Source organism: Bradyrhizobium sp. UBA2491 (assembly GCF_002341725.1).
Lineage (GTDB): Bacteria > Pseudomonadota > Alphaproteobacteria > Rhizobiales > Xanthobacteraceae > Bradyrhizobium.
Genome location: NZ_DDOP01000064.1, coordinates 1,863 through 59,533, shown reverse-complemented (window position 1 = coordinate 59,533; position 57,671 = coordinate 1,863). Strand labels below are relative to the sequence as shown.

The 57,671-nt window shown below is 65.5% G+C and carries 45 protein-coding genes, 1 tRNA gene and 1 pseudogene (1 of these 47 only partly in view); 25 read left to right on the top strand and 22 right to left on the bottom strand.

Features of this window, described 5'->3' with window-relative positions; genetic code table 11:
* On the bottom strand, positions 1-659 hold the 5' portion of the coding sequence (cyoA, locus tag B2W55_RS21145) for a ubiquinol oxidase subunit II (protein ID WP_024582662.1). 508 nt of this gene lie to the left of the window's left edge; the window shows 659 of its 1,167 coding nt (coding positions 1-659); the start codon lies at positions 657-659; its stop codon lies beyond the left edge, outside the window.
* A 244-nt stretch (positions 660-903) separates the two neighbouring features.
* On the opposite strand from cyoA, the gene B2W55_RS21140 reads away from it, so the two are divergent.
* Positions 904-2,193 carry an MFS transporter gene (locus B2W55_RS21140; RefSeq protein ID WP_024582663.1) on the top strand — a complete coding sequence of 430 codons (1,290 nt, stop codon included), beginning with the start codon at positions 904-906 and terminating at the stop codon, positions 2,191-2,193.
* Between the two features lies 1 nt (position 2,194).
* Here B2W55_RS21140 and B2W55_RS21135 read toward each other — a convergent pair whose 3' ends face one another.
* Positions 2,195-2,953: a transporter gene (locus B2W55_RS21135; protein WP_244442253.1), complete on the bottom strand. Its 759-nt coding sequence runs from the start codon at positions 2,951-2,953 to the stop codon at positions 2,195-2,197.
* Between the two features lie 234 nt (positions 2,954-3,187).
* On the opposite strand from B2W55_RS21135, the gene B2W55_RS21130 reads away from it, so the two are divergent.
* On the top strand, positions 3,188-3,589 hold the full coding sequence (locus B2W55_RS21130) for a c-type cytochrome (protein ID WP_024582665.1): 402 nt from the start codon (positions 3,188-3,190) through the stop codon (positions 3,587-3,589).
* Positions 3,590-3,766: 177 nt separating this feature from the next.
* Here B2W55_RS21130 and B2W55_RS21125 read toward each other — a convergent pair whose 3' ends face one another.
* A complete protein-coding gene (locus tag B2W55_RS21125) occupies positions 3,767-5,263 on the bottom strand; it encodes a M48 family metalloprotease (RefSeq protein ID WP_024582666.1) in 1,497 nt (498 codons plus the stop codon).
* A gap of 53 nt (positions 5,264-5,316) precedes the next feature.
* Positions 5,317-6,060: a thermonuclease family protein gene (locus B2W55_RS21120; protein WP_024582667.1), complete on the bottom strand. Its 744-nt coding sequence runs from the start codon at positions 6,058-6,060 to the stop codon at positions 5,317-5,319.
* Between the two features lie 478 nt (positions 6,061-6,538).
* Here B2W55_RS21120 and B2W55_RS21115 point away from each other — a divergent pair, with 478 nt between their 5' ends.
* The 5 genes from B2W55_RS21115 to B2W55_RS21095 all read left to right on the top strand — a co-directional run bounded on the left by B2W55_RS21115 (position 6,539) and on the right by B2W55_RS21095 (position 19,374).
* Positions 6,539-14,044, top strand: a complete 7,506-nt coding sequence (locus tag B2W55_RS21115; RefSeq protein ID WP_024582668.1) for an Ig-like domain-containing protein — start codon at positions 6,539-6,541, stop codon at positions 14,042-14,044.
* A 156-nt stretch (positions 14,045-14,200) separates the two neighbouring features.
* The gene (locus B2W55_RS21110) at positions 14,201-15,406 is read left to right on the top strand and encodes an ABC transporter substrate-binding protein (protein ID WP_024582669.1); all 1,206 of its coding nucleotides are present in this window, start codon (positions 14,201-14,203) and stop codon (positions 15,404-15,406) included.
* A 33-nt stretch (positions 15,407-15,439) separates the two neighbouring features.
* Positions 15,440-16,234 (top strand): enoyl-CoA hydratase, encoded by a 795-nt coding sequence (locus tag B2W55_RS21105; protein ID WP_024582670.1) that lies wholly within the window; start codon positions 15,440-15,442, stop codon positions 16,232-16,234.
* A gap of 3 nt (positions 16,235-16,237) precedes the next feature.
* A complete protein-coding gene (locus B2W55_RS21100; RefSeq protein ID WP_024582671.1) occupies positions 16,238-16,993 on the top strand; it encodes a VOC family protein in 756 nt (251 codons plus the stop codon).
* A 269-nt stretch (positions 16,994-17,262) separates the two neighbouring features.
* Complete coding sequence (locus tag B2W55_RS21095) at positions 17,263-19,374, top strand: acetate--CoA ligase family protein (RefSeq protein ID WP_024582672.1); 2,112 nt, start codon at positions 17,263-17,265, stop codon at positions 19,372-19,374.
* Positions 19,375-19,569: 195 nt separating this feature from the next.
* On the opposite strand, the gene B2W55_RS21090 is transcribed toward B2W55_RS21095, so the two are convergent.
* The 7 genes from B2W55_RS21090 to B2W55_RS21060 all read right to left on the bottom strand — a co-directional run bounded on the left by B2W55_RS21090 (position 19,570) and on the right by B2W55_RS21060 (position 27,950).
* The gene (locus B2W55_RS21090; RefSeq protein ID WP_024582673.1) at positions 19,570-20,370 is read right to left on the bottom strand and encodes an enoyl-CoA hydratase/isomerase family protein; all 801 of its coding nucleotides are present in this window, start codon (positions 20,368-20,370) and stop codon (positions 19,570-19,572) included.
* 200 nt (positions 20,371-20,570) lie between these two features.
* Positions 20,571-21,731 (bottom strand): acyl-CoA dehydrogenase family protein, encoded by a 1,161-nt coding sequence (locus B2W55_RS21085; protein WP_024582674.1) that lies wholly within the window; start codon positions 21,729-21,731, stop codon positions 20,571-20,573.
* Positions 21,732-21,761: 30 nt separating this feature from the next.
* On the bottom strand, positions 21,762-22,829 hold the full coding sequence (locus tag B2W55_RS21080) for an acyl-CoA dehydrogenase family protein (RefSeq protein WP_024582675.1): 1,068 nt from the start codon (positions 22,827-22,829) through the stop codon (positions 21,762-21,764).
* A gap of 230 nt (positions 22,830-23,059) precedes the next feature.
* Complete coding sequence (locus tag B2W55_RS21075; protein WP_024582676.1) at positions 23,060-23,911, bottom strand: IclR family transcriptional regulator; 852 nt, start codon at positions 23,909-23,911, stop codon at positions 23,060-23,062.
* A gap of 2 nt (positions 23,912-23,913) precedes the next feature.
* The gene (locus B2W55_RS21070) at positions 23,914-25,047 is read right to left on the bottom strand and encodes an NADH:flavin oxidoreductase/NADH oxidase (protein ID WP_024582677.1); all 1,134 of its coding nucleotides are present in this window, start codon (positions 25,045-25,047) and stop codon (positions 23,914-23,916) included.
* A 44-nt stretch (positions 25,048-25,091) separates the two neighbouring features.
* Positions 25,092-26,306 (bottom strand): ABC transporter substrate-binding protein, encoded by a 1,215-nt coding sequence (locus B2W55_RS21065; protein WP_024582678.1) that lies wholly within the window; start codon positions 26,304-26,306, stop codon positions 25,092-25,094.
* Between the two features lie 15 nt (positions 26,307-26,321).
* Entirely contained in the window at positions 26,322-27,950 is a 1,629-nt protein-coding gene (locus B2W55_RS21060; protein WP_024582679.1) for an AMP-binding protein, read from the bottom strand.
* Between the two features lie 197 nt (positions 27,951-28,147).
* On the opposite strand from B2W55_RS21060, the gene B2W55_RS21055 reads away from it, so the two are divergent.
* Positions 28,148-28,909 carry an N-acyl homoserine lactonase family protein gene (locus tag B2W55_RS21055; RefSeq protein ID WP_024582680.1) on the top strand — a complete coding sequence of 254 codons (762 nt, stop codon included), beginning with the start codon at positions 28,148-28,150 and terminating at the stop codon, positions 28,907-28,909.
* Positions 28,910-28,997: 88 nt separating this feature from the next.
* Positions 28,998-29,780: an SDR family NAD(P)-dependent oxidoreductase gene (locus B2W55_RS21050; RefSeq protein WP_024582681.1), complete on the top strand. Its 783-nt coding sequence runs from the start codon at positions 28,998-29,000 to the stop codon at positions 29,778-29,780.
* A gap of 85 nt (positions 29,781-29,865) precedes the next feature.
* Here B2W55_RS21050 and B2W55_RS21045 read toward each other — a convergent pair whose 3' ends face one another.
* On the bottom strand, positions 29,866-30,144 hold the full coding sequence (locus tag B2W55_RS21045; protein WP_024582682.1) for a GlsB/YeaQ/YmgE family stress response membrane protein: 279 nt from the start codon (positions 30,142-30,144) through the stop codon (positions 29,866-29,868).
* A gap of 36 nt (positions 30,145-30,180) precedes the next feature.
* Positions 30,181-30,783, bottom strand: a complete 603-nt coding sequence (locus B2W55_RS21040; RefSeq protein ID WP_024582683.1) for a YidB family protein — start codon at positions 30,781-30,783, stop codon at positions 30,181-30,183.
* A gap of 150 nt (positions 30,784-30,933) precedes the next feature.
* Between B2W55_RS21040 and B2W55_RS21035 the strand changes: the two genes are divergently transcribed.
* Both B2W55_RS21035 and B2W55_RS21030 read left to right on the top strand, forming a co-directional pair.
* Positions 30,934-31,938, top strand: a complete 1,005-nt coding sequence (locus B2W55_RS21035; RefSeq protein ID WP_024582684.1) for a 2-dehydropantoate 2-reductase — start codon at positions 30,934-30,936, stop codon at positions 31,936-31,938.
* A gap of 23 nt (positions 31,939-31,961) precedes the next feature.
* A complete protein-coding gene (locus B2W55_RS21030; RefSeq protein WP_244442254.1) occupies positions 31,962-32,501 on the top strand; it encodes a CAP domain-containing protein in 540 nt (179 codons plus the stop codon).
* 10 nt (positions 32,502-32,511) lie between these two features.
* On the opposite strand, the gene B2W55_RS21025 is transcribed toward B2W55_RS21030, so the two are convergent.
* Together B2W55_RS21025 and B2W55_RS21020 are read right to left on the bottom strand one after the other, a co-directional pair.
* Positions 32,512-33,168, bottom strand: coding sequence for a hypothetical protein (locus tag B2W55_RS21025; RefSeq protein WP_100554841.1), 657 nt, complete (start codon positions 33,166-33,168; stop codon positions 32,512-32,514).
* Positions 33,169-33,388: 220 nt separating this feature from the next.
* The gene (locus B2W55_RS21020) at positions 33,389-34,027 is read right to left on the bottom strand and encodes a TetR/AcrR family transcriptional regulator (protein ID WP_024582687.1); all 639 of its coding nucleotides are present in this window, start codon (positions 34,025-34,027) and stop codon (positions 33,389-33,391) included.
* An 84-nt stretch (positions 34,028-34,111) separates the two neighbouring features.
* Here B2W55_RS21020 and B2W55_RS21015 point away from each other — a divergent pair, with 84 nt between their 5' ends.
* The 7 genes and pseudogenes from B2W55_RS21015 to B2W55_RS20985 all read left to right on the top strand — a co-directional run bounded on the left by B2W55_RS21015 (position 34,112) and on the right by B2W55_RS20985 (position 41,999).
* Entirely contained in the window at positions 34,112-35,620 is a 1,509-nt protein-coding gene (locus tag B2W55_RS21015) for a flavin-containing monooxygenase (RefSeq protein WP_024582688.1), read from the top strand.
* 678 nt (positions 35,621-36,298) lie between these two features.
* Positions 36,299-36,400 (top strand): annotated as a pseudogene (locus tag B2W55_RS34255) (PEPxxWA-CTERM sorting domain-containing protein); the annotation flags it as partial.
* A gap of 218 nt (positions 36,401-36,618) precedes the next feature.
* A tRNA-Arg gene (locus B2W55_RS21005) sits at positions 36,619-36,695 on the top strand.
* Positions 36,696-36,953: 258 nt separating this feature from the next.
* The gene (locus B2W55_RS21000) at positions 36,954-38,264 is read left to right on the top strand and encodes a UbiA family prenyltransferase (RefSeq protein ID WP_244442255.1); all 1,311 of its coding nucleotides are present in this window, start codon (positions 36,954-36,956) and stop codon (positions 38,262-38,264) included.
* 32 nt (positions 38,265-38,296) lie between these two features.
* Positions 38,297-39,652, top strand: coding sequence for an FAD-binding oxidoreductase (locus B2W55_RS20995; RefSeq protein WP_029879499.1), 1,356 nt, complete (start codon positions 38,297-38,299; stop codon positions 39,650-39,652).
* Positions 39,652-40,398 (top strand): SDR family oxidoreductase, encoded by a 747-nt coding sequence (locus B2W55_RS20990; protein WP_024582692.1) that lies wholly within the window; start codon positions 39,652-39,654, stop codon positions 40,396-40,398. Before B2W55_RS20995 ends, B2W55_RS20990 begins: the two co-directional genes overlap by 1 nt.
* Positions 40,398-41,999: a hypothetical protein gene (locus tag B2W55_RS20985; protein ID WP_024582693.1), complete on the top strand. Its 1,602-nt coding sequence runs from the start codon at positions 40,398-40,400 to the stop codon at positions 41,997-41,999. Before B2W55_RS20990 ends, B2W55_RS20985 begins: the two co-directional genes overlap by 1 nt.
* Positions 42,000-42,044: 45 nt before the next feature.
* Here the strand turns inward: B2W55_RS20985 and B2W55_RS20980 are convergent, their stop codons facing one another.
* Positions 42,045-43,412, bottom strand: a complete 1,368-nt coding sequence (locus tag B2W55_RS20980; protein WP_244442256.1) for a glycosyltransferase family 87 protein — start codon at positions 43,410-43,412, stop codon at positions 42,045-42,047.
* A 210-nt stretch (positions 43,413-43,622) separates the two neighbouring features.
* Here B2W55_RS20980 and B2W55_RS20975 point away from each other — a divergent pair, with 210 nt between their 5' ends.
* The gene (locus tag B2W55_RS20975; RefSeq protein WP_244442257.1) at positions 43,623-44,396 is read left to right on the top strand and encodes a tetratricopeptide repeat protein; all 774 of its coding nucleotides are present in this window, start codon (positions 43,623-43,625) and stop codon (positions 44,394-44,396) included.
* 120 nt (positions 44,397-44,516) lie between these two features.
* Here B2W55_RS20975 and B2W55_RS20970 read toward each other — a convergent pair whose 3' ends face one another.
* On the bottom strand, positions 44,517-45,209 hold the full coding sequence (locus B2W55_RS20970) for a hypothetical protein (protein ID WP_029879500.1): 693 nt from the start codon (positions 45,207-45,209) through the stop codon (positions 44,517-44,519).
* 301 nt (positions 45,210-45,510) lie between these two features.
* On the opposite strand from B2W55_RS20970, the gene B2W55_RS20965 reads away from it, so the two are divergent.
* Positions 45,511-47,043 carry an aspartate ammonia-lyase gene (locus B2W55_RS20965; RefSeq protein WP_024582697.1) on the top strand — a complete coding sequence of 511 codons (1,533 nt, stop codon included), beginning with the start codon at positions 45,511-45,513 and terminating at the stop codon, positions 47,041-47,043.
* A gap of 303 nt (positions 47,044-47,346) precedes the next feature.
* Here the strand turns inward: B2W55_RS20965 and B2W55_RS20960 are convergent, their stop codons facing one another.
* On the bottom strand, positions 47,347-49,182 hold the full coding sequence (locus B2W55_RS20960; protein WP_024582698.1) for a c-type cytochrome: 1,836 nt from the start codon (positions 49,180-49,182) through the stop codon (positions 47,347-47,349).
* A gap of 261 nt (positions 49,183-49,443) precedes the next feature.
* Here B2W55_RS20960 and B2W55_RS20955 point away from each other — a divergent pair, with 261 nt between their 5' ends.
* Both B2W55_RS20955 and B2W55_RS20950 read left to right on the top strand, forming a co-directional pair.
* Positions 49,444-50,124 carry an alpha/beta family hydrolase gene (locus B2W55_RS20955; RefSeq protein ID WP_024582699.1) on the top strand — a complete coding sequence of 227 codons (681 nt, stop codon included), beginning with the start codon at positions 49,444-49,446 and terminating at the stop codon, positions 50,122-50,124.
* Between the two features lie 70 nt (positions 50,125-50,194).
* Entirely contained in the window at positions 50,195-50,932 is a 738-nt protein-coding gene (locus B2W55_RS20950) for an aspartate/glutamate racemase family protein (RefSeq protein ID WP_024582700.1), read from the top strand.
* Between the two features lie 97 nt (positions 50,933-51,029).
* Here the strand turns inward: B2W55_RS20950 and B2W55_RS20945 are convergent, their stop codons facing one another.
* Together B2W55_RS20945 and B2W55_RS20940 are read right to left on the bottom strand one after the other, a co-directional pair.
* Positions 51,030-51,812: an SDR family oxidoreductase gene (locus B2W55_RS20945; RefSeq protein WP_024582701.1), complete on the bottom strand. Its 783-nt coding sequence runs from the start codon at positions 51,810-51,812 to the stop codon at positions 51,030-51,032.
* Positions 51,813-51,851: 39 nt separating this feature from the next.
* A complete protein-coding gene (locus B2W55_RS20940; protein ID WP_024582702.1) occupies positions 51,852-52,826 on the bottom strand; it encodes a 2-dehydropantoate 2-reductase in 975 nt (324 codons plus the stop codon).
* Positions 52,827-52,994: 168 nt separating this feature from the next.
* Here B2W55_RS20940 and B2W55_RS20935 point away from each other — a divergent pair, with 168 nt between their 5' ends.
* Positions 52,995-53,795 carry an enoyl-CoA hydratase-related protein gene (locus B2W55_RS20935; protein ID WP_024582703.1) on the top strand — a complete coding sequence of 267 codons (801 nt, stop codon included), beginning with the start codon at positions 52,995-52,997 and terminating at the stop codon, positions 53,793-53,795.
* An 89-nt stretch (positions 53,796-53,884) separates the two neighbouring features.
* On the opposite strand, the gene B2W55_RS20930 is transcribed toward B2W55_RS20935, so the two are convergent.
* Together B2W55_RS20930 and B2W55_RS20925 are read right to left on the bottom strand one after the other, a co-directional pair.
* A complete protein-coding gene (locus B2W55_RS20930) occupies positions 53,885-54,148 on the bottom strand; it encodes a hypothetical protein (RefSeq protein ID WP_024582704.1) in 264 nt (87 codons plus the stop codon).
* A 62-nt stretch (positions 54,149-54,210) separates the two neighbouring features.
* Positions 54,211-55,095 carry a LysR family transcriptional regulator gene (locus B2W55_RS20925; RefSeq protein WP_024582705.1) on the bottom strand — a complete coding sequence of 295 codons (885 nt, stop codon included), beginning with the start codon at positions 55,093-55,095 and terminating at the stop codon, positions 54,211-54,213.
* A gap of 126 nt (positions 55,096-55,221) precedes the next feature.
* On the opposite strand from B2W55_RS20925, the gene B2W55_RS20920 reads away from it, so the two are divergent.
* Positions 55,222-56,583, top strand: a complete 1,362-nt coding sequence (locus B2W55_RS20920; RefSeq protein ID WP_024582706.1) for an FAD-dependent oxidoreductase — start codon at positions 55,222-55,224, stop codon at positions 56,581-56,583.
* A gap of 13 nt (positions 56,584-56,596) precedes the next feature.
* Positions 56,597-57,601, top strand: a complete 1,005-nt coding sequence (locus B2W55_RS20915; protein ID WP_024582707.1) for an ABC transporter substrate-binding protein — start codon at positions 56,597-56,599, stop codon at positions 57,599-57,601.
* The last annotated feature ends 70 nt before the right edge of the window (positions 57,602-57,671 follow it).

Sequence of the window (57,671 nt, the reverse complement as noted above, 5' to 3'; positions counted from 1 at the left end):
CCGGAGAAGCCGGCGCCGCTGTAATTGGCGGAGAAGCCGCGGAAGGTGCCTTCCTTGTTGGCGACCGCGTGCAGCTTGGTCTCCATGCCGGGCATGGCGTAGATCTGGCCGGCAAGGGCGGGGATGTAGAACGAGTTCATCACGGACGAGGCCGTGATGCGGAAGCGGATCGGGCGATCGACGGGAGCGGCGAGCTCGTTGACGGCGGCAACGCCGTAATCCGGGTAGATGAACAGCCACTTCCAGTCGAGCGCGACCACCTCGACATTGAGCGGGGCGTCCTTGCTCTCGATCGGCTTGTTCGCGGCGATGCGGCCGAGCGAGCGGTAGGGATCGAGCAGATGCGTGCCCATCCAGGTCAACGCGCCGAGGCAGATGATGATCAGCAGCGGCGCCGACCAGATCACCAGCTCGAGCTGGGTGGAGTGATCCCACTCCGGCTCGTAAGGTGCCGCGGTGTTGGACTGGCGGTAGCGCCAGGCAAAGAACACGGTCAGCGCCATCACCGGGAGCACGATGATCAGCATCAGGACGGTGGAGATCACGACGAGGTCGCGCTGCTGGACGGCGACGTCGCCGGCGGGCGCCAGGACGACGAAATCGCACCCGCCAAGGAGCGCCGCGAAGGGCAATAAGGCCAATAATTTCAAGGCGCGCACGGCTCACCCCACTGGAATTTTATGAGTTCGGCCAACGGGTAGCTGCGATGCAGCAAAGTTGACATTGGACAATTTGTCCAATGTTGCACTGCGGGATAGAAGCTCAGAAAGTGAGGTGGACCGCGTGGCAAAGCGCCCGTGGACGCATCTCTTGCTTGAGCAACATCCGGCCGGAAAACCAGTTTCCATGTTCCCGGATTATGCTCCAAAGGACGGTTCTCCGGCGATGGCACAGGCCCCAGCAATGGCTCACGGCACCCCGACGGCATCAGGTCACGGGCAGGCGAAACCCGGCGAGATCGCCATCGGCGTCATCATCGGACGGACCTCGGAATTCTTCGACTTCTTCGTCTATGCCATCGCCTCGGTGATCGTGTTCCCGAAGCTGGTGTTCCCGTTCGTCAACGAGCTGACCGGCACGCTCTATTCGTTCGGCATCTTCGCACTGGCGTTCGCCGCGCGGCCGCTCGGCACCGTGATCTTCATGGCGGTCGACCGCCGCCACGGCAAGGGCGCCAAGCTCGTCATCGCGCTGTTCCTGCTCGGCACCTCGACGGTGGCGATCGCCTTCCTGCCCGGCTACGACACGATCGGTGTCGCCGCGATCTGGCTTTTGGCCGCCGCGCGCGTCCTGCAAGGCATCGCCTGGGGCGGCGCATGGGACGGGCTCGCCTCGCTGCTTGCGATGAACGCGCCGGCAAATCGCCGTGGCTGGTATGCGATGGTGCCGCAGCTCGGCGCGCCGCTCGGGCTGATCGTGGCGAGCGCGCTGTTCGCCTTCTTCGCCGGCAATCTCTCGGCCGATGATTTCTTCGACTGGGGCTGGCGCTATCCGTTCTTCGTCGCCTTCGCCATCAACGTGGTGGCGCTGTTCGCGCGGCTGCGCATGGTGGCGACCGACGAATATTCCGAGCTGTTCGAGAGCCGCGACCTGGAGCCGGCGCCGGTCGGCGAGACCGTCGCGCAGGAAGGCCGCCACATCCTGCTCGGCGCCTTCGCGCCGCTGGCGAGCTTCGCCCTGTTCCACATGGTCACGGTGTTTCCGCTGTCCTGGGTGTTCCTGTTCACCAGGGAAAGCCCGGTACGCTTCCTGATCATCGAGATGATCGGCGCCATGGTCGGCGTCGTCGCGATCATCGCCTCCGGCATGATCGCCGACCGCGTCGGGCGCAAGCCGCTGCTGCTGGGCTCGGCGGTCGCGATCGCGGTCTATAGCGGCTTTGCCCCGCAGTTGCTCGATGCCGGCGCGTTCGGCGAAACCGTGTACATGGTGCTCGGCTTCGTGCTGCTCGGCCTGTCGTTCGGCCAGTCGTCGGGCGCGATCGCCTCCAGCTTCGCATCGACCTATCGCTACACGGCCTCGGCGCTGACCTCGGATTTCGCCTGGCTGTTCGGCGCCGGCTTCGCGCCGCTGGCCGCGCTGCTGCTGGCCACGCATTTCGGCCTGATCTCGGCCGGCGCGTATCTGTTGTCGGGCGCGGTGTGGACGCTGCTGGCGCTTTGGCTGAGCGGCCTGCGCGAAGCCGAGGGTTGAGCTAGCGGAACAGTCCGTCGACGCGGAACGAATAGCCCAGGCCGACGATAGTGTTCGGCGAGTTGCGGTTGAGCCCGAAGGCGACATGGAGGTCGACCTGCTGGGTCGGCGTGATCTGAACCATGCCGCCGGAATTGATCAGCTGGGTCGGCCGCGCGCCGTCGGGATAGTCGCCGACATATTCGGTGAAGACGCTGATCCGCGCGGTCAGTTTCTTCTCGATCACGAAGGTCGCTTCCGACATCTGCCGGCCGGTCAGCTCGGAGGGGCGAAAGAATTCCGTGAACATGCCGCTGACGCCCCAGCCGTCATGCAGCTCCCATGACCATGGCAGTTGGATATAGGGCTGCGTGCCGCGCCCGGCGACGTCGACCGCGCCGGTCGGCAGTGCGACGCCGGCCGCGAGCGAGAGGTCGATCTTCCCCGGCACTGGGCTGATCTGCCATTTGATGCCGGGCGCGACGTCGGAAAAGCCGGATGGACCGGGCGATCTCATTGTTCCGAGATAGCTCGGCAAGTCGACCAGCACCTCGAGGCAGGGCGCGATGCCGAGCCGCCAGCGGCTGTTGCTGCCGTCGATGCTGCGGCCGCCGTCGCGTCCGGTCAGGTTGCTGCCGTTCTCGTTCTGCAAGCTCCCGACCGGCACGACGATGCTCGAATTGGTGACGTCGGGCCGGTCGGTCGCAATGTCGTCGCCCGGCTTTGGACAGCCGTCCGCGCGCGCGGCGGTGGCTGCTGCGGCGGTGAACGCAGCAAGCATGCACGCGCATCCGGCAAGTCGAGCGACGGCGCCGAACCGATTGCGAAACACTGGGGATGCTCCCATAGCGCGGCGCCGCTGCGGAGGTGGCAGCTTCCGAGTGAGATTGCCGGTGGCGCGCGGATATTCCTGGCGGCTTCAAAAATCTCCCTCAAGCGAGGGTGTGCGGCATGTCGAGGAATAGAATGGTGGTGTGGCTGCTCCTGTCGTCGTGGCAAACAGGAGACCACTGCAATGACCATTCGTTCGATCGCGGGCGTGCCGGCGCTGCGGCACGCCAAAATCGCCGCGATGGCGGCCATCGCGATCCTGCTTTCGTTGAACGGCGCCCGCGCGGCGGGCGATCCGGTGCGCGGCGCCACGCTGTACCAGGGCTGCGGCGATTGCCATTCGATCGAGAAGAACGATGTCGGCCCGATGCACAAGGGCGTCGTGGGCCGCGTTGCCGGGACCGTCGCGGGCTACAATTACTCGCCGGCGCTGAAGAACTCGAAGATCGTGTGGACCGAGGCCAATCTCGACAAATGGCTCTCCGGTCCGGACGCGATGGTGCCGGGCACCAAGATGTTCTACGAGGTTCAGGATCCGAAGGACCGCGCCGACATCATCGCCTTCCTCAAGGAGAAGGCGAAGTAGGGCGCCAAGCTTCTCCACCCGTCGTCCCGGCGAAGGCCGGAACCCTTATCACCGAAGGTGATTGTTGGAAGCGGCTGGGGCCACAGCGCGCTCGAACAACGCTACCCTGTGGTTATGGGTCCCGGCCTTCGCCGGGACAACAGCGGTGGTGAGGTGCGAGCGCGACGCTTCGCAGGCTCAATCCACCACGATCTTGACGCGGTCGCGCGGCTTCACCTGGGCGTGGGCGTCGAGGCCGTTGAGCACGCGGAAGCGCTCGGCCGGATGATCGACGCCGGCCATGCGGTGCGACAGCGATTCCACGGTGTCGCCGGGCTGCACGTTGATGACCTTGATGCGCAGCGGGCGCGCGGCCTGGATCTCATCGAGCGTCAGACGACGGAATGAATTGACGGTCTCGCGCGCATTGCGCTCGCTCTCGGTGGATTTCTGCTTGGCGGCGAAGATGAAGCGGTAGACGTCGCTGCCGAAGCGCAGCGCGTAGACCTTGAACTGCCACTGGTCGCCATGCGCGGTGGCCGAAGCTGCCGGAAAACCATTGATGTTGAGGTCCTCGGTCGAGGATTTCTCGACGCCTTCCATCCAGCCGGAATTCAGATAATCGCCGAGCGTCTGCTCGGCCGGCACCCGTACCACGTCGAAGCGCATCGCCTGGCTGCCGCCTTCGCGCACGCCGATCACCGCCTGTGCGGTGTTGTCGAGCGTGAAATTCTCGGGCGCGGTGAAGGTGAAGCCGAGCTTCGGATGCAGGAATCGGCGGCCGCGCACGAAGCCTTCGCTGGGATCCTCGCCATAGACGATGTTGTCGATCGCGGCGAGATAGGTCTCGCGGTCGCGCTCGTCGTTCTCGGGCGACGAGTATTGCCGCGCGGTGGTCTGCGCATTGGAGATGCGCTCCGGCGTCGCCGGATGCGACGAGGTGAAATCTTGCGCGCGCGGATCGAGCGCGGTCTTGCCGACCTTCAGCGCAGCGTTGCGCTCCATTGCGGTCAGGAAGCGCGCCGCGCCATAGGGATCGAAATGCGCGCGCGCGGCGATCCCGACGCCGATGCCGTCGGCCTCGAACTCCTGCTGCCGCGAGAAGCTCGCCATCGTCAGCTTGGTCTTGGCCAGCGCCAGCGCCGTGAGATCGGGGTCGCTGCTCATGTCGGTGACGACCCGCGTCACCACCGCGGCCTGGCGCGCCTGGTCCTCGCGCATTGCGGCGTGCTTGGCCAGCACATGCGCCATCTCGTGGCTCAGCACCGAGGAGAGCTCGGAGGTGTCGCTGGCCAGCGCGATCAGGCCGCGCGTCACATAGAGCTGGCCGGTCGGCAGCGCGAAGGCGTTGACCGCGCCGGAATTGAGGATCGTCACCTTGTAGGCCTGGTCGGGCCGTTCGGACGCGGCGACCAGCCGCTCGACGGTCTTGTTGATCAGGGCCTCGAGCCTGGGATCGTCATAGGCCCCGCCATAGGACGACAGGATGCGTTCGTGCTCGCGCTCGCTCGAGGGCGTCTGCTGCACCACGCGGTTCGGTTTCACCGGCGGCGCCGCCGCTGCGGTCGGGGTGACCTGCTCGAACCGGCCGACATTGCCGCAGGCCGACAGCGTCAGGGCCGCGCAAACGAGCGCCGGCGCAGCCGAAAGGCGGCGGCCAGTCCCTTGTTCACGCCGTCCTGCGCGTTCAATCACGTCCAAAACTCACACATTGTCCCGCAACCGGTCAGCGGCATGGCTTGTGCGGCCTAGTTCCCGCCGAGTAGCTCAAGCTGTCCCACCCGGAGCAGTTCGATTCGCGGCCCACGTCGTGCCTCAACCCAGCCTCGCACACGAATCCTGCGATTTTCCAGAGACTTGGGCGCAAGCCCGGCGGCCTCGAACGCAGGGACTATGCGCTTTGAAATAGTCACAGCAAAGTCCTGTGTCCAGTTTCGGCCGAAATTCAGGTAGGTCGTCGCCCCCGCCTGGCGCACGGACAAAACCCTGCCCTCGACCACTGTAAAGCGCCCGATCCCGGCCAAAATATCGCCGGGACTTTCGGCGTTTTTTATGACGCTGGCCTCGCCCCAGGTTCCCGATCGGGCGGCCCGCGCCTCGGCCTCCGCGGCCATCAGGGCGGTGGCGCAGTCCTTGTCGGCGATATCAGATGATGCCAGCGCGAGGCCATGGCGCAGCAACTCCCCCTGCACCGGCACGTCGCTGGCCGCGAGGAAGGCAAAGGCCGGCTGCCGTCCATAGCGGTCCGGCGTGTCGTCCTGGCCGCGCAGCGTCACGTCGCGACCGAGCAGCAGCGCCGACAGCGCGGCTGCGGCCCTGGCCCGGTCGGCAATCTCGATGCCGGCAAGCTTGACCTCGCGGCCGTCGTCCAGCCGAAAGCTGCGCGCATCGACGATGGCGGCGACGCGGCCCTCGCCCTGCACCTCGAAATTGCATCCTGCCGCGTCGGCAGGTCCGATGCATGCGACGATCGCGAGCGCGCAGGCAGCCATCGTCAGAGCCGCCGGCCGGCGACGCCATGCTCTATCGCGGCGAGACGTCATGCTGCACTCGTCGTCACTCCGGCGCGCTCCGTTGCAAGCGTTGTCGTCACCAAGGACAGTCTGGCGGAAAGCGCGTCCCGGGGCCACAAGCGAAGCGAGACCACGCCGACCATCCCTGGTTCTGCCGCCGATCATTTTCCTGCGGCGCTTCTCATCGTACGCATGATCGTAGCGCGTGTTTCACGCCGCCGCATGTTGGCCACGCGACGAGCGTGTTCTCGTGTGCCCGGTATCGTGCCGAAGATTGTCGTTTACGCCGGAGTAGCGCGTCGTCGCGCCCGTCAACCTTACCCATTGACCATTGCAACTCCGTGCACGGAATGAGAATTTGTTATTATTGCCAATGACTTGCGCTGCAAGCTAACTGTCGGAAATTTTTGGAAACAGCGGCCCGTTGCGGTCGCTCGCACATATTTCCGAGGTCCTTGTGTCGAATCCCGTTGTTCTGACGCTGACGACCAGCGATCCCGTCCACGACTACACCCAGCTCTATGCAGCGATCACGGCGATCAGCGTCGGCGGTGGCCTCGCCGCGGCCAATACCGATTACGTGATCAACTTCTCGCTGTCGTCCGGCGCGCGCACGCTGCAATTGCTGGACGATCTGCCGGCCATCAATCTGATGAACGGCTCGACACTCACCTTCGACGGCAACTCCGACTACAACAATCAACTCGGTGGCCAGGACTACAGCGACGTCATCGACGCGCGCGGCTATCAGGGCTTCGTCGTCACCTCCGGCACGGTGACGTTCAAGAACCTCTCCATCATCAATGCGGTTGCGAGCGGCGGCAATGGCGGCACCGGCGGCGGTGGTGGAGGCGCGGGACTCGGCGGCGGCCTGTTCGTCGGAGCGAACGCCGACGTCACGCTCAACAATGTCAATTTTGGCAACAACACCGCCAAGGGCGGCGATGGCGGCGCGGTCGATCCAGCCGGCGGCGGCGGTGGTGGTGGCGGCATCGGTGCCGATGGCGGAGCCGGCAATGGCGGCGGCGGCGGTGGCGGCGGCTTCGGCGGCCAGGACTATTACGGTTACCAGGGCACCGGCGGCAACGGCTACACCGAGACGGGCTCTAACACCCAGCATCCCTCGACCGGCGCGAACAATGCGAGCGGCACGCCGGCGACGATCGGCGGCGCGGCCGGCGGCGGGCAGGGCGGCGACAATTACGGCGGCATCGGCTACGGCGCACATGCCGCCGGTGGCGCGAATGGCGGAGGCGGCGGCGGTGGTGTCGGCGGTGGCGGCGGCGGCATCGGTGGCGGCAATTCGACTGCCAACGGTCTCGGTGCTGGCTTCGGCGGAACGGGTGGTATCGGCGGCGGCGGCGGTGGCGGCATCTTCGCCGGCGGCAATGGCGGCTTTGCCGGCGGCGGCGGCGGATCCGGCAATGGCAGCGGATATGCGCATACCGGCGGCAATGGCGGATTTGGCGGCGGTGGCGGCGGTTCGAACGGCACGCCCGGCACCGGCGGCTTCGGCGCGGGCAGCGGCTCGCTCGCGGGCGGCGGTGGCGGCGGGCTTGGTGCCGGCGGCGACATCTTCGTTCAGCAGGGCGGCAAGCTGACCGTCATCGGCGGCACCCTGACGAATGGCACCGAGATCGGCGGCACCGGCGCCAACGGCGCCGGCAACGGCTCCGCCTATGGTGGTATCTTCATCCAGGGCACGATGACCGTCACGCCGACGCACACCGTGCCGACGGCGACCCAGGGATTGCAGACCGTCACCACGCTGACGATCGCCGACACCATCGCGGATGAAAGGGGCATCAGCGGCACCGGCACGAGCGGGAAGCTGGTCGTCTCCGGCGGCGGCACGCTGACACTGACCGGCGCCAACAGCTACGTCGGCGGCACCCAGATCGACAGCGGCAACACGCTCGCGATCACCGCCGATAACAACATCGGCGGCTCGGCCGGCGCGCTGATCCTCAACGGCGGCACGCTGACCACGACTGGCGGCTACACCTTCACCCACGACATTCAGGTCACCGCTAATGGCGGTACCCTCAACATCTCGTCCGGCACGATCGCCGACACCGGCTCGATCAGCGGCTCCGGCACATTCACGCTATCTGGTGCGGGCACCTTGCAACTCGGGCTCGGTCAGCTCGCCGGGTTGACCGGCACGCTCAACCTGAATGGCGGCCATCTCGGGTTGACCAGCGGCGGAATCTTTGACGACGCGATCGTCGTGAACGGCAGCACATCCGTTGCGGTCGGGACCGGCGCGACCGTCACCGACACCGCGCTGATCAGCGGCGGCGGCAATCTCGGCATCGACGGCGGCGGCACCTTCGTGCTCAGCCATGCCAACACCTATAGCAGCACAACGATCTATTCGGGGACAGCCTGGCTCACGACCTATGGCGCCGCCGGCACCGGCAACATCTCCTTCAGCACGGGGCTTGCCGGCACGCTGAAGATCGACAATGCCGCGCTGAACGGCAATGCGTTCACCAACACGATCTCGAACTTCAATCCCGGCCAGAAGATCGATCTCACCGGGCTGCAATACAACACCCAGAACCCGTCGCTCAACACGGTCAGCCTGTCCGGCAACACGCTCTCGATCTCCAACGGCACCACGACTGATACGTTGACTGTGAACGGGCTCGACGGCGGCACCCGCTTCCAGCTCACGCAGGATGCGACCGGCGGCACGATCGTGCAGATCATCTCGACCCGGGTGTTCAACGTCGCCAGCGTCGCCGATCTCAATGCGGCGATCCTGCAAATGGACTCTGGCGGACAGAACGCCGCGCAGAACGCCAATTACACGATCAACATCACGGCCAATTTCAGCCTGACGTCGGAGTTGTACGCTTTCAACCTGCTGAGCGGATCGAGCGTCACCATCAACGGCAGCGATGGCCATGGCGGTACCTACACAATCGACGGCCTCAACGCCCAGCGTGGCTTCTTCGTCTATGCAGGCAACGTCAATCTGGAAAACCTGACCATCCAGAACACGGTGGCGGCGGGCGGCGGTGTCGTCCGCGGTGGCGGCGGTGGCGGTGCCGGGCTCGGCGGCGCGCTGTTCATCTCGTCGAACGGCAGCGCGACGATCGACAATGTCATCTTCCACAACAGCGCCGCGATCGGTGGCAATGGCGGCGGCGGCGGCACCGGAAGTATCACCAGCTTCTACGGCCTGGGCGGCGGCGGCGGGATGGGCGGCCGCGGCGGAAGCAGCGGCGGCGGCGGCATCGGTCTTGGCGCCCAAGGCTCCGACTCCGTTGTCAGTTCCAACGGTGCGGGTGGCATTGTGCCTGGCACAGCCGGCGGCGGCAGAGGCAGCGATGGATACGACTTCCCCTATATGGGCGGGTACATCCACAACTACCGATCAGGCGGGGCAGGCGGTGCCAATGGCGGCGGTGGCGGCGCCGGGGGCGATGTCGGCATCAATACCCGCGCGAACGGGGCCGGCGGCGGCATCGGCGGCGGCAACTCGCTTGACGGCGGCAATGGCGGCTACGGCGGTGGCGGCGGCGCGGGTGGCAATGGCGGCTTCGGCGGTGGCGGTGGCTACGGCGGCAATGGTGGCTTCGGCGGCGGTGGCGGCATCGGCGCGATGGGCGGCTTCGGGGGCGGCAATGGCGGCACCAATGGCAACGGCGCGCCGGGTGGTGGCGGCGGCCTTGGCGCCGGCGGCACCGTCTTCGTCCAGCAAGGCGGCTCGCTGACCGTCAAGGGCGGCTCGCTCTCCAACGATTCGGGCTTCAACGCGGTCGCCGGCGGCACTGATGGCAGTGGCCAGGGCAGCGGCTCGGGCTTGGGCTCCGGCATCTTCATCCAGGGCAACAACACGCTCAGCTTCGCGCCAGTCAGCGGCCAGACGCTCACCGTCGCCAACGACATCGCCGACCAGAGCGGCAATGGCGGCACCGGCGCCAATGCCGGCACCGGCAGCGTCGCCATCAGCGGTGGCGGCACCGTCGTGCTCGGCGGCACCAACAGCTACACCGGCAACACCACGCTCAGTGGCGCCGGCACCGTGATTTCGATTTCAGCCAACGTCAATCTCGGTGCGGTCACCAGCATCCTGAAGCTGGGCGACGGCACCGGCATCAGCTTCACCGGAAGCTTCACGCAGACCCACAACATCACCGTCGCCGGCGATCCGACCTTCAATGTCGCCGCCGGTCAAACCGTGACCCAGAGCGGCGTCATCTCCGACGGCGCCGCACCTGGCGATGTCGAGGTGACAGGCGGCGGCCGGCTGGTGCTTTCAGCGTACAACACCTATTCAGGCGGCACCGTCATCAAGGGCGCCACCCTCGAACTGGCAGCGAATGGCGCCGCGGGATCAGGCGCGATCGCTTTCACCGACGGCACCGTCGACAAGCTGGTGCTCGATGCCGCGGCGTTCTCGGGCACGGCGTTCGGCACGTCGATCACCGGCTTCGGCGGCGGCGACACCATCGACTTTGCCAACATCGCCTACGACGCGACGGCGACGCTGTCCTATGCCAACGGCGTGCTGCTGGTGAAGAGCAGCGGCGGCACGGTCCTCGCGTCGCTCAATCTGACCTTCGGGCTCGGCGGCTCGGCGAGCTCACTGATGCTCGCCTCCGATGGCTCCGCCACGCCGCATCTCGAGATCAGTGCGCAGGCAGCCATCACCTCGGTCACCGCTGACACCACCGGTCACGTCACGGTCCTGAACGCCGGCAAGGTCGTCACCATATCGGTTAATTTCAGCAACACCATCAGCGTGACCGGCGCGCCGCAATTGCTGCTCAACGACGGCAAGGCTGCGACCTATCTCAGCGGCAGCGGCTCGCACACGCTGGTGTTCAGTTACACCGTGCAGGACGGCGACAACACCTCCGACCTTCAGGTGCAGAGCCTTTCGCTCAATGCCGGCACCATCAAGGATCCGGGCGGCCAGGACGCAGGACTGGGCCGTGCGGCAACGGACCTGCATCTCGTGGTCGACACCGCGGCGCCGACCGTGTCGGTGGCGGCGAGCGCGACCGCGCTGCTGGCCGGGCAGACCTCGACCGTCACCTTCACCTTCTCCGAGGCGGTCACGGGCTTCGCGCTGTCGGATACGACGGTGAGCGGCGGCACGTTGAGCAACCTCGTCCATGTCGGCCTCAACGCCTCGCACCAGGACATCTACACCGCGACCTTCACGCCCGACGTGACCAACGCCGAGGCAGGCGCGGTGCAGGTCAATGCGTCGAGCTATGCCGACAGCGCGGGAAATGCCGGCGCGGCGAGCAGCACGGTGAGTTTCACCGGCGACACCAAGGCGCCGACGGTGCAGGTCACCGCCGATCACAACACGCTGACCGCCGGCGATAGCGCCGTGGTCACCTTCACCTTCTCCGAAGCCGTCACCGGCTTCGGGCTTGGCGATGTCACGGTCCCAGGCGGCACGCTGAGTAACCTCAGCCATGTCGGCGTCGATAGCTCCGGCCACGACGTCTACACCGCGACCTTCACGCCCGACGTGACCAACACCGAGGCGGGCTCGGTGCAGGTCAATGCGTCGAGCTATACCGACGTCGCCGGCAATTCCGGCGTGGCGAGCAACACCATCAACTTCACTGGCGACACCAAGGCGCCGACCGTGTCGGTGGCCGCCGATCACAGCGCGCTGCTGGCCGGTCAGACCGCGGTGGTGACCTTCACCTTCTCCGAGGCCGTCGCCAGCTTCGCGCTCAATGACGTCACCGTCCATGGCGGCACGCTGGGCAGCCTCGTCCATGTCGGCGTCAACGGATCCGGTCAGGACATCTACACCGCGACCTTCACGCCGGACGCGACCAACGCCGAGGCGGGCTCGATAAAGGTCAACGCATCCAGTTACAGCGACACGGCCGGCAATGCCGGCGGAGCCAGCAACACGGTCAACTTCACCGGCGATACGCTGGCGCCGACGGTGTCGGTCACGCTCAACCCGGACACGGTGCTGGCCGGCGACGACTCGGTCGCGACCTTCGCCTTCTCGGAGGCTGTCTCGGGCTTCACGCTCGCCGGCACCACCGTGCATGGCGGCGTGCTGAGCCATCTCGTGCATGTCGGGCTCAACGGCTCCGGCCACGACATCTACACCGCGACCTTCACGCCTGACGTCAGCGACACCGAGGCGGGCTCGGTGAAGGTCAATGCGTCCAGTTACAGCGACACGGCGGGGAATGCCGGCGCCGCGAGCAACACAGCCACGATCGGTGGCGATACGCTGGCGCCGACGGTGTCGATCGCGGTGGACCGCAACGCGCTGCTGGCGGGCCAGACCGCGCTGGTGACGTTCACCTTCTCCGAACAGCTCGCGAGCTTCGCGCTCAGTGACGTCACCGTGCATGGCGGGACGTTGGGACATCTGGTCCATGTCGGCGTCAATGCGTCGGGCCAGGACATCTACACGGCGACCTTCACGCCAGATGAGAGCAACGCCGAGGTCGGCTCGGTGCAGGTCAGGGCGTCGAGCTATACCGACGTCGCGGGCAACGCGGGCGCGGCGAGCGGTACCATCGATTTCACCGGCGATACCAAGGCGCCGACGGTGTCGGTCGCGGCGACCCCGAACTCGGTGCTGGCCGGCCAGACGTCGGTCGTCACCTTCACCTTCTCGGAGCACGTCACGGGCTTTGCGCTCACCGACACCGTCGTCGCCGGCGGTGCGCTGAGCAATCTGGTCCATGTCGGGCTCAACGTGTCGGGCCAGGATGTCTACACCGCGACCTTCACGCCAGATATCAACGACGTGCTGGCTGGCTCGATCCGGGTCACGGCCTCGAGCTATGCCGACGATGCCGGCAATGCCGGCACGGCGAGCAACACTGCTTCGATCGGCGGCGATACGCATTCGCCGACGGTGTCGGTGGTGGCCGATCACACTTTGCTGCGCGCGGGCGATACGGCGCGCATGACGTTCATCTTCTCGGAGGCCGTCGCGGGCTTCGGGCTCGGCGATGTCACCGTCCATGGCGGCACGCTGGGCAGCCTGATTCATGTCGGCCTGAACGGGTTGGGTCAGGATATCTACACCGCGTTCTTCACGCCTGACGTCACCGATCATCTGTCAGCCGACCTGTCCGTCGTTGGTGCGAGCTACGCCGACGTCGCCGGCAATGCCGGCGCGGCAAGCGGCACCATCAATTTCTCCGGTGATACCAAGGCGCCATCGGCCCCAAGGCTGGCGTTGCACCAGGACACCGGTTTCTCCGGTGCCGATCACATCACCAGCAATGCGCTGATCGACTACACGAGGTCCGACCCGGCCGATACGCTGCGCTTCAAGGCAGATGGTGCGTCGAGCTTCTCCACGGTGGCGCCGGTGTTCACGACCGACGGCGTGCATACCGTGACGGTGCAGGAGGTCGATGCCGCCGGCAATGTCAGCGCATCTTCGAGCCTGACCTTCACCCTCGACACGACAGCGCCCCATCTCACCGGCATCACCGCGACGCCGTCCGGTGGCGCGGCGGCGACCGGCGCGCTGGTGCAATTGACCGTCGGTTTCAACGAGGCGGTTCACGTCAATGGCGGAACGCCAGCCCTGACGTTGAACGATGGCGGCAGCGCAATCTATGATGCCGCCGCGACGGCGCTGCTCAGCGATCCCTCGAAACTGGTGTTCGATCACATCGTGTCGTCGACGGATCGCGCCGCCGCGCTGGCCGTGACCGGTTTCACCTCGAATGGCGCCAACGTCGTGGATCTGGCCGGCAATGCGGCCTCGCTGTCGGCCGTGTCCGCCGTGTTCGACGCGCTGCACATCAACGAGACCATCGCGCCGGCCTACACGCTCGGACCGATCACGCGGCCGGAGCTGCATCTTGATCTGGGCGGTCACGTCATCATGGATGCGGCAGCATCGGCATTCGCGGGACAATATGGCATGCAGTATCTGTTCCTCGGCCTGCCGCCCGGAACGCCGTATCAGACCGTCCCCGACTTTCATCTCTGATCGCTGCGCCGCGAGCTCCGGCGCAGCATCTCATTCCGCTTGATGGAAAACAGATTGCTGTCCTGTGCGGCTTGCTGCAGTGCGGGCCATGCGGCATGATCCGCCCCTCGAAACGGACCTGATGGAATGAGGTCCGCGCTTCAACGGGAGGATTTGATGAGACGAGTTTTGGCCGGCGTGTTGGCCTGTGTGTTTGCGATCTCGGCGAATGCGTCGCTGGCGCAGGACAAGCCTCCGCTGAAGCTCGGCGGCATCCTCGACATGTCGAGCCTCTATGCTGACATCACCGGCTCGGGCAGCGAAACCGCGGCCAAGATGGCGGCGGAGGACTTTGGCGGTACGGTGCTCGGCCGCAAGATCGAGATCGTGGTCGGCGACCATCTCAACAAGGCCGACCTGTCGGCCAACATCGCCCGCGACATGATCGACAATCAGGGCGTCGAGATGATCTTCGACGTCGCAGCCTCCGCCACCGCGCTCGCCGCGGCCGAGATCGCCAAGGCGCGCAACAAGATCATCATCTTCAACGGCCCCGGCTCGATCCGGCTCTCCAACGAGGCCTGCGGCCCCTACACCGTACATTATGTGTTCGACACCTTCGCGCAGGCCAATGTGACCGGCCTTGCCGCGGTGAAATCCGGCCTCGACACCTGGTTCTTCCTCACCGCCGATTACGCCTTCGGCCAGGATCTCGAAAAGGACACCAGCAATGTCGTGATCAAGTCGGGCGGCAAGGTGCTCGGCAGCGTGCGGCATCCAATCAACACCTCGGACTTCTCGTCTTTCCTGCTGCAAGCACAGGCTTCGAAAGCCAAGGTGATCGGGCTTGCCAATGCCGGCGGCGACACCATCAATGCGATCAAGCAGGCCGCCGAGTTCGGCCTGACCAAGAGCGGCCAGAGGCTGTCGCCGCTGTTGGCCTTCGTCACCGATATCGACAGCGTCGGGCTCGAGACCGCGCAGGGCCTGCTGCTCGCGGAAGCGTTCTATTGGGACCTCAATGACGACACCCGCGCGTTCTCCAAGCGTTTCATGGAGCGCACCAAGCGGGTGCCGACCTCGGCGCAGGCCGGCGTCTATTCCTCCGTGCTGCACTATTTGAACGCGGTGAAGACCGCCGGCACCACCGATGCGGCCGCCGTCATGAAGGTGATGAAGGAAACCCCGATCAACGACATGTTCGCCAAGAACGGCCGGATTCGCGAGGACGGCCGCATGGTCCACGACATGTACTTGTTCGAGGTCGAGAAGCCCTCGGAATCGAAGGGCCGCTGGGACGACTACAAGCTGCTCGCAACCGTGCCAGGCGACCAAGCATTCCAGCCGCTGGCGGACTCGCGCTGTCCGCTGGTGAAGAAGTGACGAATTGAAAACAACAACGAAAGGCAAAACGCCATGAGCGATAACCAGATGGTCCTTCAATCCCTCGACAAGGGCCTGCTCACCATCACCATGAACCGTCCGGATCGGCGCAATGCGCTCAATCCCGACATGACGCAGGGTCTCGTCGAGGCGGCGCGGCGGGCGCAGGACGATACCGAGGTGCGCGCGGTGCTGATCCGGGGCGCCGGCGGCACCTTCTGCGTCGGCGGTGACGTCAAGTCGATGGCGGCCGGCCGCGCGCCGCTGCCGTTCGAGGCCAAGATGGCCAACCTGCGCCGCGGCATGGAGGTCTCGCGGATCCTGCACCAGATGCCGAAGCCGGTGGTGGCGCAACTCGACGGCGCGGCAGCAGGCGCCGGCCTCTCGATCGCACTGTCCTGCGACCTCCGCGTCGCCAGCGCGTCCTGCAAGATCACCACGGCTTTCGCCAAGGTCGGTTTCTCTGGTGACTATGGCGGCACCTACTTTCTCACCAAGATGCTCGGCAGCGCCAAGGCGCGCGAGCTGTACTTGATGTCGCCGGTGCTGTCGGCGCAGGAGGCCTTCAACCTCGGCATGGTCTCCAAGGTGGTGCCCGATGCCGATGTCGAGGCGGAGACGCTGGAGCTGGCGCGGTCGCTGGCGCAGGGCCCGTCGGTCGCGCTCGGCTACATCAAGCGCAACATCAACAATGCCGAGACCATGACGCTCGAGGCCTGCTTCGACGGCGAGGCGATCCACCACACCCGCGCCGGCGAGACCACCGACCACAAGGAAGCGGCCAAGGCTTTCGTCGAGAAGCGCAAGCCCACCTTCCAGGGGCAGTAAGCCATGACCGGGTATATGCGGCTGCGGCAGATCTGCCTGGTGGCGCCGCAGCTTGCGCCCGTGATCGCCGATATCTCCGCGATCATGGGGCTCGATGTCTGCTACCGCGACGGCAACGTCGCCAAATACGGGCTCGAGAACGCGCTGCTGCCGGTCGATACGATCCTGCTGGAAGTCGTCGCGCCGTTCCAGCCGGGACCGGGCACGGCGGCCGGCCGCTTCATCGAGAAGACTGGCGGCCGCGGCGGCTACATGGCGATCTTCGCTTGCGAAGATCCCGACGCGCGCGGCGCGAATGCCAATGCGATGGGCGTGCGTACCGCGAACGTCATCACGCATGCGCCCTATCATGGCGTGCAGCTGCATCCGCGCGACTGCCGCGCGGCCTTCATCGAGTTCAACCACACCGACGGCAGCGACGACATCCTGGGGCCGTACCCGCCGGCCGGCCCGGACTGGCAGACGTCGATCCGCAAGGACACGACCCTGGCGCTGACCGAGGTCGAGATGCAGAGCCCGGAGCCCGAGGCGTTGGCGGCGCATTGGGGCAAGATCGTCGGCATTGCTGCCGATGGTGCCACGGTGAAGCTGCCGAACAGCACCTTCCGCTTCGTCCAGGGCGATAGCGAGATCATGAGCGGCTTGACGTTCAAGGTCGTCGATAAGGCCAAGGTGCTGGGGACGGCGAAAGCCAAAGGCTGCGTGGTTGATGGCGATCAGTTCCAGCTTTGCGGTGTGACGTTCAAGCTGACGGCGTGATGTTGTAACCCGGATGCAGCGAAGCAAAATCGGGGATCGCGCTCTCAGCGGATAGGCCGTCCCCGGATTGCGCTGCGCTGCATCCGGGCCACGCGGCCCGTCATCCTGAGGAGCGCGTAGCGCGTCTCGAAGGATGCACGGCCCGGCTGGTGGCCGATTCATCCTTCGAGATGGCCGCGTTGCGGCCTCATCAGGATGACGGGGTGAGGTTGAGCTCATCCCAACGATCCAATATCGTCGAACGCAACGATAACAATTGGAACGCGCCCATGCCGCATCCGCTCGATACCTTCTTTGCCCCAAAGAGCATCGCGCTGATCGGCGCGTCGCGCGATCACGAGAAGATACCCGGCCGGCTGCTCGCGATGCTGCGCAAGAACGGCTATCCGGGCGCGCTCTATCCGATCAACCCGAACTATGACGAGATCGACGGCTTGAAATGCTTCAAGTCGATCGTCGATATCGGTGCGCCGATCGATCTCGCCGTCGTCGTCATTCCCGCCCGCGCGGTGCTGACGGCGCTGGAGCAGTGCGCGGCGGTCGGCGTCAAGAACGCGGTCATCATCTCCTCGGGCTTTGCCGAGGAGGGCGGCGACAGCGCCGACATGCAGGACGCGATCGTGGCGCTGGCGAAACGGACGGGGATGCGGATCTCCGGTCCCAATGCCGAAGGCTTTTACAGCCAGGTGCAGAAGGTCGCCGCGACCTTCAGCCCGACCGTCGACGTCAAGCCGGATGCGCCGGTGCTGGTCGCGAGCCAGCGGCGGATCGGTATTGTCGCGCAGAGCGGCGGCATCGGCTTTGCGATCTATCATCGCGCCAAAGCGCTTGGCGTCGCGTTGAGCTACGTCGTCAGCGCCGGCAATGAGAGCGATCTCGCCGCCGGCGAGTTTCTCGACTACATGGTGCAGGATGCCTCGACCGACGTGATCCTGCTGTTCATCGAAGGCATTCGCGACGTCGACAAGTTCCTGGCCGCGGCGAAGCGCGCGGCGGAGATCAGGAAACCCGTGATCGTCACCAAGGTCGGCCGTTCCGGCGCCGGCGAGCGTGCGGCGGCCTCGCACACCGCGAGCATGGCGGGCTGGTCGGCGGCCTATGATGCCGTCTTCGCGAAATACGGCTTCATCGTCTCCAACGATCTCGATGAGGCCGTGACGATTGCTGCCGTGTTGACCACCAATCCGCTGCCGAAGGGCGATCGCGTCGCGGTGCTCACCGTGTCTGGCGGCGCTGGTATCTGGGGCGCCGATACCGTCTCGATGCAGGGCCTGCGGGTCCCGGAGCTTTCCGCCGGAATCCAGAACCAGATCAAGCAATGGATGCCGTCCTATGGCGCGGCGGGCAATCCCGTCGACGTCACCGCGCAGGGCGTCTCTTCCGGCGGTTTGCAGAAGAGCATCGAGTTGTTCGACGCGTCAGATGAAGTGGACGCGACGCTGGTCGTGCTGTCGCTGTCGAGCGAGACGCGGATGCCGTTCAAGGAGGTCGAGCTGAAGCCGCTGATCGCGGCGCAGCGCAAGCCGGTGGTGTTCTATTCCTACACGCTGCCGTCGTCATTCGCGCGGCAGGAGCTGGCGAAATCCGGCGTGGTGGTGCTGTCGGGACTGACCCATGTCGGCGTCGCGATGCGGCGGCTGGCGGATTATGCCGGCTTCGCGCCGGCGCCGGAGATCGCAGCAACGTCGCCGGCGCGCGATCTCTCCGCGCATCTGAAGGCGAAGACGCTCTCCGAACATGACAGCAAGTCGCTGTTGCGCGCGGCCGGCGTCGCGTTGCCGGACGAAGTGCTGGTGACCGATCGCGACGGGCTCGACGCTGCGATCGAGCGGGCCGGATTTCCGCTGGTCATGAAGATCCAGTCGCCGGCGATCGCGCACAAGAGCGAGGTCGGCGGCGTCCGCGTCAACATCGCAGCCAAGGGCGCGGCGTTCATCGCCTATCGCGACATGCTGGAGACGGTGCAGAAGGCGCGGCCGGACGCCGCGATCCAGGGCGTGCTGGTCGGGCCGATGGCCAGGAAGGGCGTCGAGATCATCGTCGGCACGATGACGGACAAGACCTTCGGGCCAATGGTGATGGTGGGGCTCGGCGGCATCACCACCGAGCTGTTCAAGGACGTGGTCTATCGCCCGGCGCCGGTCAGCGCGGCGGAGGCAACCGCGATGCTGGCGACGCTGAAGGCCGCGCCGCTGTTGCACGGCTTTCGTGGTGCGCCGAAGGCGGATGTCACAGCGCTTGCGCAGTTGATCTCGCAGATTTCAGTACTGGCGGCGCAGCATCGAAGCGAGATTGCCGAGATCGAGGTCAATCCGGTGCTGGTGCATCCGGAGGGGCAGGGCGTCACGATTGTCGATGCGCTGGTGGTGCCGAGGAGTTAATCAACCCCGTCATTCCGGGACATCGCGAAGCGATGGGCCCGGAATCCATACTCACGATCATGGTTATCGATTCCGGGCTCGCGACTGCGTCGCGCCCCGGAATGACGGGTGGAAAGAGAATGGTGTGCCCCTTCCGCGGGCCGCGGCGTATGGGTCCCGGCTTTCGCCGGGACGACCATGTGGAGAGAGCCGCGGCTACCGCCCCTTGAAGTTGGCGACGCGGCGCTCGGCGGTGGCCTTGACGCCTTCCTTGAAGTCTTCGGTGGCGCGGAGCTTGGTCTGCTCTTCCAACTCATGGTTGGTCGCGGCGAGCACGCGGTCGGCGAGGCCGGCGCGCATGGTGGCGCGGGTCGAGACCAGGCCGAGCGGGGAGCATTCGGCGATCTCCTGCGCGAGCTTCATTGCCTCGGCACGCACCTGATCCTGCGGCACCAGCACATTGGCGAGGCCCCAGCGATAGGCCTCTTCGCCGGTGACGCGGCGGCTGGTGTAGAACATCAGCTCGGCATTGTTCTTGCCGATCAGCTCCGGCAGCGTCGTCGTCAGGCCGAAGCCCGGATGGAAGCCGAGCTTGGTGAAGTTCGCGGCGAAGCGCGCCTCGGGGCAGGCGACGCGGAAGTCGGCCGAGACCGCAAGGCCGAGACCGCCGCCGATCGCGGCGCCATGGATCGCGGCGACGATCGGCTTCTTGTTGCGGAAGATGCGGACCGCCTGGACGTAGAGATGGTTGATCGGCAGGTTCGAGGCCGGATCGCTCTTGGCGCGCTCCTCTTGCTCCTGGCGGGCCGGGTCGCCGAAATTGGCGCCGGCGCAGAACGCCTTGCCCTGGGCTGCGAGCACCGAAGCGCGGATCTCGATGTTGTTGTCGAACTCCTCCAGCGCGTCGGCGATCTGGTTGATCAGCGCGACGTCGAAGAAGTTCAGCGGCGGCTTGCGGATTTCGATCAGGCCGACATGGCCGTGGGTCTCGACGCCGATATCAGTGTACTTGGTCATCTCTTGTCTCCGGTAAGGCTGCTATCTCTCGGTGCGATCGGTGTCACCTCTCCCAAGGGGAGAGGTCGATTTGCGCGAGCAAATCGGGTGAGGGGTTGTGCTCTCTCGATAGACCGTAATCCCTCACCCGGCGCTATGCGCCGACCTCTCCTTCCGGGAGAGGTCGATCGAGCGCCTGGCTGGGTCATCGATCTCATCGACTAACGCAAACCGAGCCCGCGGGCGATGATGCCGCGCAGTACCTCGGTGGTGCCGCCCTGGATCGTCAGCTTGGGTGCGGTCTTGATGGCGAAATCGAGCTGCTTCTCCAGCGTCTCGCGGTTGGTCGCGGTCTCCTCGACGAAGGCCGCGAGATCGCGCACGCGATGCGGCAGCTGCTGCTCCCACACCGTGCCGATGTCCTTGACGATGGAGGCTTCCACCACCGGCTCCTTGCCGGCTTGCAGCATGCCGGCGACGGACACCGACATGCGGCGCATGGTGTGCACCTGCGCCACCAGGCGGCCGATGCCCTCGGCGCTGCGAGTGTCCGGATTCTTGCCGACCGCACGCACCAGCTCGGTGAGCACGTAATACGTCTCGAGGAAGCGCTCGGGGCCGCTTCGCTCATAGGCGAGCTCTGATGTGGCCTGCTTCCAGGCGCCATCGACTTCGCCCAGCACGTGATCCTCCGGCACGAAGTAATCGGTGAACACGACCTCGTTGAACTCGAACTGGCCGGTGATCTGGCCGATCGGATTCACCTGGATGCCCGGCTGCTTCATCTTGACCAGGAACTGGGTCAGGCCGTGGCGGCGGTTTTCCTTGGTCGGCGGCGAGGTGCGGAAGATCGCGATCATGTAGTCGGCGATGTGCGCCGACGAGGTCCAGATCTTGGTGCCGTTGATCAGGTAACCGCCGTCGGTCTTGGTCGCGCGGGTCTTCGCCGCGAACAGATCGGAGCCGGAGTTCGGTTCGCTCATGCCGATGGCGAAGCAGACCTCGCCGCGGCAGATCCGCGGCAGGATGTCCATCTTGATGTGCTCGGGGGCGTATTTCAGCAGCACCGGGCCGCTCTGGCGGTCCGCGACGAAGAAGCGCCGGGTCGGCGCGTTCGCCACCCGCATCTCCTCGGTCACCACGTAGCGTTCGAGGAACGAGCGCTCCTGGCCGCCATATTTCTTGGGCCAGGTCATGCCGAGCCAGCCCTTGGCGCCGACGCGGCGGGAGAATTCCGGCGCGTCATTGTCCTCGCGGTTCGGCGCGTGGGGATCGAAGGTGCCGGCGGCGATTTCCTCGGCGAGGAAGGCACGCACTTCCTTGCGGAGCTGCTCGCATTTCTCGGGCAGGCGGATCGGATCGAAACGAAGGGCTGCAGTCATGATGTCCAGTCCTGATTGTTCTGCCTGATCTCAGCGCGAAGCCACCAGCGGCCACAATTCATCGGCGCCACGGTCGGCGACGAGCTTGCCGAGCTCGACCGCCCAGTGGCTCTCCGAGCCGAAATCGTCGCGCCACGCCAGTGCGCGCAGCGAATAACGGTGCAGGATGTGCTCGATGGTGAAACCGATCGCGCCGTGCACCTGGTGGGCGATGCTGCTGCCCTTCTCGGCCGCTTCCGAGCAGCGGATCTTCGCCGCCGCGGCTTCGAGGAACACCGCATCGCTATTCAGCGAGGTGGCGTTGACGATGGTGTCCGCCGCCGACGTCGCGGCAGCCAGTGCCGCGGCGTTCTCGCCGGCGAGGCGGGCGAGGTTGTGCTGCACGGCTTGGAATTTGGAGATCTTCTTCTCGAAGGCGACACGCTCGTTGGAATAGCGCACCGAGATGTCGAGCATCGCTTCCAGCGCGCCCGCGATTTGCAGGCTGCGCACCACGCCGCCCATCAGCATCAGTGTGGTCTGGTCGAAGTCCTTGGGGGCCGGCTTGGTGGTGACCGGCTGCACCTTGTCGAGCGTGACGGTGTCGTTATGATCACCGCCAAGTCCGGTGCTGGATTCGATCCGGCACTTCGCGGCATCGACCAGCGCGATCGAGATGCCGTCCTTGCCGCTTGCCAGCACCGCGAAATGTTTCGCGTCCTTGGCGAACGGCACGCGACGGGCGCGGCCGGTGAGCGAACCATCGGCGTTGAGTGTGACGCGATCCTTCGGGCTCGCAGGGACAACCGTCATCTCGCCTTCCGGCGAGGTAATCTTGCCCTGCGTCAATAGCCAGCCGGCCAGCATTGTTTCGGCCAGCGGAACAGCGATCGCATGCCGCCCGGCGACGTTGAGGACGCTGAATCCTTCGGCGAGGCTGGCGCCGGAACCGCCGAGATCGTCAGGCACCCAGGACAGCGGCAGGCCGGCGTCGGTCAACGCCTGCCACAGCGGCGCCTTCCACGCGCCCTTCTTGTCGTGATTGATGGTCTGGGCATCCGCGAGATCGGCGAAAATCTTTTCCGCGGTCTCGGCGACGATGTTTTCACTCTCCGCCACAGCGTTCCTCGTGTTGATTGGCTTGGGTCCGGCCGTTCGGCAGGGCCTGCGTGCGATGTTGTCTTGCGCTCAATGATGCGGAAAAGCCATAGCCGTGACAAGCGTTGACCGCAGGGCCACTTGCGCGGACGACATGAAGCCGGATCGGATGGATGAATTCCGCAGAGTGAACTTTCGGACGGTTCGGTTTGTATGCCACGCGCGCAACAGAATTGGTCGATGGCATCGCTTCAGTCCGCCAGATGAAACTGGATCGCCTTCCGCATCAGGTCGGCGAACTCGGTCTCCTGGGTGACCAGCGCGTCGTTCAATCCGGCCACGCACAGCACCAGCGGCTCGTTGGATTCCGCGATCGTCGGCAGGTTCATGGCAACGGCGCCCGCGCCGGGGGTGACCAGGCCGAGCGAAAAGGCATGCCCCTCGACGCGCACCTTCTTCAGCTCCAGCATCACGGCCTTGATGTCGATCTGCTGGTCGGATCGCGGCTCGTTGGCGTTGATCAGGCGCACCAGGCGGCGCACCTCCTTGTCCGGATAGGCCGACAGCAGCGCGTAACCCGATGCGGATCGCGCCAGCGGGCGCAGCGTTCCGGCCTTGACGTATAGCCGCATCGGCAGCTTGGCCTGAATGATATGGACATATTGCGCGCTGAGCCCGTTACGCACCGCGAGCATGATGGTCTCTCCGGTTTTCTCGGAGAGCTCGTTCATCAGATTGATCAGGCGCCCCCGGGTGAACAGCGCCGGGCTCAGCCAATGCCCCAGCATCGAAATCCGCGGCGTCGGGATATAGGTGCGGCGGCTGGTGTCGTAGTGCAGATAGCCGAACGCGGTCATCGTGCGCATCAGCGCTGAGGTGCTGGATTGCGGGAACTTGAGCGCGGCTGCGACCTCGATGGCGGACGCGGCCCGCTGGTGCTCCTCGAAGAATTCGAGCACGTCGAACACGCGCCGCGCCGATTTGACCGCATTGTCCATCTTCGGCAGGTCGCGCGAGGTATCGCCGGGGAAATCGGGGCCGTCGAAAGACCGCGGGCCGGCGGCCGCGCCGGCATTCGCTGCATCCTTCTTCGCCAACGGCATCGCTATCGTCCCTGCTGTGCCACCCGCCGCTTCAGCCACCAGCCATATTGCTCGGGCCAGCTGGTCCATTCGGGATCGCATCCGAGCGCCAGTGCCGTCTGCGCGGGCCAGTTCGGATTCCATAGCAGTTCGCGGCCGAGCGCAATAAGCGTCGCCTTGCCGTCCCGCAAAATGGCTTCGGCGTAGTCCGGCTCGCGGATCAGCCCGACCGCCACCGTCGCCATGCCGACTTCCTGCTGGATTCGCTCGGCGAACGGCACCTGGAAGCCCGGGGTTCGCGACACCAGCGAGTTGCCGCGCGGCAGCTTCATGCCGCCTGACGAGCAGTCCACCATGTCGATCCCGATCGCTTTCAGCTCGGCGGCGAACGCAACGGAGTCCTCGATCGACCAGCCGATGTCGACGCCATCGACCGACGAGATCCGCACGAAGGCCGGCAAATGATCCGGCCATTCCTCGCGCATGATCGCAGCGATGCGCAGCGGCAGGCGCATGCGGTTCTCGCGCGAGCCGCCATACTCGTCGTTGCGGTTGTTGGCCAGCGGCGACAGGAACGAGTGCATCAAATAGCCGTGCGCACAGTGCAGCTCGATGACGTCGTAGCCGGCGACCCTGGCGCGGCGGAACGCCTGGCGGTAGTCGTCCACCACGGCATCGATCTGCTCCGACGTCATCATCTGCGGAGCCGGCCAGCCGTCGTCGAAGGGAATGCCGCTCGAGGCCGCGATCTGCCACGGGCCTTCGCCGCGAGCCGTGACGTCGGCTTCGCCGAGGGGATTGCCACCTTCCCACGGCCGCTGCGACGAGCCCTTGCGGCCGCCATGCGCGATCTGGACCGCGGCCTTGGCGTTGAAGCCATGGATCAGCGCGGCGAGGGCGGCGTGGTCCGCGATGTGCGCATCGTCCCAGATGCCGAGGCAGCCATGGGTGATGCGCCCCTGGACGTTCACCGAGCTCTGCTCGACGAACACGAGGCCGGCGCCACCGGCGGCGAGCTTGCCGATATGCGCGGTATGCCAATCCGTGGCCCGGCCCTCGCGCGCCGAATAGGTCGCCATCGGCGAAACCATGATCCGGTTCTTCAGTTCGAGATCGCGGATTTGCAGCGGGGTAAACAGCAGCGGCAGTTCGGTCATGCGATGTCCAGCCTTGCTCGTGGTGTGTGGGGACGTGATGGCGGTCATTTCTTCAGCAGCGGGCAGGCGCTTTCCTCTGGTGTCGCGAATGCTTCCTTGCCCGGGATGACCTGAAGCAGCTTCTCGTAGTCCCAGGCGCCCTTGGATTCCGCCGGCGATTTCACTTGCACGAGATACATGTCGTGGATGAGCTGGCCGTCCTCGCGCAGATAGGCGTTGCGCGCAAAGAAGTCGTCGATCGGCATGTTCTTCATCTGCGCGATCACCTTGGGGCCTTCGTCGGTGCCGGACTTCTCGACCGCCTTGAGATAGTTCATGACCGCGGAGTAGAGACCGGCCTGAACCATGGTCGGCCGCTTTTTGGTCTTCGCCATGTAGCGCGCGGCGAAATCGCGGGTCTTGTCGTCGAGATCCCAATAGAAGGCGGTCGCGAGTTGCAGTCCCTGTGCCGCCTGCAAGCCGATCGCGTGGATGTCGCTGGTCTGCATCAGGAAGGCCGCGAGCTTCTGCTGCTGCGCCATGCCGAATTCCTGCGCCTGCCGGATCGAATTGGCGAGGTCGCCGCCGGTGTTGGCGAAGGCGATCACGTCGGCCTTCGAGCTCTGGGCCTGTAGCAGATAGGACGAGAAATCCATGCTGTTGAGCGGATGCCGCACCTCGCCGGCGATGCTGCCGCCGACCTTCTCCACGGTCCTGGCCGCGTCGTTGCGCAAAGCGTGGCCGAAAGCGTAGTCGACCGTGACGAAATACCAGCTCTTGGCGCCTTCCTTCGCCAGCGCCCGCACCGTGCTGTTGGCGAGCGCGTAGGTGTTGTAGGTCCACTGCACTGAATTCGGCGAGCAGCCCTTTCCGGTCAGATCGGACGAGCCGGCCGACGACACCAGCATCGCCTTGTTCTTCTGCTTGGTCAGTTCGAGCACGGCGAAGGCGACGGCGGAGTTGGCGAAATCGACGATGACGTCGACATTCTCCTGCTCGTACCAGCGTCGCGCGATGCCGGCACCGACGTCGGCCTTGTTTTGATGGTCGGCATCGACCATCGCGATCGGCTTGCCCAGCACCTTGCCGCCGAAATCCGCGATCGCCATCCGGACCGCTTCGACTGCTCCGGGGCCGGCAGCGTCGGCGTAAAGGCCGGCCTGATCGGTCAGTACGCCGATCTTCACCATGTCGTCGGAGATCTGCGCGCGGGATGGTGTGGCGAAGGCGGCAGACAGGATTGCGGCGCTCGCGGCGATCCATCCGTAGGTCGATCTCATTGTCGTTCGTTTCCTCTAGTTCGATTGCCTGATGGCGTTGGCTTTCTCTTGCCGCAGGTCGATCATGCCGGGATGCGATAGCGGGTCCCGGTCTGCGCCGAGCAACACGTGCTTCTGGATCTTGTTGGTCGAGGTCAGCGGCAACTCGGTGACGAAAGCGATCCACGCCGGCAGCTTGAAAGCCGCGAGGCGTTCGCGGCAGAACTGGAAGATGTCCTGCGCAAGCTCGCGTGAGGCCGTGGCACCGTCATCGGTCACGATGAACGCCGCGACCTCCTCGTCGCGGATCGGATCGCGCGCGGCGACGACCGCCGCCTGCTTGACCAGCCCGGACGTGGTCAGCACGGCTTCGACCTCCGCCGCCGAGATGTTCTCGCCGGCGCGGCGGACCAGATGCTTGAGGCGATCGACGAAAACGAAGGCGCCGTCCGCGTGCTGCCAGGCGCTGTCGCCGGTGTGAAACCAGCCGCCGCGCCAGGCCTGCTCGGTCGCCTCGAAATCCCTGAGATAGCCGGAGAAGAAGCCGCGCCGCGGCGTCGCTTCCGAGTGGCGCACGCAGAGTTCGCCGATCGATCCAGGTGGCACGGGATTGTCGTCTCCATCGAGGACGATCATCTCGAGGCCCGGCTCGCTGCGGCCGATGGTGTTGGTTTCGAGGTGGCGCGGCTCGACCGTGTTGAACGGACTGCGCCCGGTTTCGGTCATCCCCCAGCCCTCGACGAACGGGATGCCGAAGCGGTCGCGGGCGCGTGCGCGCTGCTCGGGATTGGCGCCGACGCCCATCGAAAAGCGCAGCGCATGGGCTTTCTCGTCCGGCGTCTCCGGCTGGGCGAGCAGGGCCGCGACGATGACGCCGAGATAGTGCAGCACGGTGGCCCGGCAGGCGACGATGTCGCGCCAGGCAAATTTGGCGTTGAAGCGCTCGGGCAGGATCAGGCAACCGCCGGTCAGCATCATCGCGATCGGCGTCAGCGTCAGGCCGGCCATGTGGAACAGCGGCAGCGGGCTGTAGAGCCGCTCCGTACCGGCATGATATGTCGCCTCGCCGCCGCGGCCGATGTACCAGCGGCCGGTCGAGACCACGTATTCGTTGGTCAGGATGCATCCCTTCGGACGCGCCGTCGTGCCTGACGTGTAGAGCAGCGCAGCCTCGGTCTCGCTTCCCGGTTCGCCGGCACGAGGTGGCGGCCGCTTGGCAGGCGGGATCTGCGTCGCGCTTGCGCCGAGGTCGTCACCAGACACCTCAAGCACGGGCACCGCGCCGGTCAGCGTCTTCTGCAATTCCTTCTGATCGTGCAGCGTGACGATCAAATCGGGCTCGGCATGCGCAATGAGATATTCGATTTCCGCGGCGCGATAGGCCGGGTTGATCGGAATGATCGAGACGCCGAGGCTGTTGAGCGCCAGCCAATGCACGATGAAGTCGGGCCGGTTCTCCAGCAGCAGGCAGGCGCGATGCCCATGGCCGAAGCCGGATGCGCGATACCGGTCGCGTAATGCGCAGACCTGCCGCGCGATGTCGCCATAGGACAGTTCGACGCCGTCGGGAAAATATGCGCGGTCGGGCCGCGCGGGAATGCAGAGAAAGGGTTTGAACGCTGCCGGATCGGACGTCGCAGCGAACACGCTGAACACGGTGTACATCGTGGCGAAACTTCCCTTGGGCGACCGCTGATCGATGTCAACGACGCGGGCCGGAGAGGCGGCTGCTTCGTTGAGCGCATGGTGATGCGATCGCGACGTTGCGCGGAAGCTATAGGCGCGAATAAGATGCTGTCAAATCTATTATGAGTTTCTATAAAACTCATATGTGGTTTGAACTCAAAATCAGGGGTGATGCGATGAAGATGCATATGTTGTCCGGCGGGCGCTTGCGGATGTCGAAGCGGACCTATCTTCCCGATGCGGCGCGCGGCGAGATGATCGACCTTCCGGTGTCCTGCGTGCTGTTGCGGCATACCCAGGGCAACGTGCTGTTCGACACCGGATGTCATCCTGACGTTGCGACCGATCCGGAAGGCCGGCTCGGCACGCTCGCCAAATACATGCAGCCGATCATGCCGGCGGACGATCACGTGCTAACCAGCCTGAAGGCCGTCGGCCTCGGTCCCGACGATATCGACGTGGTGATCTGTTCTCACCTGCACACTGATCATTGCGGCTGCAATGCCTTCTTCAAGAAGGCGACGGTCTTCGTCCACGCGCTCGAGATCGAGGCGGCGAAGGCCGATAACGCGTTCGATCGCGGATACATCAAGGCGGATTGGGATCATCCGCTGAAGACGGAGATCTTCGACAAGCAGATGGATGTGTTCGGTGACGGCAGGTTGACGCTGATCCCGCTGCCGGGACATTCGAAGGGCACGACCGGCGCGCTGGTCAAGCTGGATCAGAGCGGCGAATATTTGCTCGCGTCAGACTCGCTCAGCGTGCGCGCCAATCTCGACCAGCGGGTCTCGCCGCGGAACAGCCTCGACGTCGATCAGTTCCTGAACTCGCTGGAGGAGATCGCAAGACTCGAAGCATCCGGCGTCAAGATCATCTGCGGCCATGACGAGGCGCAATGGGCCGGCCTGCAAAAGGGTCCGAACGCCTACACATAGGATAGGCGCTGTTTGCAGATACTGTTCCGCGCGATATGGTATGCCATCGCCGGAATTCATCTGGCTCACAACAACAAGGAAAATGCAGATGTCCAAGGATGGTTTGTGCGCGATCGTGACGGGATCGGCATCGGGGCTCGGCGCCGCCACCGCGCAAATCCTCGCCACGCAGGGCGCGCGCATCATCATCAACTATTCCAACAGCAAGGCGGAGGCTGAGGCGACGGCCGAGCTCTGCCGCAAGCAGGGCGCTGAGGTGCTGGTGGTACAAGGCGACGTCTCGCGTGACGAGGACTGCAAGAAGATCGCGGCCGCCGCGCAGGGTTGGGGCCGCGTCGACGTGCTGGTCAACAATGCCGGCACCACCAAGCATGTGCCGCATCACAATCTCGACGGCCTGACCGCGGAAGACTTCCAGCGCATCTATGCCGTCAACACCATCGGCCCGTTCCAGATGGTCCGCGCGGCGCGTGCGCTGCTCGAAGCCGGCGCGAAAGCTTCCGGCCGTCCCTCGGCGGTGGTCAACGTTTCCTCGGTCGCCGGCATTTCCGGCGGCGGCTCGTCGGTCGCCTATGCCGCGAGCAAGGGCGCGCTCAACACCATGACGCAGTCGCTGGCGCGTGCGCTGGCACCATTGATCCGCGTCAACACGGTGTGTCCGGGTTACATCGATACGCCCTGGTTCACCAAGGGCCGCGGCGAAGACGGCGCCAAGCAGGTGCGCGATGCGGTGGTCGCGCGGGTGCCGCTGAAGGTCGCCTCGACGGCCGAGGACATTGCCAATCTGGTCTGCTTCCTGGCGAGCCCGGCGTCGAGCAACATGACCGGCGAATTCGTCCGCATGGACGCTGGCATGCACCTGATTCAGTGATTCGGCGTCCGTGTCGTTTGCCGAAAGCGAAATGCCCGGGCTTTGGCCCGGGCATTTTGATTTTGAAGCCGTGTTGTGACGCGTTCTATCTATTTCCGATATCCGGGATCACGCGCGCCGCGACCAGCCGATTCCAGATGAACAGCACCACCAGCGCGCCGATCGTAGCGGTGATGAAGCCCGCGCCCTGTTCGGGACCGTAGTGGCCGATCGCCTGGCCGATGAAGGTCGCGAGGAACGCGCCGGCGATGCCGAGCACCGTTGTGAGAATGAAGCCGCTTGGATTGTTCGGCCCCGGCGACAGGAACCGCGCGATGATCCCCGCGACAAAACCGACGATGATGACCCAGATGATGCCGCCCATGACTGTCGTCCTCCTCAGATGGAATCAACGCTGCCGTCAAAGCCTGCCGTGCAGCTCGTCGCCGCTCGGCAGCCGTCCGTCCGGTGTCAGATGATTGATCGCGTCGGGCAGGTACTGGCTGAGCCCCTGCAGCAGTTCGTCGCGCGACAAGCCGCTCTGCGACGCCAGCGAGTTGATCTGATCCGCGCCAAGCGCGTTGGCGAGGTCGCCGGGCGAGATCTGCTTGTTGGGACCGTTGCTGACCCATGAACTGGCCGCGTCGCCCTGGCCCTTTTGCTGCAATTGATTGAGCAGATCGCCGAGGCCGCCGCTGAGCACGCTGCCGGCCGCACCGCCCGCGAGCAGGCCGCCGAGTCCGCCCTTGAGCAGGTCGCCGAGACCGCCACCGCCGGCTCCGCCGGGCAGGCTCGCGGTCACATTGCCGGGAAGCGGCGGCGCCTGCGCCGGCCGCGGGTCAGGGGCGGTCGCGCCCGGCTGGCCGCCGGAGAAATGCTTGACCGCCTTCCAGGCGAGCAGCGCCATGATGGCCATCGTGATTGGCGACATGCCGCCGCCGCTCGAACTGTCGGATGATGTGCTTGGCGCGCTCGGACCGCGGGGCCCGTTCTGCATGCCGTTGAGTACGTCGAGTAAACCCATGATCGTCTCCTGCCGCAACCGTGCCCCGTGCCGGAAACATAGCTTCGGCCCATGACGGTTACAAGGCGGGGCATCGGGGCCGTGGCGCATCGAAATAGGCAGACAGTCCCCGGTCTGCTATCGAGTTGCGATGAACGGACGTTTAGCCAGATGAACCGGGACCGGTCGATCGGCATCGCGGGCGCCGGCAGTATCGGCTGCTTCGTCGGCGGCATGTTGGCCGCCGCAGGCCGCCGCGTCACGCTGCTGGCGCGGCCACGGCTGATCCAGGAGATCACCGCCAGCGGCCTGCGGGTCAGCAGTTTCGACGGCTCCGAGCAGACGGTATCCGCGGACCGACTCACGCTATCCGACGATCCATCGATCCTGCACGATGTTCAGACGGTGCTGGTGACGGTGAAGAGCGCCGACACACGCGAGATGGCCGAATTGGTCGCCCGCCACGCGCCTTCTGACGCGGTGGTGGTCAGCCTACAGAATGGCGTCGGCAATTTGCCGGTGCTGCGCGACGGCCTGCCGGGGCGCAAGGTGCTCGGCGGCATGGTGCCGTTCAATGTGGTCGCGCTCGGCGACGGCCGCTTCCATCGCTCGACGTCGGGCGACATCGTGATCGCGCAGGATGATGCCGGCACCGCGGCAGGGCTTTCGGTGCCCGGCCTTGCGATCAGCAGCACCGCCAATATCGACGGCGCGCAATGGGGCAAGCTGATCGTCAATCTCAACAATGCGCTCAATGCGCTGTCCAACATTCCGCTGCGGCAGCAACTCGCGCAGCGCGGCTGGCGCCGGCTGCTCGCCGACCAGATGGCCGAGGGTATCGCCGCCGTGCGCGCCGAAGGCATCGTGCCGGTATCGCCGACGCCGCTGCCATCGAGCTGGATGCCGCCATTGCTGCGGCTGCCGGACGCACTGTTCGGCATGCTGCTCGGCCGCACCATGAAGATCGATCCCGAGGCGCGCTCCTCGATGTGGGAGGATCTGCAGCGCGGTCGGCGCACCGAGATCGATTACCTTCAGGGCGTGATTGCCGCGATCGCAGATCGCCGCGGCCTCGACGCGTCGTTGTCGCGCCGCGTCATCGCGCTGGTTCGGGCGGCGGAGGCAGACGGCAAGGGATCACCGGGGCTGACACCGGAGCAGATTCGCGCGGGATAAGCGGCGAACGGAGATGTGACATCATGAGACCAGCTTGCGCCGCACTCGTCATTGTCATCGCGTTGGCCGGCAGCGCCGTTCGCGCCGCGCCGCCGACCGTGACGCCGTCGCCGGGTTATGACGCGCGCTTGCAGGAGCAGCGCGCGGCCGCCGCGGCATCGAGCCAGTCCGCGACATCAGAGCGCAAGCCGGTCGCGGTCGCCGACTATGCCGGTTCGATCAGTGTGTACCGGCGCGCCAATCGGATGCCTGCGGTGACGCTCGACGCGAAGCTGAATGCGATGGCGCTGAAGCAGGCGCAGGCGATGTCGGCGACCGGCTCGGTCAGTCATTCCGCGGGCGGCAGCTTCTTCACGCGCATCGCGCCGCTGAAGAAGCAGCGCGCCGCTGAAAACATCGGGGCCGGCTTCATCGCCTTCGCCGAGATGCTGAAGCAGTGGGAGAATTCGCCGGGTCATCGCGAGAACCTGCTGATGCCGGGCGCCAAGCGTGTCGGTGTCGCCTTCGTCGACAATCCGAAGTCGCCGTACCGCAGGTTCTGGGCGATGGTGATCACCGACTGATATTGCGAGATCAGTTGCGCTTCGCGAGCTTGGTCGGCGACAGCGAGGGCGGCGTGAACAGCTTCTTCAGATCGTTCAATCCGTCCGAGAGCCGCGGCCAGTCGCAGGAGAAGGTACCCTTCACGCAGCTGCGCACCCGCGGTCGCGCCTCGGGAACGGGGACGGCCGCGACCCGCGGCTTGCTCGGTCGTGCAACCGGGACCGGGATTTTCGCCGGCTCGCTGCGCACCGGCTCGCTGTGCAATGACGCCTGCTGGATCCGCGGCGCCTGCTCGCGCTGCTTTTCCTGCCGCTCGAGCTGCTTGGCGTTGAACGCCGCGACGATGCTGGAGCGACGCTGCGTCTCGAGGTAGCCGGTATATTCCTGGTCGATCTTCTTCTGCTCGTCCGGCGTCGGATTGGGACCGGCGATGTCGAAGCTGCGGTCCTGCATGAAGTCGTAATAGGTGTAGCCGCCGCCCACCTTGCGGCGCCCGGCAAACTTGGCGTTGCAATCGGCGAGTTGCGCGGTCTTGTCTTCCTTGGTCTTCGCCTTTTCGGCGAGGTCGGCGCAATCCTCGAAATCCTTCGGCCCGCTGCGCCACCATTGCGCATGCGCAGTGATGGGCGCCAGCGTGACAGCGGCGACCAAAACGGCAACAGCCAACGTCGATGATCGTGACGGCATCACGGACATTGCAACCAAACCCGAACGACACAGAGTGAGCGGATTGTCGTCATTTTAGTGACGCTTGTCACCCAGGAACCCGACGAATTCGCCAACCCTTGGAACTGCGATCGGCCCCTGTGTCTGATGGAACACAGCGGCGTGCATCATTGGAATGATTGGAAGAATTCTGATCGTCCGGCGCGGGCGGATCGGAACAATTCGACTTGAATCGTTCACCTCACCCGAAGCGATGATCGGTCCCGTTCAATGCCACGCGGCAGAAGCTGGCGGCGATTGCAACGACGTCCTCGATCGGTTGCGGATATTGCCTCGACACCCAGCGCAGTGCGATCGAGATCACGGCGCCGACCATGCCGATCGAGAGCAGCGCGGCCGTCGCGGCATTGTCGCCGCGTTTCGAATCGCGCCTCGGCGGCACCAGGATGTCGCTGAACACACGTCCGGCGTCGAGCTTGACGGCATCGACCGCCGGGCTGATGCCGGAGATTTCCAGCAGGAAGACCCGCGCGGGCTTCGGGTGCTGCTTCAGCCGTGTGAAATACAGCGTCAGCGCGGCGCGCAGTCTTGCTTCGGCGTCGTCGCCGGCAGCCGCCGCGGCAGCGGTCATCTCCGCGTGCAAATGGCCGACGACATGGCCGTAGGCGGCGATCAGCAGGGCCTCGCTGTTGGCGAAAGACTCGTAGAAATAGCGCTCGGTCAGCTCGGCCGCCTCGCAGATCGCCTTGACCGTCGCGCCGCGGTAGCCGACCTCGCCATAGACCTCGACCGCCGCGTCGATCAGCTTGAGCCGCCGCTCGGTGCGGCGTTCCTCGGCGTCCATGCCGCCGTAGAGGCGGGCTTTCCGGCTGCTTGCCATGGAAGGGTATTGACATGAGCCATTGTCAGATGTCAAGTTATCTGACAATACGGATTGTCAATTCTGCCACGGGAGGGTCAGGGCATGTCCGCGCATTTCGACGTGTTGATCGTAGGGGCCGGGCTGTCGGGCATCGGCGCCGGCTATCATCTGCAGACCAACTGTCCTGACCGCAGCTACGCCATTCTCGAAGGCCGCGATTGCATCGGCGGCACCTGGGATCTGTTCCGCTATCCCGGCATCCGCTCCGACTCCGACATGTACACGCTCGGCTATTCGTTCCGGCCGTGGACCGCGCCGAAGGCGATCGCGGACGGACCCTCGATCCTGAACTATGTCCGCGAGACGGCGCGCGTGTACGGCATCGACCAGAAGATCCGCTTCAACCACCGCGTCGTGCGCGCCGACTGGTCGTCCGCGGATTCACGATGGACGGTCGAGGTCGAGCGCGGGCCGGAGAAGACCATCGAACGCCTGACCTGCAATTTCCTGTTCATGTGCAGTGGCTACTACAAATACGAGCACGGCTATACGCCCGACTTCCCCGGTATTGCCGACTTCGCCGGCCGCGTCGTCCATCCGCAGAAATGGACCGGTGACATCGACTACGCGGGCAAGAAGGTGGTGGTGATCGGCAGCGGCGCGACCGCGGTGACGCTGGTCCCCGAAATGGCCAAGACCGCCGCCCATGTCACGATGCTGCAACGCTCGCCGACCTATGTCGTGGCGCGGCCTGACGAGGACAAGGTTGCCAACTGGCTGCGCGCGCGGCTGCCGGCCAAGCTCGCCTATGGTCTCACCCGCTGGAAGAATGTGCTGTTCGGGATGTATTTCTACCGGCTCTGCAAGCGCGATCCGGAGCGCGTGAAGAAGCTGATCCTCGGCGGCGTGCGCCACGCGCTTGGTCCCGACTACGACGTCGCGACGCATTTCACGCCGCGCTACAATCCGTGGGACCAGCGGCTCTGCCTGGTGCCGAACGGCGACCTCTTTCAATCGCTGCGCAGCGGGGCGTCGTCCGTCGTCACCGACCAGATCGAGACCTTCACGCCCGGCGGCATCAAGCTCAAGAGCGGCAATGCGCTCGACGCCGATGTCGTGGTCACCGCGACCGGCCTCGATCTCGAGGTGCTTGGCGGGCTCGAGATCAAGGTCGACGGCGCTGACGTCGATCTGTCGAAGACCATGAACTACAAGGGGCTGATGTACAGCGGTGTGCCGAACCTCGCTGCCGCCTTCGGCTACACCAACGCGTCATGGACGCTGAAATGCGACCTGACCTGCGAATATGTCTGCCGCATGCTCAACCACATGAAGGCGAATGGCTACGCGCAGGTCACGCCGCGGCGGAACGATCCTGACGTCACCGAACTGCCCTGGGTAGATTTTTCTTCAGGCTACATCCAGCGTGCGGCCGCCAGATTCCCGAAGCAGGGCTCGCGCCGGCCGTGGCGGCTCTACCAGAACTATGCGCTGGATCTCGTCACCCTGCGTTTCGGTTCGCTGAAAGACGGAGCGCTGGAGTTTATGCCGGCACGCGGGCCAACTGCCACGATCGGCTCACCGTCGAAATCGGTCGGCCAGGCGGCGTAGCGGCGGGGGGCTCCGCCGCGTACCATGCAAGGGATTGAAACTACTGCGGTTTGGTGCAGTTCGTGCACGGCGCTGCGATTTTCAGTTCCAGGTAGTCCTGTGTCGGCGGTATCTTGACACAGTCGACCTTGGAGGTATTAAATCGATTTATTGGAAGTATTTAATATTATCAGGAGAGGGCACATGGCAATTAAGTCATTACTCTCGGCGAGTGTGGTTGCCGCACTGACACTAGGCTCGCTCGGGACCGCAAGCGCCGCAACGTTTGACAGTGGAACGCTGGGTTTCCAGTACTATTCATACGGCGGCGCATATAGCGGCCCCGGGAGCCCGAGCACCCTCACATTGCCGGGCGGCAGCGCGCAGTTCTTCAACTACTTCACGGTCAGCGCGTCCGGAAATCAGATCACCTTCACGTATCTGAGCGATACGACCTGGAGTCCTTCCGGCACGTCCTACAACGCCAATGGCGTCTTCATCGACAATGGCGCGCTTTTGACGGCGGGAAGCGGCGTTCCCAGTTTCACGAGCGTCTCGCTGGACCCATCGTCCATCCTGACGGGGTCGACATTCGACGCAAGCGGTGTGACGTTCGACTCGACGCATATCGGAACGGCCTGGGCCAACGTATTCTTCAAGGCGGGTGACACCGTCGTCCTCGACGTGAACTCCGCGGTTTCGTCGGTGCCCGAGCCCTCGACCTGGGCGATGATGATCATCGGCTTCGCCGCGCTCGGCTTCGTGGCCTATCGTCGCCGCGATTCTTCTGCGTTGGCGTGATCTCGCCCTCGCTTCGGCTGTAAAACCCTGATGAAAGCCTGTCCCGAACGTGCAGTCGGGACGGGCTTTCGTCGGGAACTGCTCTTGGAAATCCCTCGAGAGAGCCGTTTCGGCCGCTCGAACGGCACCGCTGCGGGCCACAACTTCACCCATCAGGGACCTCGCGACAGGCTGGCGATCACGCGTTGCGTTTGATATGGGATGCGACGCGGGCTCGCGGTCCCGTAGCTCAGCCGGATAGAGCGACGGTTTCCTAAACCGTAGGTCGGAAGTTCGAGTCTTCCCGGGATCGCCATTCTCCGCCTGACGGCGCCAAATCGCGCCGGAAGCGCGCCCGCAGTGCGATCGGCCCCCCCCCGGCGTCCGGCCCCCAAAGCTCACCCAGCGAGTTCATCCCAAATTAGGGAAAGCCCGGGACTATGGGGCGGGGCACCGGAAGACCACGCGCATGCGAGCGAGCGTTCCAGAACGGGTTGAGCAGAGGGACGGCGCCGCCCCTCGCGATCCGCTGCGTTCAACGCTGCGGCCGCTTGTCGTCGACCTCGACGAGGTGATGGTCCCGGAAAGCGCGCTTCCGCTGGGGATGGCCGGGCTGAGCACCCGCTTTCGCGCGATCACTGCCGCGGTTGCCGCGGCGCTTGGACCGGAAGCGGGACCTGGGCGTGGCACTGATGCGTCGGGTTTCGATCCGTCCGGTGCACAGTTCGACCACGACGTCGTGACGTTCCTGTTGCAGGTACTGGGCGAGGGCCGCCCGGTCTATCTGTGCTCGGAAACCTATCCCGAGCCGTTCGTCAGCGCGGTCGCGGCGCATCTCGGCGTGTTCACCGCATGGGGCGTCGGACCGGGCGGCCAATCGTCGTCGGTGCCGCGCGAGCAGCTGCCGCCCTCGCTCAATCAGGGTTTTGACTACATCGGCAGCGCGACGGTGGCGTTGCCCGGCTCCGCGTCGCGCGTGGTGCGCCCCGGGCGATCCGGGCCGGCAGGGCCTGCGCGCGCCAGCGTGCGCAACTGGCTGAAACTGTTCCGGGTGCATCAATACGCCAAGAACGCGCTGGTGATGGTGCCGCTCCTGACCGCGCACAAATTCACGCTCGCATCGGCCGCGACGTCGCTGCTTGCAGTGGTCGCGTTCTCGCTCTGCGCGTCGGCTGCCTACATCCTGAACGATCTGCTCGACATCAAGGCCGATCGTGCGCATCCGACCAAGCGCAACCGTCCGATTGCAAGCCGCGTCGTCCCGGCGTCGCAGGCCGTGGGCGCGATGGGGCTGGTGCTGGCCGTGGCGTTCGCGATCGCCCTCTCGATATCGGTCGAGTTTTGCGGTGTGCTTTTCGGCTACTTGGTGCTGACCACGTCCTATTCGTTCTGGCTCAAACGCATCACGACCGTCGACGTGGTCGTGCTGGCGACGCTTTACACCGTTCGCGTGATCGGCGGCGCGGTCGCCATCGACGTGCCGATATCGGAATGGCTGCTGGCATTCTCGCTGTTCATCTTCATGTCGCTGGCGCTCGTGAAGCGCTACATCGAGCTCGCTAGCCAGCCGGACGGCGCGGTGCTCGCTGCGCGCGGTTACCAGGTCGACGACAAGTCGATGGTCGCGATCCTTGCGGCAGCATCCGGTTTCAATGCCGTCGTGATTTTCACGCTCTACATCTCGTCCGATACGGTTCGCGCGCTTTACAGCTATCCGCAACTGCTCTGGGCCGGCTGTCCGATATTGATGTACTGGATCAGCCGCGTGATGTTGTTCGCGCAGCGCGGGTTGATCGACGACGATCCGGTGACGTTTGCGCTGAAGGATCGCGCCAGCTGGGTCGCCCTCGGCGCGATCGGCGTCATCATGCTTGCCGCCATCTAGCGATGCCGGCGGCTGTATTGCCAGGACGTGCGATGGCGGCTTCCAGCCCTGAGGGGATTGGCCTGTCCGGCTGGGGCAACTATCCCAAAGTGCCGACCGACCTGCTGGCGCCGCAGACGCCCGCCGGCGCGCGCGACCAGCTGCTGGCGCGGACCGGCGTCATCGCGCGTGGAGCAGGCCGCGCCTATGGCGATGCGGCGATCGGCGCGCAATCCACGATCTCGTCGCGCGGCCTGAACCGGATGCGCAGCTTCGACGCTGCGACTGCCCAACTGACAGTGGAAGCCGGCGTAACCATCGCCGACATCCTGGCAGCCTTCGAGCCGCGGGGCTTCTTCCTCCAGGTCGTGCCGGGCACCAAATTCGTGACGGTCGGCGGTGCGATTGCGGCCGACGTCCATGGCAAGAACCATCATCGCGATGGCGGCTTCGGCACTATCGTCGAGTCGTTCCGCCTCGCGCTGCCGGGCGGCGAGATCGTCACCTGCTCACGCTCGGAGAACGCCGCGCTGTTCGCGGCGACGCTCGGCGGCATGGGCCTGACCGGCATGATCCTCGATGCGACGCTGCGGCTGCTGCCGATCGAGACCGGCTGGCTGCGGCAGGACACCCGCGTCGCCAGCAATCTCGACGCGGCGATCGATCAGCTGGAAGGCAGCGCATCGACCACCTATTCGGTGGCCTGGATCGATTGCCTCGCGCGCGGCACAGCGCTTGGACGGTCGCTGGTCTATCTGGCCGAGCACGCCACGCGCCGCGACAAGGATAGGCTCGGACCCGACCTCGAGCCGTTCCCGCGCCCACGCTACCAGCGGCTGTCGGTCCCGGAACTGTTTCCCGGATGGCTGCTCAACCGGGCGTCGATGCGGGCGTTCAACGAGCTGTACTTCCGCCGCGGCGCCGCGCATCAGGACGAACAGCGGCTGGTGCATTGGGACCCTTACTTCTTTCCGCTCGATGCGATCGCCGACTGGAACAGGATCTACGGGCGACGCGGTTTCGTGCAGTATCAGTGCGTGATCCCGCAAGGCCGCGCGCGTCCCGTTCTCGCCGAAATGCTGGATCGGGTCTCCCGGCGCGGCGATGCGTCGTTTCTTGCCGTGCTCAAGCAACTCGGCGAGGGCGGCGGGCCGATGTCGTTCCCGCTCCGCGGTTACACCCTGACAATGGATTTCCCCGTCACCGCCACGCTGTTCGCGTTTCTCGACCAGCTCGACGCGCTGGTGGTCGAGGCCGGCGGCCGGCTCTACCTCGCCAAGGACGCGCGCCAGTCGCGCACGACATTCGAATCCGGGTATCCCGGCCTCGCGGTCCTGCGGGATATCCGTCAGCAGACCGGCGCGAATACGCGCCTTGCATCCCACCTTTCAGCACGGCTTGGAATTTGATGACCGGCACAAGATCAATTCTGGTGATTGGCGGCAGCTCGGATATCGGGCATGCGACCGCGCTGCGCTACGCCAAGGAAGGCTGGCGCGTGATGCTCGCCGCCCGCGATTTCGAGGCGGCACGGCGCAATGCGGACGATATCGGGACGCGAAGCGGCGTCGAGACGTCGGTCCAGGCGCTGGACGTGCTGCAGACCGCGCAACTCGCCGGCTTCATCGCCGCCCTTCCCGTGCTTCCCGACTCCGTTGTGTGCGTCGTCGGAGAGCTCGGCGATCAGCCGCGGGCCCAGACCGATCCGGAGCTCGCGACGACGATCATGCGCACGAATTTCGAGGCGCCGAGCCTGCTGCTCGAACGGTTCGCGCAAGCCTTCGAGAAACGTGGCTCGGGAACCATCGTCGGGGTCAGCTCGGTCGCCGGCGACCGCGGCCGGGCCTCGAACTACTACTACGGCGCGGCCAAGGCCGGCTTCTCGCAATTCCTGTCCGGGCTGCGCAACCGCCTGGCGCTGGCGGGCAAGGTCCGCGTCATCACCGTCAAGCCCGGCTTCGTGCGCACCAAGATGACGGCGCATATGAAGCTGCCGGCGCCGCTCACCGTCGATCCGGATCGGGTCGCCGAGGATATCTTCCGGGCCGACGTCACGAAGCCGCGTGACGTGATCTACGTGGCGAGACGCTTTCAACTGGTGATGGCCGTGATCTGCGCGCTGCCGGAGGCGATCTTCAAGCGGATGCGCATCTGATGTCCGGCGTCGCCGCTGACCGCGCGCCGTTGCCGCGATCCGCCGCGATCTGGCGAAGCGTCCCGCTGCTGGCGGCATTGCTGTGGCTCGGCCTGTTCGCGGCGGCGCTGATATTCAGCGTCATACTCTGCGATGGCCGGTTCATCTTCGCGCTGGATGATCCCTACATCCATCTCGCCGTCGCCGATCACATCCGGTCCGGCGGTTACGGCGTCAACGCGTCCGAATACTCGTCGCCGAGCTCCTCGATCATCTGGCCCTATCTGCTGGTCGTGACCGAGGCGCTGCATCTCGGGGCATTTGGCCCGCTTTTGATCAACGCCGCGGCGGCGGCCGGCACGATCGTGGCCTTCTTGCGCATTCTCGAAACGGCGGGCCTGCTCGATCCCGTGCGCGGGAAGCCGCTCTGCGCCTTCGTCGCACTGCTGGCGATTCTCTCGTCGAGCGCGATCGCCTTGCCGTTGACCGGCATGGAGCACAGTGTTCACGTCTGGGCCACGGTCGCGACCTTCGGGGGTCTCACCGAGGCCGCGCGTGGGCGATCGCCGACCCCCGTGCATTTCATCGCGCTCGTGCTGCTGCCGCTCATTCGTTTCGAGGGCGCGGCCTTTGCGCTGGCGGCGATCGCGGGATTCGCGCTGCTCGGCCAGCGCCGCTTTGCAGGCGGGGCCGCCGTCGCGATCGCCTGCGCGTTCGCGGGATACTTCGCGCGGATGGCCTCGCTAGGTCTCCCGCTTCTGCCGAGCTCGGTGTTGCTCAAGTCGCATGTCGCCGAGACGGCGTATGAAGGAACCGCGGCGTTCGCTCCCATCCTGCACAATCTCGCCGCCAGCTTCGATGACCCCACCGGCTTCCGGTTGATGCTGCTCGGTCTTGCGCTTGCCTGCGCAATGTGGCCGCTGCGCTCGGATCGGGGCGCGCTGATCGTCTGCGCGACGGTGCTCGCCGCGATCGGCGCGCATCTCGCTTTTGGTCAGTATGGCTGGTTCTATCGATATGAAGTCTACGTCATGGCGCTCGCGGTGCTGGCCCTGCTCTATGCCGTGGCGCATGCCAGGACCCGCCTCAGCGCGCCGCAATGGACCGCCGCTACGCTCGTCAGCGTCGCATTGGCCGGCTTCGTCAGCGTGGGCTACGTCAGTGCCGCGCTGGAGACGCCGTTCGCCGCACGCGGCATCTACGAGCAGCATTATCAGCTGAGCCGGTTTGCCCAACAGCTCTACAGGGGGCCAGTCGCCGTCAATGATCTTGGGCTGGTCGCCTGGAAAGATCCGGACTTCGTGCTGGATCTCTGGGGGCTCGGTTCGGAGCGCGTGCGCAAGGCGAAGCTCGCCGACCGCTACGGTCCAGGCGAGATGGCCGCGCTCGCCGACGAGTACCATGTCGGCGTCGCCATGATCTACGACAGCTGGTTTCCAAAAGGCGTGCCGGCCGCCTGGAAGAAGGTCGCAACCCTGCACACAATTCCGGTCACGGGCGAGCAGGGCGATGTGGTGTTCTACATCACGCCGGCGGCGGATCCGAAGGTCGTTGCCAGCGCACTGAAGGCGTTTGGGCCGACGCTGCCGGCGCGGGATCGTCTTGAAATGAACGCGCAATGAGCGCTGCGTGGTGCCGTACGTTTCGTGATCCGATAGCGTGGCGGCTCAAACCCTCGCAAGCGGTCCCTGCGTCGGGACGGACCGCGGCGCTTCGGTTTTTGAGCGGCGCACGAGCAGGATCCCGACGATAAGCCCGATCAGTGGAATGATCATGAAGGCTCCGATCGAGAGCACGTCGAGCCACTGCATGTCCTTGTGGGAGGTCGCCATCTGCTCCGCCCGCACGTAGCCGAGGGCGCCGATCGGAATCGGCAGGAAATAAATCACGTCACGCTCCCACTCACGCGCGTTGGCGAGCAGCGACGGCAACAGCATGGCGAGACCAATGCCGAAGATCAGGAAGTCATAGTCGTAGGCATAGGGGCTGATGCACGGCGAGATGATTGCGGTCAGGCCAAGGCTCTCGCGCACCGGTATCTTTCGGTACACGGCGATGAGCACGATGCCGAGCGCGAGGACGGCAACGACGCCCTGGGCGAGAAATGATCCGAAGGCGGGCAGCCCCGCGGTTCTCAACGCCGCATAGCCGGAGATCATGCGATACAACGGATAATAGCCCTGCTCCAGGAAAGCCGACGAGTCGCGCACGCTCTGTAGAAGCGCGCTCCAGATCTGCGTGCCGAACACTGCCGTGCAGAGCGCCGAGCTGGCCAGCACGACGGCGGCGGCCGTGCCGACGACGACCCAGGAACGTCGCAGCACGGCGTAGACCGCGAACGCAATGGCGAGGTGCGGTTTGATGATCATGAGGCCGAGAGCGGCCCCGGCGACAACCGGTCGCTCCTCGAAGTAAAGGCAAACCAGCCCGATCAGCGCAGCCGTGAGGAAGCCGTTCTGGCCGCACGCCAGCGTAATTCCGATCGTCGGAAAGAAGACGATGAGGACCAGAACGAACTGGCTTCCGGCGATGCGGCGCAGCACGGCAAGGTAGAGCGTTAGCGTCGAGGTCGCGAACAGCAGGTAGGCGATCCCGACCGGAATCAGCGCGAATGGCGCCATCAACAGGCTGAATTGCGGGGGATAGGTCCAGGGCATCAGACTGTCGTGCCCGCCCGACGCCTCTCGCTGGATCACGAGGAGCTTCGCGAACTGGTAGGCTTGATCGACCGTGCCTTGCCACACCAGCTTTGCGACGATGTAGAAGGCATCGAAGTCGACCAGCTCGCGGTGCTGTCCGAGACCCAGCCGGGCGAACCACGCGGTCTTCAGGACAATGGCGATCGCCAGAAGGACGAAGATTCCCCTGACGTAAGCCGATCGCTTCGAGGCGGTCGATTGAATTGTTTCGAGGGTCGTTGCGAACATCAAGGCGGGCCCAGTTTCTGCAACGCAAGCTAGGTCGAATAGGTTAAACAGTCGAAAAATCGTACCGGAGAGGGTGGTTCGGCACCTCCCCCTGACTGCCGCGGACATGCCTCACGATCGGGCCGTTCGGGCGTCCTGGAACCGGGGCGGTATTTCGGTGTCAGGTCCCGGCCTGCGGCCGGATGCGACTTTCGCTGGACGCTCTGTCGGCGGCAGTGATAACGGCTGGGATGCCATCGCAGGACCCATCGTATGCCGAAACCTCCGCCCCCCTCCGCCAACCGCGGTCCTGGGCCGTCCCCGCTCCTGCAGCGCGCCGTGGTCGCCTTGCAGATGGGGCAGATCGTCGAAGCCGAGCGGCTGGCGGCCGAGGTCTTGAAGGCAAACCGCAACGATATCGGCGCAGCCTCGATCCTGGCGCGGGCGCTGATGATCCAGAACCGCAACGAGGAGGCGATCGCGCCGCTGGAGCGAGCGACCCGCCGCGTCGAGGATCCCGGCCTCGAAACCCTGCTCGGCGCAGCGCTCGGCGGCGCCGGCCGCCGCAGCGAGGCAATCGATGTCTTGCGGCGAACCACCGCGCGGCGGCCGCCGTACCTGCCCTCATTTCAGGCTCTGGCAGGGCAATTGCACGCGGACGGCCGCATCGACGAGGCGGTAGTCGTCATTGAGAGCGCGCTTGCTCTCGCGCCAGGCAGCCTCGAGTTTCAACTCCTGCTCGCGCAGTTGCTGCCCCAGCGCAATGAGCGCGGCCGGGCGCGCGCGATTCTGGAGAAGCTGCGCACGGCAGCGCCGGGGCATCCCGACGTCCTGGCCGCGCTCGCGCGCGTCCTGCTGCTCGATGGCGATTACGTTGGTGCCGCGGATCTCTACCGCCAGGTGGTGGCGCAACGTCCCGACGACCCATTGGCGCGTCTCAGCTTCTCCGCCAGTCTGCTGGAAATGGGCGACCGCGCGGCGGGCGAAGCGAATTTGCGCCTGGCGCTGCGCGGTCGGCCGCAAATGATCGGCCGTACGACCGCCGCGCTGAGCATGTCATCGCATGGCCGCTTCTTCTTCCGTCCCAGCGGGTTCAAGAAATTTCTGAGCTAGCGCGGTTTCGAGCATAGGGGACGGCTGTGCGACAAACTCCGTGTCGTCCCGACGAAGGCCGGGACGACGACGGGAAGGGTCCGCACCCACACCCGTTATCGCCGTGTGCGCTCGCCCGATCTATGACCTGAACTGGCGGCGATAGAGTCCGGGCTCGCGGGCCATCCTGGTGGACAAGTCCTGTGCGCGCGACGTTTCATCCGGCGTCATCGCAATTGTCTGCGCGACCCAGTTTTCGCGCTTCACCGGGTAGCATTGCGCGACCGGCGTGCCCTTGGGCAGGATGCCGCTGAAATTGGTGTCGTGCCAGCGTGCCGGGAAATGCACCCAGCCGTCGTGAAACAGGTCGCAATCGACCATGCCGGTCAGCGTGGTGAACGGCAGGTCGAACCGATTGACCGGATGCGTGAACATCACCGAGTAGCCCGGCGGCGCCTCGATGGTCCACAGATTGACGAACTTGACCACGAAGCGGTCGGGCTCGAACAGCGGGGAGCCGACCACCTGGCTTTCATCGTGGAATCCGACCGGCGAGCGCGGGAATTCGAGCATGCCCCCGGCCGGAAGGTCGTTGTCCCAAGTCATCTCGCCGTTCTCGACCTTGAGATCGCAGATCAGCGGCAACAGGAAACCCGACGTCATCGCATCGACGAATGGCGGGCAGCGCTTGACGGTGTCTTCTTCGCGATTGCTCATCGCATTGAACGCCTGCGTCGGCATCGCCTTGAGCCATCCGGGAAGTCCCAGTGATGCGGGCACCGGCGCCGGAATCTTGCCCTCGAGCTCCGCCGGGCAGCGGAATTTGAGCGTCATCGTTTCATTGTTGTTGGACACGGTAGTGGTCCTTGGTTCGTTCAGTGTCGGCAGCGCCCTTGCGCCAATCGGTGCTGATCTAGCACGCGATGACGTGACGGTGAAAGCAGCCGGCCCCGGCGCGTGGCGAACCACGGAATGGAGTCATAAGTTGTTGTTATCATGGCGGATAAGATAAGGCCTCAATTCGGTTCGTCAGTGTGCAAGAGTTTGCCGATAGGCATTGGCTTTCGCCGCTTGCCCGGCGCATCATGGTCGGTGTCGCTGACGACGGCATTTGCAGCACGCAACGGAGGGATCGATGGCCGAATCGAAGGTTGAGACCAACACCGCAGGGGCCGTGCCGGCGTCCGGCGACGGCGGCGGCGTCAGCGAGCTTGCCATCGCGACGGTCCGGACGGTGCCGATCGAGCAGGCGCAGTCCCGCACCGAGCACGACCTGCTCGGCGAGGACGATGTGCCGGCCAACGCGCTGTGGGGCATCCACACCAAGCGTGCGGTGATGAACTTTCCGATCACCGGCGTGCCGGTCGGCCATTTCCCGGAATTCGTCCGCGCGCTGGCGCTGGTGAAGCAGGCGGCGGCCCGCGCCAACAAGCGCCTCGGCTATCTCGCGCCGGAGAAGGCCGATGCGATCGACAGAGCCTGCACCGAGATCGCGACCGACAAGGTCTATGCCGAGTCCTTCGTCGTCGACGCGATCCAGGGCGGCGCCGGCACCTCCACCAACATGAACGCCAACGAGGTGATCGCCAACGTCGCGTTGCGGCTGATGGGCCGCAAGCCCGGCGACTATCACGCGCTGCATCCGAACGACGACGTCAACATGGCGCAGTCGACCAACGACGCCTATCCGACCGCGCTGCGGCTCGCGGTGATCTTCGCCACCCAGCCGCTGGTGCGCGCGCTCGACGACCTCGCCTATGCCTTCAAGGGCAAGGCGGTGGAATTCGCCGATGTGCTGAAGATGGGCCGCACCCAGCTTCAGGACGCGGTGCCGATGACGCTCGGCCAGGAGTTCGATGCCTTCCATGCCACCGTGAAGGAGGACGTCGCGCGGCTCAACGAGATCTCCTCGTTGTTCCGCGAGGTAAATCTCGGCGCCACCGCGATCGGCACCGGCATCAATGCCGATCCGCGCTATGCGGCGCTCGCGGTCGAGGAATTGTCGCGGCTCTCCGGCCAGCCGATGGTGCTGGCCTCCAACCTGATCGAGGCGACCTCCGATCTCGGCGCCTTCGTGCTGTTCTCCGGCGTGCTGAAGCGCGTCGCGGTCAAGGTATCGAAGATCTGCAACGACCTGCGCCTGCTGTCGTCGGGGCCGCGCACCGGCATCGGCGAGATCCGGCTGCCCGCGGTGCAGGCCGGCTCGTCGATCATGCCCGGCAAGGTCAACCCGGTGATCCCGGAGGTGGTCAACCAGGTCGCCTTCCTGGTGATCGGCCACGACCTGACGGTGACGATGTGCGCGGAGGGCGGCCAGCTCCAGCTCAACGCCTTCGAGCCGACCATCGGCTACTGCGTGCTGAGCTCGCTGCGCATGCTGACGGCGGCGATCGATACGCTGACCAAGCGCTGCGTCGACGGCATCGAGGCCGACCGCGAGCGCTGCCGCAGCCTGGTGCAAGGCTCGATCGGCCTGATCACGGCGCTGGCGCCGGCGCTCGGCTACGAGGCCTCGTCGCGCGTGGCACGCCGCGCGCTGAAGGAGAACCGCTCGGTCGCCGACATCGTGCTGGAGGAAAAGCTCCTGACCGAGGACCAGCTCAACCAACTGCTCGAGCTCGAGGCGATGACCCGCCCGGCGCGGCGGCAACCCGTGCCAAAGGGGTGAGGCGCGCGGTGAAGGCAGGCTGAACCGCGGCGATGCTGCCCTTCTCGTCCCGCTTGCGGGACCGCCGCGGTGCGTGCTGCCTAAATTTCGAAAACAACCCCATGCAAAGCAGCCGGCGGCCATCGCTGCTCGGTCAGGCGACTTGACGCGTCGGGCAAATCAGGGGTACATTTCCAGTATTCCGAAGTCCTGCACGCCGCCTCTCGCCAGCAATGGCGGCGCTATCGCGTACCGGCGCGATCTCTCCATGAGCGCGTGCTGCCCGGACATGCCCGGCCAGCACGGTGAACCCGTTGGCGAGACCTACAGCGTCTTGATGAACTCGATCAGGGCGCGGCGCTCGTCTTCCTTCAGCTCCGGTCCGATCACGCCGGTGCGCTTCTCGTTGGCGAATTCGTGGCCGGCATTGCTGTTGCCGCGTTTCCTGGTGTCGAGCGCGAACACGTTCTTGATCTTGTCGTCGGAGACATAGCCGAGATTCTTCGGGTCATACTCGCGGCTGCCGAGATAGACGATCGGGGGACGTTCCTGCACCGGGGACAGCAGCGCGTAGATGGTCGGGACCGACCCGTTGTGCAGATAGGGCGGGGTCGCCCAGATGCCGTTGAGGGGACGGACCTTGTAGGCGAGCGGCGCCTGGATCTCGTTCGGCCGGTAGCCGTTGATGCGCTTGCGATCCTCCGGCGGCGTCTTGTTCTGGTCGTACCAGTAGTCGACGGTCTTCTCGACCAGCTCGCCGAGCGCGGGCCCGAAGCCACCGTCCTTGATCCCCAGATTGGCCGGCGTCTCGACCGTGCGGCTCGCAAGGCCCTCGGCCTGCGCGCTGTCGGTGCCGATATGGCTGATCGGAATCATCTCGACGTCGAGCAGCGGCTGGCCGGCGTCGTTCTTGATCCAGCGCTTCTTGTCCTTGAACAGCGCGAAGGCCTCGCTCGCCGGCAGTGCCTTGCTGTCGATCGCGGGGCCGTGGCAGCCCTGGCAGTGCGCCTTGTAGAGCTCGCCGCCCTTCTTCGCGAGATCCATGTTGATCTGGCCCAGGATGTTCTCCGGCCATTTCGGCGATGCCAGCCCGCCAAAGCCCTTGTCCTCGCTCGGCGGCTCGCCGGCGATCATCCGCTCCATCTCGTGCAGCACGTCGATCCGTGCGCTCGACTTGTAAAGTCCCCTGGACTCGTCGAGCAGATTGAGCTCGGCGCTGACGCCGAGCGCCTCGCCGGCATTGCGCACCATCGGCTGCATGATCGAGCCGTCATACTGCACCCAGCTGAACCAAGGTGCGTTCCAGATCCGCGGGAAATGCACCGGCGCCGAATGCGAGGCGTAATTGTTCGGATTGTTGAGATCGATCGAGAACACCTGGTTGCCGATCCGGTTCAGCGCGTCGAGCCGCGTGTAACCTTCCTCGACGCTGTTGGCGGCGACCTTGTTCTCCAGCGCGTTGATATTGGCGTATTGCTTGAGCACGAGATCGAGCTGGCCGCGCAGCGCCATCCGCTCGTCGACGCTGGCATCCTTGCCGACGATCGCCTCGGCAAAGCGCGCGAAGCGGCCCGGCCAGAACCGGGTCAGCAGCAGCGAGACGCCGACGCTCTTCTGGAATTCGAACAGGTTGGTGTTGGCCGGGCCGCCGTCGATCACGATCTCGGTGCCGCGATAGCTGAGGCTTCCGGTGTGGCAGGCGGAGCAGGTCAGCCCGACGCCGTTCATGTCGGCCTTGCTGTGCGGATTGCGCCACGGCGCGCCGTTGGCATCCGCCATCGGGCCGCTCGGCGCGAAGCCGATCGGCAGCGGATCGGGCTTGCCCGGGATCACGGTGTCGGGAATGAAGCCGAAGCGGCCGAGATAATTGGTCTCGCTGAGCTTCGGTGCCGCGGTGAACAGCGGCCAGAGCGTCGGCTGCTCCAGCGCATTGAACCATTCAATCGGGATACCGAAAGTCCGCGTGCCCTGGTCGGCGTGGTAGAACCAGCGCAGCCGCTCGGCGGTGACATTCTGATCCAGCCAGACGGTCTTCGCCGGCGGCTGGTAGTCGACGACCTTGACGCGGAAGCCGCTCGCCAGCGTCTCGAGATCGTCCTTGAAGTAGAGGACGCCGGCGACAATCAGCAGGCCTATGATCACGATCGTCTTGCGAGGCATGCGCCCGTCCCCCAATTCGCGGTACCCGCGCGTCATATTGATGAGATATTAACAATCGTCAAAACGGATTCGCGCTAAACGTGTGGTGCGCTGTATGCCATCCTACAGTAGCGGTGTCAGGTCTACCAACGGAATGTTGCAAAGGAAATGTGGATTGGCTGTGAGCCAGTTCACTTGCGGCGCGACCGCCAGGGCGGCATTTGCGCGCATCGGGATCGGAGGGCTAGACATGGCGAAGCAACAAGTCGTCGAGATGTCATCTTGAACGCGTCAGGTCTCCAGCCGCTCACGATCACGGTCTCGGGCGACAGCACGGTGTCCGCGCTGCTGCTGCGACCGGCGCAGGCGCGCGCGGCCTATGTGTTCGCGCATGGCGCCGGCGCCGGCATGACGCACCCGTCGATGGCCGCGATATCGGAAGGGTTGGCGGAGCGCGGCATCGCGACGCTGCGCTATCAGTTTCCCTATATGGAGAAGGGCAGCAAGCGGCCCGATCCGCCCGCCGTCGCGCAGGCCACGGTGCGCGCCGCGGCGGCGGAGGCGGCGCGGCATTGCGGCGAACTGCCGCTGTTCGCCGGCGGCAAGTCGTTTGGCGGCCGCATGACCTCGCAGGCGCAGGCCAAGGCGCCGCTCGCCGGCGTACGCGGGCTGGTGTTCCTCGGCTTTCCGCTGCACCCCGCCGGCAAGCCGTCGAGCGAACGGGCTGCACACCTCGCCGAGGTCAAGATCCCGATGCTGTTCCTGCAAGGGACGCGCGACGCGCTGGCCGAGCTCGACCTGCTCGAGCCTGTGGTGAAGGGGCTGGGGAGCCGGGCGACGTTGCACCTGGTGCAGGAGGCCGATCACTCCTTCCATGTGCTGAAGCGCTCCGGCCGCACCGACCGCGAGGTGATGGCCGAGGTGCTCGATGCCTTCGCGGCATGGGTGGCGACACATTCGTGACGGACCGCGTTCCGCCTGTGACACTGCCCCGGATTGCGCTGCGCTGCATCCGGGCTACTAATCTTCGTCCATGACCAAGATCCTGATCGTCAATCCCAACACCACCGCGTCGATGACCGCGACCATCGCCACCGCGGCGCAGGCGGTTGCCGCTGATGGCACCGAGATCATGGCCGTCACGTCGGCGATGGGCCCCGCTTCGATCGAGGGCTTCTATGACGAGGCGTTCGCCATTCCCGGGCTGATCGAAGCGCTCCTGAAGACGCCGGATGCCGATGCCGGCATCATCGCCTGTTTCGACGACACCGGGCTCGACGCGGCGCGGTCGGCGGCGCGCTATCCGGTGGTCGGCATTTGCGAGGCGGCGCTGGTCACCGCCGGCCAGCTCGCCAGGCGGATCGGGATCGTCACCACGCTGCCGCGCTCGATCGTGCCGCTGGAGGAGCTGGTCCGCCGCTACGGCTTTGCCGATCGCGCCGCGGTCACCGCCTGCGATGTCGCGGTGCTCGATCTCGAAAAGCCGGGCTCCGGCGCGCGGGAGAAGCTACAGGCGGAAATCGCGCGAGCGCTGGAGAAGGGGGCCGATGCCATCGTGCTCGGTTGCGCCGGGATGGCCGACCTGGCCCAGGCGCTGTCGGTGCAGTTCGGCGTGCCGGTGGTCGACGGCGTGGCGGCCGCGGTGAAGCAGGCGGAGGCGCTCGCAGCCCTCAAGCTCACGACATCGCGCCGCGGCGCCTACGCGATGCCCGCGGCGAAAGCCTATTCCGGGCTGCTGGACAAGTTCGCGCCGCCTCTGAAAGAGCCGTAACAACGTCATTGCGAGCGAAGCGAAGCAATCCATCTCGCCGTTCGCGGATGAATGGATTGCTTCGTCGCTGTCGCTCCTCGCAATGACGATGGGGCCGTCAGCCTGACGCGGCGCCGCCATAGATCCGGTCGCGCAGGCGGCGCATGCCGGACAGCCAGCGTTCGCGGTTGGTGGCCTTGCGCTGCATGTATTCCTGCACCTGCGGATGCGAGAGAATCAGGAAACGCTCTTCAGCCATCGCCTCGATCACCATCCGCGCCACCTCGCCCGGTTGCAGCACGCCGTCGACGCGGGCCGCGCTCGGGCCCGGCGTGGTCATCCCGGTCTGTACCGATTGCGGGCAGAGCACGGAGACGCGGATGCCGCGATCGCCATACTGGATCGCCAGATGCTCCGCGAGCGCGACCGCGGCGCTCTTGGTGACGCCGTAGGGCATCGAGTTCAGCGAGGCCAACAGCCCTGCCGCAGACGCGGTGTTGAGCAGATAGCCGGAGCCGCGTGCCAGCATGCCCGGCACCAGCGCCCGCGCCGCGAACACGTGGCTCATCACATGCACGCGCCAGCTCACATCCCAGTCGGCATCGGATGCGGTTTCCTGTCCCTTGCGCGACAGCCCGGCATTGGAGAAGAACACGTCGACCGGCCCATATTTGTCCTCGGCGGCCGCGATCAGCGCCTTGATGTCCTCCTCGAGCCCGACGTCGGCGGTGACCGCGAGCCCGTCGATATCGCCGGCGACGCTGGCGAGCCGGTCGCGCGAGGTCTTCAGGTCGGCGACCACGACGCCGCGTGCGCCGGCCTCCGCATAGGCGCGCGCCACCGCTTCGCCGATCCCGCTGGCGCCGCCGGTGACGACGCAGACCTTGTCCTTGACGTGCATGGTTCGATGTCCCTGCTTGTTGTCGTGATGCCTGGATTGTCAGCCCTGATACAGGCCCTTGTCACGCGCCTTCTGGATCGCGAGCGCGGCCATCAGGTCGAGCATCGGGGTCGCAATATCAGCCGCGCGGGCGAACGCCGCCGGTGCGCGCACCAGCACGTCGATCTCCATGGCGCGGCCGAGCTCGCAATCCTGCAAGATCGAGGGCTTGTGGTCAGGCGCGGGTCCCGAGCGGGTGACGCGCTTGACCCCGGGGATATAGTGCGTCGCCACCGTGTTGGCCTCGTCGAGCAGCCGCGGGATCACGTCCTGCATGTCAGGATCGTCGCGGACGCCGCGCGCGGTCAGCCCGGTCAACAGGCAGAGCACCGACATCGTCATGTTGGTCAACAGCTTCGACCAGATCGTCTCGCGGATCTGCGTGACCTCGGGCGATTCGATCGCGGCCTCGTTCAACGCCGCGCGCAGCCGGGCGATGCGCTCGCTCCGGCGATCGTCGCATTCACCGATCAGGAGCCGATTTCGTTCCGGCGACAGGTTGGCCACGGTGCCGGGCGCGATCACCTCGTTGGAGGAGAAGATCACGCCGCCGATGATTCGCTCTTTCGGTATGGCGCGGCGCAAGCGCCCGCCGGGATCGAGGAAGCCGAGATCAGGAATGCTGGGATGCTGCGGCGGCGGGCCGAGATCGTACCACCAGGGAATGCCGTTCTGCGCGAACACGATTGCGGTGTCCCGCTCAAGCAGCGGTAACAACCCGCTGGCGAGCGCACTGACTCCGGTGGCCTTCAGCGTGCTGATGACGACGTCCTGCGGGCCGAGCTCGGCGGGATCGGCCGACGCCTTGACTTTCGCGGTGACGCTGCTGTCGCCGACCTTCAGCGTCAAGCCGTTGGTCCTGACCGCATCGAGATGGGGGCCTCGCATCACGCAGGACACCTCGTGGCCGGCGCGGGCCAGCCGGACCGCGAAGTGGCTGCCGACGGCGCCCGCGCCGAAAATGCAAATGCGCATGAGTGGAACTGGTCCTTGCAACGTGCCGCGTCAGTTTCCACAAGCGCGGGGCATCGCGCAACCCGTCATGCGCAAGGCGCGGTCGTGCGCGCCCGAAAGTGATGGATCAAGGCGGCCGCTCTCGTCATAGTGCCTGCCAAGAGCAATGCCGAGCCAGGGAGAAACGTCATGTCGGCCAGCCCAGTCCTGTGGAGCCTCGATGCGCGCGGGGTCGCGACCGTCACGCTGAACCGGCCCGAGGTCAACAATGCCTATGATGGCGCGTTGATCGCCGGCGTGCTCGCCGCGATCGACGATCTCTCGACCAAGCCGGTGCGCGTCGTCGTGCTCAAGGGCAACGGCAAGCATTTCCAGGCCGGCGCCGATTTGAAATGGATCAACGGCGTGCGGCCGAAATCGTCTGACGAGAACGAGACGGCGTCGCGAGCCACCTTCGAGGCGGTGCAGCGCCTCAACACGCTGCCGGTCCCGACCGTGGCGCTGGTGCAGGGCGGCTGCTTCGGCGGCGGCACCGGCGTGATCTCGGCCTGCGATATCGTGATCGCGGCCGACAACGCGCTGTTCTCGATCACCGAGGTGCGCTGGGGCCTGACGGCTGCGATCATCATCCCGCAGCTCTGCGACGCCATCGGCGTGCGCCAGGTACGCCGCTACGCCCTGACCGGCGAACGTTTCGGCGCCGAGGATGCACGGCGCATCGGCCTCGTTCATGAGGTGGTACCATTGGCCGATCTCGAAAGCGCCGGCGCCAAGGTCGTGGAACAGTTGCTCGGCAACGCGCCGGAGGCGATGGCCGAGACCAAGACGCTCGCGATGGAGAGCTCGTTCGGCGGCATGGCGGTGGACGATGCGGCCTACAAGCGTCTCGTCCATCTGCATTCGGCGAAGCGGCAGACCGCCGAGGCCGCCGAAGGGCTGGCCTCCTTTGCCGAGAAGCGCGCGGGCCGGTGGGGCGGCGGCAATTCGTAGGGCGGGTTAGCGTAGCGTAACCCGCCGTTCATACCGCGATAAGTTGGCGGATTACGCTTCGCTAATCCACCCTACAGATTCCGCCTCGCTCAGCAGCCGCGGCAGATGCCGCGCATGCTGCGATAGACCTCTTCGTCGTCACGGCGCATCTGCTGCAAGGAGTCGAACGTCTTCGATTGGCTCGATTGGGTGATCGACGGTTCGGGCTTGCGCCGGGCCGCCAGTTCCTCCTCTTGCCGATGGTAGCAGGCCTCGCGCTCCGCCTTGGCCTCGATGAAGCGGCACGTCTCGATCGCTGCCGCGGGCTGAGCGGCGATGATGAGACCGAGCGATACTGACAGCAGGAGTTTCAAGCAGGCGATCCTTTCGCATTGTTCTCGCAGGTCCGCATGCGAAGGCCAAGACCAGTGCCGGATTACAGCGGCTGCGACAGCGACTTCTTCAAAGTCTTCAGCAGTGCCTGCACCGCGGCAGCGTCGATGCGGCGTTCGGGAACGGCGGCTTTCACCCACAGTTCCGGAATCGGAAACTCGGCAAGGATCGGCTGCAACGCGCCGTCGCGCAGTGCGTCGGCGACCAGGTAATGCGACAGCAGCGCGATGCCGTTGCCGGCGATCGCACTCTGCGTCAGCACGCGGCCCTCGTTCGACGACAGGATCGGACGGACCTGGACATTGATCCGGCCGCGCGGCCCCTCGAACGGCCATTCCGGCCCCGTGGGCAGGAAGCTGAGGCAGCGGTGATCGACCAGATCGCGCGGATGTTTCGGCGTGCCGTTCTTCCTGAGATAGGCCGGCGCGGCGCACACGAGCCGCGGCAGCCGGCACAAGGGCTCGTCGACAACCCCGCCGAAGGAATGCGGGAAGGCGCCGATCGCGATGTCGAAACCTTCGGTCACCGGATCGACCGGGCGATCGATCATCACGATCTCGAGCTTCACGCTGCGGTTCTGTCGCTGGAAGACGGTGAAGGCATCGGCAAGCCGCGCCACCGTCAGCGAGGTCGGCGCCTTGACGCGGAGATGGTCGGAGAGGTCGCGCTGCTTCTCGCCCATCCGCGACAGCAGATCGCCGACATCGGCGACGACGCCGCGGGCGCGATGCACATATTGCTGACCGGCCTCGGTCAGCCGCAACTGGCGGGTCGAGCGGTGGAACAGCGCGGTGCCGATCCGCTCCTCGAGCTGGGTGACGCGCTTGGCGACGACCGAGGTTGCGACGTTCAGCTTGCGCGCGGCGGGGGAGAAGCCGCCGGCGTCGGCGGTGGCGAGGAAGGCTTCGAGATTGACCAGCGTATCCATCTGCCGTCCTTTAACTCATCTCTCGCCTTTCTCGATTCGCGAAAGCTGATTACATAATTTGGTGGATTGTACTGCAATCCGCATCAATTCATAGTCGGCCCAATCAACTTGTTCAGGGCGGAAATGATGCGAGCGAGCACGATCGAAGAACCTGCGCGGCAGGTCCCCCTCTATGGCGAATATGACGTGGTGGTGCTTGGCGGCGGCCCGGCCGGCATTGCAGCCGCGGTCGGCGCGGCGCGCGCCGGACGGCGGACGCTGTTGATCGAGCGCTACGGATTTCTCGGTGGCATGGGCACCGCGGCCGGCGTGACCAATTTCTGCGGTCTGCACGCCAACATCTTCGGCGAGATGCATCGGGTGGTGCAGGGCATCGCCTCCGACCTGCTGGCGCGGATCGACCGGCTCGGCGGGCTGAACGCGCCGCATCTGATCCTCGGCAAGATCCTTGCGCAGGCCTACGACACCGCAGCCTACAAGATCGCGGCCGACGACCTGCTGGCGCATCACAAGGTCGACATCCTGTTCCACGCGCTCGGCGCCGGCGTCGTGATGGATGGCGCGCATATCCGCGCGCTGATGGTGGAAACCAAGGCCGGCCGGCGCGCGGTGCGCGGTGGCATCTTCATCGATTGTTCCGGTGACGGCGATCTCGCGGTGTGGGCCGGCGCGCCCTACGAGGTCGGCGACAATGCGGGTGGCATGCTCTACCCCTCGATGATGTTCCGCCTCAACGGCATCGATCCGGCCAGGGCCGGCGATGCCTGGCGCACGATCCCGGCGCTGATGGCGGAGGCCGAGGCCGCCGGTACCCATACATTCCCGCGCAAATCCGCGATCGTGCGGCCGCAGAAGTCGCAGATCGAATGGCGGGTGAACTTCACCCAGGTGACGCGGGACGATGGCCGCGCCATTTCCGGCATCGATCCCGACGACATGACGCGCGGCGAGATCGAGGGCCGCCGCCAGGCGGTGGAGGCCTTTGCATTCCTGCGCACGGTGCCGGGCTTCGAGAACTCCTATATCGTCGATCTGCCGCCGCAGCTCGGTATCCGCGAGACCCGGCGCGTGATCGGCGGCTACATGCTCACAGGCGAGGACGTGCTGGGTTGCGCCTCGTTCGAGGATTCGATCGGCGTCAATGGCTGGCCGAAGGAATCGCATGTCGCGGGCGACGTGATCTTCGAGTTTCCGCCGATCCCGGACAGCCGCGGCTACAATGAGTTGCCGTACCGCATGCTGGTACCCGATGGCGTCGACAATCTCCTGGTCGCCGGCCGTTGCGCCTCGATGACCCATGAGGGGCAATCGGCGGCGCGCGTCTCCGGTGCCTGTTTCGTGATGGGCGAGGCGGCGGGAACCGCGGCGGCCTTGGCGCTGTCGGGCAACACGATTCCGCGCGACATTTCCGTCGAAAAGTTGCAACAACAGCTCGCGGCGCAGGGCGCGTTCATCGGGCGCGACCAAACCGTGCCTGATGGACTATAAGCGGAGTACAGGGATGAAGGGTTGGGCGCGGCTCGCACTCGCGGGCTTGCTGATGTGGGCCGCGAGCGGCATTGCGCGGGCCGACGACGTCCTCAAGGCGAAGATCGGCGTGCTGCGGCTGTCGTCCTCGGCGCCGGTGTTCATCGCGCAGGACAAGGGCTATTTCCGCGAAGCCGGGCTCGATGTCGAGCTGAAGTTCTTCGACGCGGCGCAGCCGATCGCGGTGGCGACCACCTCGGGCGATGTCGATGTCGGCATCACCGCCTTCACCGCGGGGCTCTACAATCTCGCCGGCAAGGGCACGCTGAAGGTGATCGGCGGCATGAGCCGCGAGAAGGCCGGCTATCCCTTGATCGGCTATTTCGCCAGCAACAATGCCTATGCGGCGGGCCTGAAGACGCCGAAGGATCTCGCCGGCAAGCGCGTGGCGGTGACCCAGGTCGGCTCCAGCTTCCATTACTCGCTCGGCCTGCTCGCCGACAAATACGGCTTCAAACTGTCCGATGTGAAGATCGTGCCGCTGCAATCGCTGTCGAACGCGGCGGCGGCGTTGAAGGGCGAGACGGTCGACGCCGCGCTGCTGCCGATCTCGACCGCGCGGACTTTGATGGATTCGGGCGGTGCGAAATTGCTCGGCTGGGTCGGCGACGAGACGCCGTGGCAGTTGGGGGCGATCTTCGCGTCGCCGAGGACGCTGACCCATGCGCAGCTGGTGACGAGGTTGCTCACCGCGCTGACCCGCGCCGATCACGACTATCACGACGTGATCCTGAGCGCGATCAAGGACGGCGTGGTGCCGATCAACGACAAGACGAGGCCGCTGCTCGAGATCATCGCCAAGTACACCAACCTGCCGGTCGAGCAGGTGGTCGGCAATTGCGCCTATGTCGATCCCGACGGCAAGCTCGACGTGAAGAACGTCGACAACCAGATCAAATGGCTGCAAGAGCAGGGCTTCGTCGACAAGGGCTTTGATGCGAACGCGATCATCGCCAAGGACTATGTGAAGGCGGATTGATGGTCGACGGCGCGCACCACTCTATCTCCGTCACCCTGAGGAGCCGCGCAGCGGCGTCTCGAAGGGTCGA

Coding starts and splice junctions, on each gene's coding strand:
- B2W55_RS21055 (WP_024582680.1), top strand. CDS start 28,148: ATGAAGATGCATATGTTGTCCGGCGGGCGCTTGCGGATGTCGAAGCGG.
- B2W55_RS21100 (WP_024582671.1), top strand. CDS start 16,238: ATGACCGGGTATATGCGGCTGCGGCAGATCTGCCTGGTGGCGCCGCAG.
- B2W55_RS20935 (WP_024582703.1), top strand. CDS start 52,995: ATGTCGGCCAGCCCAGTCCTGTGGAGCCTCGATGCGCGCGGGGTCGCG.
- B2W55_RS20915 (WP_024582707.1), top strand. CDS start 56,597: ATGAAGGGTTGGGCGCGGCTCGCACTCGCGGGCTTGCTGATGTGGGCC.
- B2W55_RS20995 (WP_029879499.1), top strand. CDS start 38,297: ATGGCGGCTTCCAGCCCTGAGGGGATTGGCCTGTCCGGCTGGGGCAAC.
- B2W55_RS21070 (WP_024582677.1), bottom strand. CDS start 25,047: ATGACCGAACTGCCGCTGCTGTTTACCCCGCTGCAAATCCGCGATCTC.
- B2W55_RS21095 (WP_024582672.1), top strand. CDS start 17,263: ATGCCGCATCCGCTCGATACCTTCTTTGCCCCAAAGAGCATCGCGCTG.
- B2W55_RS20960 (WP_024582698.1), bottom strand. CDS start 49,182: ATGCCTCGCAAGACGATCGTGATCATAGGCCTGCTGATTGTCGCCGGC.
- B2W55_RS21075 (WP_024582676.1), bottom strand. CDS start 23,911: ATGCCGTTGGCGAAGAAGGATGCAGCGAATGCCGGCGCGGCCGCCGGC.
- B2W55_RS21105 (WP_024582670.1), top strand. CDS start 15,440: ATGAGCGATAACCAGATGGTCCTTCAATCCCTCGACAAGGGCCTGCTC.
- B2W55_RS20940 (WP_024582702.1), bottom strand. CDS start 52,826: ATGCGCATTTGCATTTTCGGCGCGGGCGCCGTCGGCAGCCACTTCGCG.
- B2W55_RS21035 (WP_024582684.1), top strand. CDS start 30,934: ATGAACCGGGACCGGTCGATCGGCATCGCGGGCGCCGGCAGTATCGGC.
- B2W55_RS21120 (WP_024582667.1), bottom strand. CDS start 6,060: ATGGCTGCCTGCGCGCTCGCGATCGTCGCATGCATCGGACCTGCCGAC.
- B2W55_RS21045 (WP_024582682.1), bottom strand. CDS start 30,144: ATGGGCGGCATCATCTGGGTCATCATCGTCGGTTTTGTCGCGGGGATC.
- B2W55_RS21030 (WP_244442254.1), top strand. CDS start 31,962: ATGAGACCAGCTTGCGCCGCACTCGTCATTGTCATCGCGTTGGCCGGC.
- B2W55_RS21060 (WP_024582679.1), bottom strand. CDS start 27,950: ATGTACACCGTGTTCAGCGTGTTCGCTGCGACGTCCGATCCGGCAGCG.
- B2W55_RS20920 (WP_024582706.1), top strand. CDS start 55,222: ATGCGAGCGAGCACGATCGAAGAACCTGCGCGGCAGGTCCCCCTCTAT.
- B2W55_RS20945 (WP_024582701.1), bottom strand. CDS start 51,812: ATGCACGTCAAGGACAAGGTCTGCGTCGTCACCGGCGGCGCCAGCGGG.
- B2W55_RS21090 (WP_024582673.1), bottom strand. CDS start 20,370: ATGACCAAGTACACTGATATCGGCGTCGAGACCCACGGCCATGTCGGC.
- B2W55_RS20990 (WP_024582692.1), top strand. CDS start 39,652: ATGACCGGCACAAGATCAATTCTGGTGATTGGCGGCAGCTCGGATATC.
- B2W55_RS21015 (WP_024582688.1), top strand. CDS start 34,112: ATGTCCGCGCATTTCGACGTGTTGATCGTAGGGGCCGGGCTGTCGGGC.
- B2W55_RS20965 (WP_024582697.1), top strand. CDS start 45,511: ATGGCCGAATCGAAGGTTGAGACCAACACCGCAGGGGCCGTGCCGGCG.
- B2W55_RS21000 (WP_244442255.1), top strand. CDS start 36,954: ATGGTCCCGGAAAGCGCGCTTCCGCTGGGGATGGCCGGGCTGAGCACC.
- B2W55_RS20950 (WP_024582700.1), top strand. CDS start 50,195: ATGACCAAGATCCTGATCGTCAATCCCAACACCACCGCGTCGATGACC.
- B2W55_RS20970 (WP_029879500.1), bottom strand. CDS start 45,209: ATGACGCTCAAATTCCGCTGCCCGGCGGAGCTCGAGGGCAAGATTCCG.
- B2W55_RS20980 (WP_244442256.1), bottom strand. CDS start 43,412: ATGTCCGCGGCAGTCAGGGGGAGGTGCCGAACCACCCTCTCCGGTACG.
- B2W55_RS21040 (WP_024582683.1), bottom strand. CDS start 30,783: ATGGGTTTACTCGACGTACTCAACGGCATGCAGAACGGGCCCCGCGGT.
- B2W55_RS21110 (WP_024582669.1), top strand. CDS start 14,201: ATGAGACGAGTTTTGGCCGGCGTGTTGGCCTGTGTGTTTGCGATCTCG.
- B2W55_RS21085 (WP_024582674.1), bottom strand. CDS start 21,731: ATGACTGCAGCCCTTCGTTTCGATCCGATCCGCCTGCCCGAGAAATGC.
- B2W55_RS20925 (WP_024582705.1), bottom strand. CDS start 55,095: ATGGATACGCTGGTCAATCTCGAAGCCTTCCTCGCCACCGCCGACGCC.
- B2W55_RS21130 (WP_024582665.1), top strand. CDS start 3,188: ATGACCATTCGTTCGATCGCGGGCGTGCCGGCGCTGCGGCACGCCAAA.
- B2W55_RS21050 (WP_024582681.1), top strand. CDS start 28,998: ATGTCCAAGGATGGTTTGTGCGCGATCGTGACGGGATCGGCATCGGGG.
- B2W55_RS21140 (WP_024582663.1), top strand. CDS start 904: ATGGCTCACGGCACCCCGACGGCATCAGGTCACGGGCAGGCGAAACCC.
- B2W55_RS20985 (WP_024582693.1), top strand. CDS start 40,398: ATGTCCGGCGTCGCCGCTGACCGCGCGCCGTTGCCGCGATCCGCCGCG.
- B2W55_RS21065 (WP_024582678.1), bottom strand. CDS start 26,306: ATGAGATCGACCTACGGATGGATCGCCGCGAGCGCCGCAATCCTGTCT.
- B2W55_RS21135 (WP_244442253.1), bottom strand. CDS start 2,953: ATGCTTGCTGCGTTCACCGCCGCAGCAGCCACCGCCGCGCGCGCGGAC.
- B2W55_RS21020 (WP_024582687.1), bottom strand. CDS start 34,027: ATGGCAAGCAGCCGGAAAGCCCGCCTCTACGGCGGCATGGACGCCGAG.
- B2W55_RS21025 (WP_100554841.1), bottom strand. CDS start 33,168: ATGCCGTCACGATCATCGACGTTGGCTGTTGCCGTTTTGGTCGCCGCT.